Source organism: Flavihumibacter sp. UBA7668 (genome assembly GCF_002483205.1).
Taxonomy (GTDB): Bacteria; Bacteroidota; Bacteroidia; order Chitinophagales; family Chitinophagaceae; genus Flavihumibacter.
This window is the reverse complement of record NZ_DLHM01000004.1, coordinates 1-57,671: the sequence shown is the minus strand read 5'-3', so window position 1 is coordinate 57,671 and position 57,671 is coordinate 1. Positions and strand designations below refer to the sequence as shown.

At 43.7% G+C, this 57,671-nt stretch carries 53 protein-coding genes (1 of these 53 running past the window's edge); 16 read left to right on the top strand and 37 right to left on the bottom strand.

Annotated elements, in window-relative coordinates:
• Together B2746_RS08355 and B2746_RS08350 are read right to left on the bottom strand one after the other, a co-directional pair.
• Positions 1-89 carry the beginning of a PAS domain S-box protein gene (locus tag B2746_RS08355; protein WP_290792396.1) on the bottom strand. It extends 3,205 nt beyond the left edge of the window, so 89 of the gene's 3,294 nt are visible here — the first part of the coding sequence; its start codon is at positions 87-89; its stop codon lies beyond the left edge, outside the window.
• Positions 70-3,153 carry a PAS domain-containing sensor histidine kinase gene (locus B2746_RS08350; RefSeq protein WP_290792395.1) on the bottom strand — a complete coding sequence of 1,028 codons (3,084 nt, stop codon included), beginning with the start codon at positions 3,151-3,153 and terminating at the stop codon, positions 70-72. The genes B2746_RS08355 and B2746_RS08350 overlap by 20 nt, the downstream gene beginning before the upstream one ends.
• Positions 3,154-3,470: 317 nt before the next feature.
• On the opposite strand from B2746_RS08350, the gene B2746_RS08345 reads away from it, so the two are divergent.
• Entirely contained in the window at positions 3,471-4,016 is a 546-nt protein-coding gene (locus B2746_RS08345; protein ID WP_290792394.1) for an RNA 2'-phosphotransferase, read from the top strand.
• Between the two features lie 5 nt (positions 4,017-4,021).
• Positions 4,022-4,753 (top strand): metallophosphoesterase family protein, encoded by a 732-nt coding sequence (locus tag B2746_RS08340; protein ID WP_290792393.1) that lies wholly within the window; start codon positions 4,022-4,024, stop codon positions 4,751-4,753.
• On the opposite strand, the gene B2746_RS08335 is transcribed toward B2746_RS08340, so the two are convergent.
• From B2746_RS08335 to B2746_RS08325, 3 genes are all read right to left on the bottom strand, one after another.
• Positions 4,754-6,025: an MFS transporter gene (locus B2746_RS08335; RefSeq protein WP_290792392.1), complete on the bottom strand. Its 1,272-nt coding sequence runs from the start codon at positions 6,023-6,025 to the stop codon at positions 4,754-4,756.
• A gap of 38 nt (positions 6,026-6,063) precedes the next feature.
• Positions 6,064-7,095: a galactose oxidase gene (locus B2746_RS08330; RefSeq protein ID WP_290792391.1), complete on the bottom strand. Its 1,032-nt coding sequence runs from the start codon at positions 7,093-7,095 to the stop codon at positions 6,064-6,066.
• Positions 7,096-7,219: 124 nt separating this feature from the next.
• On the bottom strand, positions 7,220-7,912 hold the full coding sequence (locus tag B2746_RS08325; protein ID WP_290792390.1) for a FadR/GntR family transcriptional regulator: 693 nt from the start codon (positions 7,910-7,912) through the stop codon (positions 7,220-7,222).
• Between the two features lie 329 nt (positions 7,913-8,241).
• Between B2746_RS08325 and B2746_RS08320 the strand changes: the two genes are divergently transcribed.
• From B2746_RS08320 to B2746_RS08295, 6 genes are read left to right on the top strand one after another with little or no spacing between them, the layout of a single operon-like run.
• Positions 8,242-11,499 carry a SusC/RagA family TonB-linked outer membrane protein gene (locus B2746_RS08320; protein WP_290792389.1) on the top strand — a complete coding sequence of 1,086 codons (3,258 nt, stop codon included), beginning with the start codon at positions 8,242-8,244 and terminating at the stop codon, positions 11,497-11,499.
• A gap of 11 nt (positions 11,500-11,510) precedes the next feature.
• Positions 11,511-12,953 carry a RagB/SusD family nutrient uptake outer membrane protein gene (locus B2746_RS08315; protein ID WP_290792388.1) on the top strand — a complete coding sequence of 481 codons (1,443 nt, stop codon included), beginning with the start codon at positions 11,511-11,513 and terminating at the stop codon, positions 12,951-12,953.
• Positions 12,946-14,112, top strand: a complete 1,167-nt coding sequence (locus B2746_RS08310; protein WP_290792387.1) for a sialidase family protein — start codon at positions 12,946-12,948, stop codon at positions 14,110-14,112. Before B2746_RS08315 ends, B2746_RS08310 begins: the two co-directional genes overlap by 8 nt.
• A gap of 18 nt (positions 14,113-14,130) precedes the next feature.
• Entirely contained in the window at positions 14,131-15,627 is a 1,497-nt protein-coding gene (locus B2746_RS08305) for a PKD domain-containing protein (protein ID WP_290792386.1), read from the top strand.
• A 21-nt stretch (positions 15,628-15,648) separates the two neighbouring features.
• The gene (locus B2746_RS08300; protein WP_290792385.1) at positions 15,649-17,331 is read left to right on the top strand and encodes a sialidase family protein; all 1,683 of its coding nucleotides are present in this window, start codon (positions 15,649-15,651) and stop codon (positions 17,329-17,331) included.
• A gap of 8 nt (positions 17,332-17,339) precedes the next feature.
• Complete coding sequence (locus tag B2746_RS08295) at positions 17,340-18,272, top strand: dihydrodipicolinate synthase family protein (protein ID WP_290792384.1); 933 nt, start codon at positions 17,340-17,342, stop codon at positions 18,270-18,272.
• Here B2746_RS08295 and B2746_RS08290 read toward each other — a convergent pair.
• From B2746_RS08290 to B2746_RS08255, 8 genes are all read right to left on the bottom strand, one after another.
• Positions 18,258-19,301, bottom strand: a complete 1,044-nt coding sequence (locus tag B2746_RS08290; protein WP_290792383.1) for a LacI family DNA-binding transcriptional regulator — start codon at positions 19,299-19,301, stop codon at positions 18,258-18,260. The two genes, B2746_RS08295 and B2746_RS08290, sit on opposite strands and share 15 nt — an antisense overlap.
• Positions 19,302-19,339: 38 nt before the next feature.
• On the bottom strand, positions 19,340-20,668 hold the full coding sequence (locus B2746_RS08285) for an NAD-dependent succinate-semialdehyde dehydrogenase (RefSeq protein WP_290792382.1): 1,329 nt from the start codon (positions 20,666-20,668) through the stop codon (positions 19,340-19,342).
• A gap of 194 nt (positions 20,669-20,862) precedes the next feature.
• A complete protein-coding gene (locus B2746_RS08280; protein ID WP_290792381.1) occupies positions 20,863-21,423 on the bottom strand; it encodes a hypothetical protein in 561 nt (186 codons plus the stop codon).
• Between the two features lie 660 nt (positions 21,424-22,083).
• Complete coding sequence (locus tag B2746_RS08275) at positions 22,084-22,998, bottom strand: GlxA family transcriptional regulator (RefSeq protein ID WP_290792380.1); 915 nt, start codon at positions 22,996-22,998, stop codon at positions 22,084-22,086.
• A gap of 8 nt (positions 22,999-23,006) precedes the next feature.
• Entirely contained in the window at positions 23,007-23,411 is a 405-nt protein-coding gene (locus B2746_RS08270) for a DUF6010 family protein (RefSeq protein ID WP_290792379.1), read from the bottom strand.
• A 69-nt stretch (positions 23,412-23,480) separates the two neighbouring features.
• Positions 23,481-23,882: a hypothetical protein gene (locus B2746_RS08265; RefSeq protein ID WP_290792378.1), complete on the bottom strand. Its 402-nt coding sequence runs from the start codon at positions 23,880-23,882 to the stop codon at positions 23,481-23,483.
• A 192-nt stretch (positions 23,883-24,074) separates the two neighbouring features.
• Positions 24,075-24,893, bottom strand: coding sequence for a CPBP family intramembrane glutamic endopeptidase (locus B2746_RS08260; protein ID WP_290792377.1), 819 nt, complete (start codon positions 24,891-24,893; stop codon positions 24,075-24,077).
• A complete protein-coding gene (locus B2746_RS08255) occupies positions 24,890-25,165 on the bottom strand; it encodes an outer membrane beta-barrel protein (protein WP_290792376.1) in 276 nt (91 codons plus the stop codon). Before B2746_RS08255 ends, B2746_RS08260 begins: the two co-directional genes overlap by 4 nt.
• 361 nt (positions 25,166-25,526) lie before the next feature.
• Between B2746_RS08255 and B2746_RS08250 the strand changes: the two genes are divergently transcribed.
• The 4 genes from B2746_RS08250 (at position 25,527) to B2746_RS08235 (ending at position 28,661) form a co-directional block, all read left to right on the top strand.
• Positions 25,527-26,108, top strand: coding sequence for a Crp/Fnr family transcriptional regulator (locus tag B2746_RS08250; RefSeq protein ID WP_290792375.1), 582 nt, complete (start codon positions 25,527-25,529; stop codon positions 26,106-26,108).
• 89 nt (positions 26,109-26,197) lie between these two features.
• Positions 26,198-26,944, top strand: a complete 747-nt coding sequence (locus B2746_RS08245) for a DUF4386 domain-containing protein (protein WP_290792374.1) — start codon at positions 26,198-26,200, stop codon at positions 26,942-26,944.
• Positions 26,919-27,719: an MBL fold metallo-hydrolase gene (locus B2746_RS08240; protein WP_290792373.1), complete on the top strand. Its 801-nt coding sequence runs from the start codon at positions 26,919-26,921 to the stop codon at positions 27,717-27,719. The genes B2746_RS08245 and B2746_RS08240 overlap by 26 nt, the downstream gene beginning before the upstream one ends.
• Positions 27,720-27,782: 63 nt before the next feature.
• The gene (locus tag B2746_RS08235; protein ID WP_290792372.1) at positions 27,783-28,661 is read left to right on the top strand and encodes a PhzF family phenazine biosynthesis protein; all 879 of its coding nucleotides are present in this window, start codon (positions 27,783-27,785) and stop codon (positions 28,659-28,661) included.
• Positions 28,662-28,783: 122 nt separating this feature from the next.
• Here B2746_RS08235 and B2746_RS08230 read toward each other — a convergent pair whose 3' ends face one another.
• From B2746_RS08230 to B2746_RS08205, 6 genes are all read right to left on the bottom strand, one after another.
• Positions 28,784-29,380, bottom strand: a complete 597-nt coding sequence (locus tag B2746_RS08230) for a short chain dehydrogenase (protein WP_290792371.1) — start codon at positions 29,378-29,380, stop codon at positions 28,784-28,786.
• A gap of 32 nt (positions 29,381-29,412) precedes the next feature.
• A complete protein-coding gene (locus tag B2746_RS08225; protein WP_290792370.1) occupies positions 29,413-30,060 on the bottom strand; it encodes a porin family protein in 648 nt (215 codons plus the stop codon).
• A gap of 13 nt (positions 30,061-30,073) precedes the next feature.
• A complete protein-coding gene (locus tag B2746_RS08220) occupies positions 30,074-31,033 on the bottom strand; it encodes an NAD(P)-dependent alcohol dehydrogenase (RefSeq protein WP_290792369.1) in 960 nt (319 codons plus the stop codon).
• Positions 31,034-31,042: 9 nt separating this feature from the next.
• The gene (locus B2746_RS08215; protein ID WP_349680609.1) at positions 31,043-32,047 is read right to left on the bottom strand and encodes an NAD(P)/FAD-dependent oxidoreductase; all 1,005 of its coding nucleotides are present in this window, start codon (positions 32,045-32,047) and stop codon (positions 31,043-31,045) included.
• Positions 32,044-32,268, bottom strand: coding sequence for a hypothetical protein (locus B2746_RS08210; RefSeq protein WP_290792368.1), 225 nt, complete (start codon positions 32,266-32,268; stop codon positions 32,044-32,046). Before B2746_RS08210 ends, B2746_RS08215 begins: the two co-directional genes overlap by 4 nt.
• A gap of 92 nt (positions 32,269-32,360) precedes the next feature.
• Positions 32,361-33,224, bottom strand: coding sequence for a helix-turn-helix domain-containing protein (locus B2746_RS08205; protein ID WP_290792367.1), 864 nt, complete (start codon positions 33,222-33,224; stop codon positions 32,361-32,363).
• 174 nt (positions 33,225-33,398) lie between these two features.
• Here B2746_RS08205 and B2746_RS08200 point away from each other — a divergent pair, with 174 nt between their 5' ends.
• Together B2746_RS08200 and B2746_RS08195 are read left to right on the top strand one after the other, a co-directional pair.
• Positions 33,399-33,752, top strand: a complete 354-nt coding sequence (locus tag B2746_RS08200) for a hypothetical protein (protein WP_290792366.1) — start codon at positions 33,399-33,401, stop codon at positions 33,750-33,752.
• A gap of 2 nt (positions 33,753-33,754) precedes the next feature.
• The gene (locus B2746_RS08195) at positions 33,755-34,771 is read left to right on the top strand and encodes a type II TA system antitoxin MqsA family protein (RefSeq protein WP_290792365.1); all 1,017 of its coding nucleotides are present in this window, start codon (positions 33,755-33,757) and stop codon (positions 34,769-34,771) included.
• A gap of 593 nt (positions 34,772-35,364) precedes the next feature.
• Here B2746_RS08195 and mnmE read toward each other — a convergent pair.
• From mnmE to B2746_RS08170, 5 genes are all read right to left on the bottom strand, one after another.
• The gene (gene mnmE, locus B2746_RS08190; RefSeq protein ID WP_290792364.1) at positions 35,365-36,780 is read right to left on the bottom strand and encodes a tRNA uridine-5-carboxymethylaminomethyl(34) synthesis GTPase MnmE; all 1,416 of its coding nucleotides are present in this window, start codon (positions 36,778-36,780) and stop codon (positions 35,365-35,367) included.
• Positions 36,781-36,853: 73 nt separating this feature from the next.
• Entirely contained in the window at positions 36,854-37,690 is an 837-nt protein-coding gene (locus B2746_RS08185; RefSeq protein ID WP_290792363.1) for an energy transducer TonB, read from the bottom strand.
• A 44-nt stretch (positions 37,691-37,734) separates the two neighbouring features.
• Complete coding sequence (locus tag B2746_RS08180) at positions 37,735-38,292, bottom strand: ExbD/TolR family protein (protein WP_290792362.1); 558 nt, start codon at positions 38,290-38,292, stop codon at positions 37,735-37,737.
• Positions 38,293-38,319: 27 nt separating this feature from the next.
• Positions 38,320-38,988, bottom strand: a complete 669-nt coding sequence (locus tag B2746_RS08175; protein ID WP_290792361.1) for an ExbD/TolR family protein — start codon at positions 38,986-38,988, stop codon at positions 38,320-38,322.
• A 153-nt stretch (positions 38,989-39,141) separates the two neighbouring features.
• Complete coding sequence (locus B2746_RS08170; RefSeq protein WP_290792360.1) at positions 39,142-39,999, bottom strand: MotA/TolQ/ExbB proton channel family protein; 858 nt, start codon at positions 39,997-39,999, stop codon at positions 39,142-39,144.
• 262 nt (positions 40,000-40,261) lie between these two features.
• On the opposite strand from B2746_RS08170, the gene B2746_RS08165 reads away from it, so the two are divergent.
• Positions 40,262-42,814: a zinc-dependent metalloprotease gene (locus B2746_RS08165; protein ID WP_290792359.1), complete on the top strand. Its 2,553-nt coding sequence runs from the start codon at positions 40,262-40,264 to the stop codon at positions 42,812-42,814.
• A gap of 192 nt (positions 42,815-43,006) precedes the next feature.
• Entirely contained in the window at positions 43,007-43,393 is a 387-nt protein-coding gene (locus B2746_RS08160; RefSeq protein WP_290792358.1) for a hypothetical protein, read from the top strand.
• A gap of 41 nt (positions 43,394-43,434) precedes the next feature.
• On the opposite strand, the gene B2746_RS08155 is transcribed toward B2746_RS08160, so the two are convergent.
• The 13 genes from B2746_RS08155 to nuoE all read right to left on the bottom strand — a co-directional run bounded on the left by B2746_RS08155 (position 43,435) and on the right by nuoE (position 57,365).
• A complete protein-coding gene (locus B2746_RS08155; protein WP_290792357.1) occupies positions 43,435-44,709 on the bottom strand; it encodes an ABC transporter permease in 1,275 nt (424 codons plus the stop codon).
• Positions 44,710-44,766: 57 nt separating this feature from the next.
• Entirely contained in the window at positions 44,767-46,143 is a 1,377-nt protein-coding gene (locus tag B2746_RS08150) for an NADH-quinone oxidoreductase subunit N (protein WP_290792356.1), read from the bottom strand.
• Positions 46,144-46,165: 22 nt separating this feature from the next.
• Positions 46,166-47,623: a complex I subunit 4 family protein gene (locus B2746_RS08145; protein ID WP_290792355.1), complete on the bottom strand. Its 1,458-nt coding sequence runs from the start codon at positions 47,621-47,623 to the stop codon at positions 46,166-46,168.
• A 31-nt stretch (positions 47,624-47,654) separates the two neighbouring features.
• Entirely contained in the window at positions 47,655-49,556 is a 1,902-nt protein-coding gene (nuoL, locus tag B2746_RS08140) for an NADH-quinone oxidoreductase subunit L (RefSeq protein ID WP_290792354.1), read from the bottom strand.
• A 1-nt stretch (position 49,557) separates the two neighbouring features.
• A complete protein-coding gene (gene nuoK, locus B2746_RS08135; RefSeq protein ID WP_290792353.1) occupies positions 49,558-49,896 on the bottom strand; it encodes an NADH-quinone oxidoreductase subunit NuoK in 339 nt (112 codons plus the stop codon).
• Positions 49,897-50,260: 364 nt separating this feature from the next.
• A complete protein-coding gene (locus B2746_RS08130; protein ID WP_290792352.1) occupies positions 50,261-50,761 on the bottom strand; it encodes an NADH-quinone oxidoreductase subunit J in 501 nt (166 codons plus the stop codon).
• Positions 50,762-50,796: 35 nt separating this feature from the next.
• Positions 50,797-51,342 (bottom strand): NADH-quinone oxidoreductase subunit NuoI, encoded by a 546-nt coding sequence (gene nuoI / locus B2746_RS08125; RefSeq protein ID WP_290792351.1) that lies wholly within the window; start codon positions 51,340-51,342, stop codon positions 50,797-50,799.
• A 53-nt stretch (positions 51,343-51,395) separates the two neighbouring features.
• Positions 51,396-52,469 carry an NADH-quinone oxidoreductase subunit NuoH gene (nuoH, locus tag B2746_RS08120; RefSeq protein WP_290792350.1) on the bottom strand — a complete coding sequence of 358 codons (1,074 nt, stop codon included), beginning with the start codon at positions 52,467-52,469 and terminating at the stop codon, positions 51,396-51,398.
• A 30-nt stretch (positions 52,470-52,499) separates the two neighbouring features.
• Positions 52,500-53,603, bottom strand: a complete 1,104-nt coding sequence (locus tag B2746_RS08115) for a 2Fe-2S iron-sulfur cluster-binding protein (protein ID WP_290792349.1) — start codon at positions 53,601-53,603, stop codon at positions 52,500-52,502.
• Between the two features lie 130 nt (positions 53,604-53,733).
• Positions 53,734-53,988, bottom strand: a complete 255-nt coding sequence (locus B2746_RS08110) for a hypothetical protein (protein ID WP_290792348.1) — start codon at positions 53,986-53,988, stop codon at positions 53,734-53,736.
• A gap of 3 nt (positions 53,989-53,991) precedes the next feature.
• Positions 53,992-54,456 (bottom strand): four helix bundle protein, encoded by a 465-nt coding sequence (locus B2746_RS08105; RefSeq protein ID WP_290792347.1) that lies wholly within the window; start codon positions 54,454-54,456, stop codon positions 53,992-53,994.
• 993 nt (positions 54,457-55,449) lie between these two features.
• A complete protein-coding gene (gene nuoF / locus B2746_RS08100) occupies positions 55,450-56,802 on the bottom strand; it encodes an NADH-quinone oxidoreductase subunit NuoF (RefSeq protein WP_290792346.1) in 1,353 nt (450 codons plus the stop codon).
• A 65-nt stretch (positions 56,803-56,867) separates the two neighbouring features.
• Positions 56,868-57,365, bottom strand: coding sequence for an NADH-quinone oxidoreductase subunit NuoE (nuoE, locus tag B2746_RS08095; RefSeq protein WP_290792345.1), 498 nt, complete (start codon positions 57,363-57,365; stop codon positions 56,868-56,870).
• Between the last annotated feature and the right edge of the window lie 306 nt (positions 57,366-57,671).

The window sequence follows — 57,671 nt, the reverse complement described above, 5'->3', positions numbered from 1 at the left end:
CTGAAATAAAGAAACCCACCGATGCCGATCAGCAATACTGAAAAAACCAGCACCAGGTAACCTTTCTGTTTAAGAAACCCAGGGTTCATATAAGAGTTCTTTAGGGATAGTGAAATAAAAAGAGCTGCCGCATCCCGGTTCCGAATCTACCCATATTTCGCCACCCCAATGTTCAATAATCTTTTTTACTATAGCGAGCCCCATACCAGTTCCGCCATACTGTTGCTTTGAATGGAGACGTTGAAAAATCGTAAAAATTCTTCCAAAATATGCAGATGAAATACCAATGCCATTATCTGAAACAGTGAACTTCAACTGTTCTCCCATATCAGCTACTGAAATTCTTATTTCAGGAGGAATATTTTGTCTGCTATATTTTAATGCATTTCCAATGAGGTTTTGAAACAATTGTAAAACCGGTGTATGATACCAGTATAAAACTGGCAAATCTGATACAATAATTGTTGCAGATTTCTCAGCAATGCTCGTTGTATTCAACAAACTGACTTCTTTTATTATTGCATTCAGGATTAGCCGATCTTTTGCCTGATTGATACGACCCACTCTTGAATAATCCAACAGATCAAGAATAATCTGGCGCATTCTCATAGCTCCGTCAACCGCATAAAAAATATATTGCTTTCCTTTATCATCCAGCACCGATTGGTACTTTTTTTCAATTTGTGTAAGAAAGCTGGTAACCATTCGCAAAGGTTCCTGTAAATCATGTGAAGCTACGTATGCAAACTGTTCCAGTTCCGTATTGGATGCTGCCAGTTCCCTTGCTTTTTGTTCCAGTTCCTTATTTAATTTCTGGAGAGAAGCTTCATAGGTTTTTCTCTGATGAATATCCTGAATACTTCCAGCAATTGTGGTACAATTACAACTATTTCCATCTGGCTCACCAATGATACGAACCCATCGCATGGTGCCATCCTGTGTTTTTATTAGAAATTCTTCATCTATTTTTTTGCCTGTCAGAAGTGTTTCTTTCAGAAGCAGTTTGATTCTCTGATGATTTTCGTCAGAACCTAAGAGCTTATCCCAATCCATATTATTCACCATTCCGTCACGCTGCAATTGAAGCATTTCCACAGCAATGGCAGATAATGAAATTCTATGATCTTTAATTGAATACTCCCAACCACCAATTCGGGCAAGATTTGTAGCATTGTTGAGCAACTTTTGCAATGCACGTTGTTCTGTTATATTTTTCGCAACGGCAAAAATCAATCCTTCTTCTTTAGATAATGTAAAGCTCCAGTTTAGCCATATCAGGTTTCCATCACTTGCCACCAACCGTGCATCCAGATTAATACTGCTATTATCCTCGGAAAGTGCCATCAATTTATCAATCGTAAAGTCTTTATCATCAGCATAAATTAAATCCTGAAAAGGAATATTCAATAATTCCTTCTCAGTATAACCTAATAAGGAACAGGCAGCCGGATTAATTCTTTTAAGATAACCATCCAGTCCTGCAATCCCCATTACATCCTGTGCCGTGAAAAATATCTGATTCAGTTCTTCTTCCAGTTTTTTTCTTTTAAATGCCGTGCCCAGAAATTCTTCCATTCCGGATAACAATGTCACGGCTTCGGTAATATCCCTGTATTCAACATTTGCAAATACCAATAACCCAAAGACCTGCTCTTCAAAAAGTAATGGTAATCCTAAAACTGTAAGATTATCACTTAGTTGCAGGAGTTGAACTTTTCGGGAAAAACAAAGACTGGATGGCAATTCCTGTCCATTTTTAAAAATCAGTCCATTTATATTGGCAGCATCAAAATTAAATAACTCCCAATTTGAATTATCAGAATTGGACCACCAGCATTCTGCCATTTCAAACCCCGTTGATTCCTTTAAATAATCAAGGACTGCCCCTAAACAATCTTTCATTCTGGAGTGCTTGCTGAAGCGATGACTTAAATCTACTTTCAGCTTATTCTTTTGTTCTACTCTTTTCTCATCAGTGACATCCCGCTGGATAGCAATCCAATGAGTAATCAAACCTGAATCATCCATAACCGGACTCACAGAAATATCTACCCAAAATTCTCTGCCTGATTTGGCATAATTAATAACTGTCATTTGGGAAGCCTGCCAGTTCCTAAGTGAAGCACTGAAATTTTTGATTGCGGTACTGCTTGTTTTTGGTCCCTGTAAAATTCTGGGAGATTTACCAATTACTTCTTCCGCATCATAGCCGGTCATCCTGCAGAATGCCTCATTAACATAAAGGATTCTGGGGCCGGGTTCATCAAATGGTTCTGCTTCTGTTATAAGGATGGCATCACCGCTATTGGTAACAACACTTTCGAGTAATTTTCTTTGTTGTTCCTCTTTCTTTAACTGAGTAACATCGCGGAGCAATACAAGGGAGGATTTACGGCCCTGATAATCGAGCAGATGCCCGGTTATTTCAAGGAGCATTAGTTCACCAGTTTTTTTAAGATGTTTCCAGGTTTGGCGATGAATGGAACTGGTTCGATTTGCATACATGGTTGCTGAACTCGTGGCTTCCAGAATACGATTCAGTTCCTCTTTAGGCCGGATATCCAGAATCGTCAGATTCAGAAATTCCTTTTTAGGGTAACCATAAAGTAGCAGGCATTCTTCATTACAATCCACAATTTTACGGGTTTCAAAATCCCATACAAACATAGGTGCCGGACTATTTTCGAACAGGTATTTATACTGTTTCTCCGAAATATGAAGTGCTTCCTGTGCTTCAATTATATCTGTAACGTCTGTACTGTTTATAATGTAGCCCTTCACATCGGGATCATCAGCTAGATTTGAACCGATTGTTTTTAGCCACACATAGGAACCATCTTTTTTTCTAAATCGATAAGGATCAGAGATCTCCTGTTTCTGTACCAACAGGCGCTGAAATTCTTCATTTAAATGAGCCTGATCATCCGGATGAATAAGACTGAATGCATTTAAACCAACGAGTTCATTTGCCTGATAACCCAGGGTGGAAAAATAAGCCGGACTGACATACGAATAATTTCCAACTTCATCCAGAATGGCAACCAGATCTCGTTGGAGAAGAGAATGAGTAGCAGCTGCAATAGCTCGCACTGCCACTTGTTCATCAGGGGATGTACTGAATGCTTCAACTGCTTGCTGCCTGCTACTATTCATAAGCACAAATTAGATATCACCGGCTTAGCCGGAGGAGATTGGATTTCTGTATTCTACGAATTTGCAACTTTTAAAGGTTTGATGGTATTTTTTATTGGTCTGTGGTATAAAAATAATAAGTATTTACTCCTATAATTTTGCTCGAAATTATTCGAAAGTATTGATAATCTGATAGTTATGGAAAAGTATGGCGGAATTTGACTTTTTTAATGCTGGTTTTATATAGGAAGATTAGCGGAATTGACTGAGCATTGCAAAAGAAATTCATATGTTTTAAGTAGAAACTAATTTTTGGATAAATAAAAAAATCAGAAGGAATGACAGAAAAAGAAAGTAAAACGGCAGGTAAATACCTGAGTCTTTTACTTAGGCATCAACCGGGATTAATTGGCCTCGAACTCGACGAACAGGGTTGGGCAGATATCAATGAATTATTGGAAAAATGGAATTGCCCGGTTGCTATTGACCGGACAGAATTGGAAGAGCTGGTAGCCACCAATGCCAAACAACGTTTTATAATTGATGAAACCGGTAAACGGATTCGGGCAAATCAGGGACATTCCATTCAAATTGATCCGGGATTGGAGCCGCAAACACCACCGGAGATATTATTCCATGGTACCGGTCTTCGATCTGTTGAGCTTATACAAATTGAGGGACTAAAGAAAATGAACCGATTACATGTCCACCTAAGCAAGGATGTAGAAACTGCAAGTTTAGTTGGACAACGAAAAGGAAAACCAATTGTATTAACCATTCATTCAAAACAAATGCACGCCGATGGATTCCGGTTTTTCCAGGCTGCGAATGAAGTTTGGCTTTCTGATGATGTACCGGTCAAATATATTTCGTTCCCATCTTAACCAAAATGAAAAGAACATTTGTTATTGGAGATATTCATGGTGCATTAAAAGCATTGAAGCAACTGATAGAGCAGATTCAACCATCCGACGAGGATCGTTTTATTTTTCTGGGTGATTATGTGGATGGCTGGTCTGAATCCGCTTCTACTATCCAATACCTGATTGAAATGAGCAGACAGTTTGACTGCATTTTCATCAGAGGGAATCACGATAAATGGTGCCAGGAATGGTTGGAAGGGAAATCATCCGATCCCTTATGGCTGAGTTCTGGCGGAATGGAAACCATCAATAGTTATAAAGGCCTTGACAGCTCAGCAAAAGCTCAGCAATTGTTTTTTTTGAAGTCATTGGTGAATTATCATATCGATGAACAAAACCGCCTTTTTATTCATGCCGGTTTTGCTTCCATGCATGGCCCGTTGAAAGAACATTATGAAACCAATTATTATTGGGATCGTTCTTTATGGGAAATGGCCATTTCCATGGATCCATCCCTTCAACCAGACCATCCCTTCTATCCAAAACGACTGAAACAATTCAGTGAAATTTATATTGGCCATACACCTACCACCAATTATGGGATAACGACTCCCGTGAACTGTAAAAATCTTTGGAACATTGATACCGGTGCAGGTTTTTCCGGCCCCTTAACTGCTATCGAAATTGAATCAAAAACAGTCTATCAATCGGATAATGTAAGGCTGTTGTATCCTCAAGAATCGGGTCGAAATAAATAATCACTCTTCCACCCGACGGGTACCCGTCGGGTGGGGGGAGTCCGCATCAATGGCGTTGGGCCGGAGAAAGGCCAGTTGAATCAGGAGCACTACCAGCACGATAATGGATAAGAGGGCAAAATCCCGGCCGAGGTTACCACTATCGGTGGATTTGCCCAGCAAGTCTGTAATATATGCGCCGGAGAAAACGCCTCCCATATTCATCAGTCCATATGCAGTTGCGCGGTATCTGGAGGATACAAACTGACATAATATGGGCATATTGTTTGCGTCAAACATCCCAAATCCAATTCCGAAACAACAGGCCGCAGCAACCACATGAAATAAGCTGCTTCCGTAGCCAACCAGCAACAATGCGGGAATCGTTAAACTCAATCCTATGGCACTTGTATAGATGCGGCCTTTCAGGTTTTTTTGAACCCATCGATCAGACAATAAGCCACCCGCCAATACACCTACAAAAGAAGATGCCGCAATGGTAATAGTGGAGATTGGTCCGGCTGTGGCCATATCAATATCGAGTTTGGTAGCAAATAGTGTTGGCAGCCAGTTTTTAACACCCCAACCCGGAATACTCGGTACCGCAAAATAAAAAAGCAGGATCCAGAAAGAGATATTTCCAAGCAGCAGGCCAACTCCTTTGAACAGCCCGGCCGGATTAAATCGGTTGCTGGTAACAGTTAGCGGATCCGTTATTTGTTTTTTATCCTTCAGAAACAACACAAGAACAAAGGAGTACAACATACCAATCAACCCAAAAAGATGAAAGGTATATTGCCATGAAAAACGATCGGCAATAGTTGCTCCAAATCCGCCTAATGCCTGTCCCAGATAGAGGCCGGTCATATGAATCCCGATGGCCAGAGAGCGTGTTCGGGAACTATGGTAATCCGCAATCAGGGCAAGGGCTGTAGGTATATAGATAGCTTCACTGAATCCCATGATGGCCCGGAGCCAATAGAGTTGTTGAAAATTGGTAGCATAGCCCATTGCGAAGGTTACACCAGACCAGATAAACAAACTCAGTACAATCAGCCATTTGCGATTGAGTTTATCAGCAAGCATACCTGCAAATGGACTCACGAATCCATAAATCCAGAGAAAAACAGCCATAAGTCGCCCGAAATTGGTGGCAGATTCCAGTTCAGCAATATCTGCCAGCATACTGGGACGCATGGTGCTCAGCATCTGTCGGTCCATATAGTTTAATAAGGCAACCACCCATAAGAGTCCAACCACCATCCAGGGGTACCAGCTTTTTTTTGTTTGCAAAACGAATCGTTTAATGGTTCTGGAAAATCGAATTTAGATTAATGGTTAGTGCAGGGTCTAGCTACAAGTACATGCGGTGTACGGATACCCGGACTCACTTCACCACCGGGAAAAAACAATTTGCTATCCCAGCTTACCAGGCTTGTGGTAACAGGAGCTTTCGATGAGAGCTTACCGGTTTTTTCCCAGCTCGCACGATCGATATCATAAAATATAATGTCCTTACTGAATCCGGGATGTTGCTCTTTAAGCGTGGCAGCTTTTGCAGCGAGTGCACCATCATCCCCACCAAAAATAAAGAAACCCCGCTCCTTCTCATACCAGGCCGGTGAGGGAGCTGCCACAACAGGCCCTGGTAATGCAGCCAGGGTTTTCCAGCCCTCCTGTTCAGAATAAACATAGGCGTCTTTAAGATAATTTCTTTCTCCATTAATCAACTCTGTACCACTGAACAGATAAAAGGAATTTTGTGAAGCTCCGGCAACTGCCAGCATCCTTGAGGGACCCGGCCAGGCAGGCCCTTCTTTCCAGCCTTCCTGCAACCTGTTCAGATTCAAAAAATAAAATGCATTGCTGGTCTGCTTCGAATCGGGAGCATTTAATCCGCCCGCAACATAAATGGTTTGATCAACCAGGGCACCACAGGTATTGGCAAGAGACATTGGAAGGGATGGCAATGAATCCAATTCTATTTCTCCATTTTTATAACGAAGGCGGATTACTGTAGCAACATGACCGTTTTCATTACTGCCACCAATCAGGAGCAATCCATCCCTGGTTGAAATCGATACCCCGTATCCAAGTGGCTCTGGCAATAATCCGGCTTTTATCCATTCCCGCTCCTTTTTATCAAATGCAAAAATTGTCTGGTACCAGGTTTTCTTTCCGCCATTCCAGGGGGTTCCTCCATTGGGAAAATTAGCTCCACCCGCAACCAGTAAAACATCGTTTGAGATCCCGGCAAAGGAGCCGGCAAAACCGGTGCTATCGGGAATTGGCGGGAATGATTCCCAGGAAAAACCGGAGGAGGCACAATCAGCGGAGGGGATCGGACTACAATTCACTTGCATGAGGAGCAGAAATAAGATGGAAAAAAGTTGTATGGCAGACAGGGGCATAGAATAAAATTAATGCACTTATGTACTACATATCAAATATAGAAACAAAATTCTACCGCGCCAACTGTCTTTTTTATTAAAGCTGGTGTTGCAACCGGTCGAAATGAGGTCTTAGGTGTTCCAGCATTCCCTGGCGGAATGCTTCCTTATTTCCGGTGCGTAATAAATCAACGAGTCCGCTGTGTGAAATTTTTCCCCGAATGGGTTTTTCCTCGAGCGCTACTACATAAGCAAATATGGGCAGCAGCATGGATTGAAAACGCTTGAGTGTCTGGTTGCCGGTGATTTCATATAATTTCCCATGAAAGGCGATTTCATTCTGAATCCGGAAATTATCTGCCGTTAATTCATCAGCGGCAATTTTTTCCAATTCCGCCACATGCTCATCTGTAAGTCGGGGGAACAAAAGATCGGGTAATCCCATCTCCAGTACCAGCCTCAATTCAAAAATATCGCGCAGGGTTGCTTCATCAATCATGAAGGGATCCAGTAATTTTTCAAAGGATCCCAGAATATCGGGCTTGGCCATTACCATGCCCCTTTTCTTTTTGGTTTCTACAATGCCCAGCATACGCAGTCTGCTCAATGCTTCCCGAACTACATTCCTGCTTACACCCAGACTTTGCGCCATTTCCATTTCAGTGGGCAGGGCATCGCCCGGCTTATAGTTACGCTTCCGGAAATTCTCCCGCAGGCGGGCTTCCACTATGTCAGCCATGGTTTTGCTGAGAATTGGTTCCAGATTATTTGAAGCATCCAATGGTAACATATACGTAACGATTAATCCTGAACTTGTATTTGTGCTACAAAAGAAACAAAAATTTTAATACCGGCTCTATTTTCTGACAGAAAGGGTTAAAACAAGGGGTGATTAAGCCCATTTTTTTCGAACAAATAACTATTTATCAAATCAGTACAAGTAAAAATAAATATGATCCTATTTCCTTTATGACCAGCTGCAAACAGCTTCCGGAAGCTTTTTTTTACCCTGGCTCAGAATTTTTTTCCCGATCAGCATTGCCAAATAAATTATTCTATTACATTTGTTATGTAGTACATATCTACAATAAAAGATTAATAAACCTCAAATTACTGTTTATGCGACCAACGATTCGCATTGCCTTTGCAAGCCTTTTCCTGGTTTGCCTGTTGACTGGTTACCTTGTTCAGGGTCAGTCGCAAGCCACCAGAATAACTGGTACGATCCGTCATTCAGAGAATGCGGCACCAGTGGAAGGGGCAACCATCCAACTAAAAGGCAGCGATGTTTTTACCCAGTCAGATAAAAACGGCCGGTTCAGTATCTCTGTACCCAATCCGGCTACTGCCATCCTGCTCATCTCCCATGCCAGCTTCGCTTTACAGGAAATTGCTGTAAACAGCCAGTCTACCATCCGGATTACCCTTAGTCCGGAAAATAAAGGCATGGATGAAGTCGTCATCATAGGTTATGGCAAACAAAGCAGAGCAACCGTTACCAGCTCCATCTCTACCGTAAGCGCCAAAGAAATGGAGCATGCCCAGGGCGCCAATCCGCTTCAACAATTACAGGGAAAAGTGGCTGGCTTAAGTCTCCAGATCTCCGATGGTCAGCCCGGTGCCAATCCGCAAATCTTTATTCGTGGCGGTAGTTCCACTTCGCCGGAAGGTGATGCCCCCTTATTGGTGGTGGATGGTATAGTGGGACAAATGAGAAATATCAGCGATCTCAACCCGGATGATATTGAATCCGTTCAGGTTTTGAAAGATGCTGCTTCCACCGCCATTTATGGTGCCCGCGCTGCCAACGGAGTAATCATCGTAAAAACAAAATCAGGAAAAGCAGGTAAACCGGTTTTCAGTTTCAAAACCACCCAGGGAATTTCTGAGCTCGGTAAAAAATACAATTTTACCAGTGCCCGTGATTATATTAGAGTGAGCAGACAGAATATTCAGCGATACAATACTACCAATCCTGATTTCTTTCTTACCGGAGGTCGATATGGCCTCTCTACCGGTAATCCCAGAAACAGCCGGAACACACTCGAATTTCTGGATACCTATATCAACGATTATGGTGCAGATTATGTAGCTGATCTGATCGACCGGCAAGGCTGGGAAACCATGGACGACCCCGTTACAGGAAGAAAACTCCTGTTCAAAGAAACCAATTATCAGGACGTAACTTTTCAGGATGCACGTAAAGCAGAATATGACCTCAGCGTTAGCGGAGGCAGCGATAAATTTGTGTATTATATCGGACTGGGTAGTTTAAATCAGGAAGGCATCGTACGCGGTACGGATTATAAACAATACAGTGCACTTATTAATACTACCTACAAATTCAGTGATAAACTGAGCCTGAATACCAATATCAATCACCAATACCGCAAGTCCAACGGTGCCTGGAATTACCAGAATGTTTTAAGTCGTTCCGTAACCATGCCCTTTACCTACCGCCTGAATTATGAAGACGGATTGCCCGCACCTGGTGAAGGCGTCGCTTCTTTCAGAAACCGGAATCATGAAATCTATTACAAGGAAAACTATAACGATATCAATGTATACCGGAACACCATCAATATTGGACTTGATTGGGAAATTATTCCGGGACTGACCTTCCAGCCCAAAGTCTATTATTTTACTACAGAGGGTATGGAGAATTTCTTTGAAGCCTATAATGAAATCAACGTCAACAGAAACGCTTCTGCCAGTCATAATTTTGACCGCCAGCTGCAGTATGATGGCGTGTTCAATTATACTAAAACCATCCGCAAAAACCATCATATCAATGCAGTACTCGGAGGTAGTTTTATTGAGCAGTTCGCATACCGCATGAGCGGAACAGGAAGAGGCGCACCCACTGACTATATCACCACATTAAATGCCTCTGCAGATTCAACCAAACGAATTTCAACAACCCAGGTAACGGATAAAATATCAAGTGTATTCGGACGGGTAGCATATGATATCAAACGCAAATACTTAGTAGCACTCAGCCTTCGCGCAGACGGATCTTCCCGATTTGCTTCTGATAATCTGTATGGGTATTTCCCTGGCATTTCTGCCGGATGGAATATTCACAGTGAACCCTTCTGGAAAAGCATCAGCAGTACTATCAATACTTTTAAACTCAGGGCCAGTTGGGGACAAACAGGCAACAATGAATTATCCGTTGCTGATACCAAAGGGGCTTATACAACAGGATATAATTATGCAGGAATGCCCGGCATACTCAGCTCTACCCTGCCCAACAGAAACCTGGTTTGGGAAACCACGTCCTCCTTTGATGTGGGCCTTGATATTGGTTTACTCAATAATCGGGTGAACATTTTATTGGATTACTATTCCAAGTTAACTTCTGATCGTTTGTTCAGTAAACCCCTTGATGCCACTTCCGGATTTTCTTCCATTCGCAGCAATTACGGAAGTATCCTGAATGAAGGGTTTGAAATTGAACTCTCCGCCATGCCTGTCCGAACAAAAGACATCCAGTGGGAAGTCAATTTCAATATTGGATTCAACGCAGGAATTGTGAAAAAACTTCCCGGCAACGGAGAATTGAAAAACAGAATCGGAGGAAACTTTGTATACAATAAAAGCACCCGGCAATATGAAAAAGTGGGTGGAACTGCAGAAGGTGAACGCTTTGGAGAGCGCTGGGCCTATCGTTTCATAGGCGTTTATGCAACCGATGAAGAAGCATCCGGTGCGCCATACGACTCCGAATCAAGCGGACGTACCAAACTGGGTGGAGACGCAATTTTCGAAGACGTGGATGGCAATGGCATCCTGGACAACCGCGATATGGTTTTCATGGGCTATATGCGCCCTGATAAAGTAGGCGGATTTGCCAGCACTTTTACCTATAAAAAACTCTCCTTCCGTTTTGTTACCGATTTCGCTATCGGCCATGTAATAGATAATTCTTTCCGTGGACGATTAATGGGTAGTGCCAGAAATAATAACATGACTCTTACAGATGTGCTCAGTGATGAGATCTGGAAAGAACAGGGGGATATCGCCAGTATTCCAAAATACACCGTGCAAAGTGATGCTGATTATCGTTTCCGCAATCACCTGCGCAACGGAAATAATCTTGGATCCGGTTCCGGTTATTCAACCAACAACTCTCTCTACTACGAAAAAGGTGATTTCCTGGCCTTCCGCGAAGTATCACTCAGCTATCAGGTACCACTTCCCGCAGTTTTCAAAACAGCTCATATCGAAAGCCTGAGCCTGTTTGCAGGTGCATTTAACCTGGGTTACCTGAGTTCCTACTCCGGTTTGATGCCGGAAATCTATTCAGGTAATGATCAGGGTTCGTATGCACGTCCGCGTATGTACGACCTGGGAATTAAATTAAACTTCAAATAATCGACTGGAACATGAAACAACCTACTATCAAACTATACTTTTTTGCAATGCTGCTGGTTTTAGCAGGATGTAAAAAAATGCTGGATGTAGATACTATTTCAAGCATCGATTCCTCCAGTTACTGGAAAGCAGAGGGCGATGTGGAAGCTTATTTAACAGGCATCTATTCTGATATGCGTGCCCTTATGAACAGCACCTACCATTTTGAAGACCGGGGTGATGCATTTGTAGCCGGACTGGAAGGTTCTGTTTCCACTGCATGGGAACAAAATCTGACGGCTCAGAATGCGCCCAACTGGATCAATCATTACAATATCATTTACCATTGCAATCTGCTGCTGAAAAATGCACCCAATATTAGTTTTGTGCAGGATGCAAAAAGGAACAGACTGATGGCAGAGGCCTTAAGTATTCGGGCATATATGTACTTTCTGCTCATCAAAAGCTGGAACAATGTTCCGCTCGTACTGGAAGCAATTGAGAGCGACAGCTATGATATGCCTTCGCGTTTGCCTGCATCAGAGATTACAGCACAAATTCTTCAGGACCTGAATGAAGCCATTACTCTTTTTCCGGAAGATGGATTTGTCAATAAAAACCGGGCTTCCAAACCGCTGGCAAACGCCATTAAAGCCGATGTATTGGTTTGGAAATTTAAAGTATTGCAGGGAACCGAAGCTGATTTACAGGAAGCATTAACAGCCATTAATCAACCGATAGCACAAACTAGTCTGCTTCAAAACTTTGCAGAAATTTTCAGCACGGCCAATAAAGGGAATGTTGAAATTGTAATGGGACTTCGTTTTATGCGCGATGAAAAAAGTGATCATTATGGAAGTCGCATGAAACCACGTGACATATTTGTAGCTACTGCCGCCAATAAAGACGAACTGGCTTTTGCCATCAATGGTGCCCGCAGTGTGTATTCACCAAGTCCAAAAATTGAATCAACTTTTAATGAACATGCGACCGATAACCGGAAGGCAGCCTCTATTATAAGGGCAGTAAACCCAAACGGATCAAGCATCGGCATGTTCGATAATAAATTCAGAGGCACCCAATTTGCTGATGATCGTTTTTATGACAATGATATCATTCTTTACCGGCATGGCGGATTACTGTTGACAAAGGCCGAGATACTGGCTGCATTAAATCGTCCGGTTGAAGCAATTGCAGAACTGGATAAAGTTAGACTTCGGGCAGAAATTGGACCTTATACCGGCTCTACAACCAAATTAACCGTTGAAAGGGAAATTCTAAAAGAACGCAGCAGAGAACTCTATTTTGAATTCACCCGCTGGCATGATCTGGTTCGATTCCACACTGCAGGAACAATCAATATTTACCAGGAGGTACCTAATTTATCTGCCAGTACCGCCCCTTTGTTTTTCCCGATTCCACAGGCACAAATCGATATCAATAACAACTTAACTCAAACTGAAGGATATGAATAACCGAATACTTTTTTCTGTCCTGGTTTCAATATGTCTGCTGACACTTGCATGTACCAAAGGCAAGCGTGATTGGGATCTGGAAGGTCCGGCTGCCAAACCAATTCTTGATCTGAACGAAGGAGATTCCACCTTCAATTATATTTTCCGTCAGCGTTTTGAGGGCTATGCCTGTTACCGGATTCCTGCACTGATCAGAGCGAAGGATGGTACCCTGATAGCATTTGCAGAAGCAAGAAAAAACAGTTGCAGTGATATTGGGAATATTGATCTGGTAATGAAACGCTCCACTGATAATGGCAAAACCTGGGGACCGCTTGAACTGATTTGGGATGATGGCAATAATACCTGCGGTAATCCCGCTCCTGTTTTAGATGAATCAACAGGCACTCTTCATCTGCTCCTCACCTGGAATTTTGGTACGGATGATATTGGTGATATCAATGCGAATACCGGAACAGATACCCGACGTGTTTATGTATCCAGCTCAACTGATAATGGTGCCAGCTGGAGCCAGCCAAAGGAAATCACAAGCGATGTAAAGCGTCCGGAGTGGGGATGGTATGCCACCGGCCCATGTCATGGTATACAGGTGAAATCCGGCCCAACTGCCGGCCGCCTCGTTATTCCCTGTGATTATATTGAAATTGGAACCAAACGAAGCTTTTCGCATGTAATCTATTCAGATGATCACGGTGCAAGCTGGCAGATTGGAGGCATATCGCCGGCTGAAGGAGCCAATGAATCAACCGTTGCAGAACTTTCAACCGGAGAATTATTACTGAATATGCGCAATGGCGGGGGCTCCCGTTTTGTTGCCAATAGTTCAGACGGTGGACTAACCTGGACAAATATGCGAAGAGATCCTGCATTGATTGAACCGACCTGTCAGGGCAGCCTTTTATCTGCAGAAATGAATGGTGGCCATCAATTATTTTTCAGCAATCCGGCCAGTACCAGAAGAGAAAAAATGACCGTGCGTCAAAGTCTGGATGATGGTGCCAGCTGGACAAAAAAAGTGGAAGTATACAGTGGTCCGTCTGCCTATTCTGACCTGATTCAGATTTCCGATGAAGCGGTTGGTGTTTTATTTGAAGGAGGAAAATCATCTCCTTATATCGGGATCTCATTTGAAATTATTCCGCTGTCAGATTTTAAATAACCTACAACAACTGATTATATGAAACAATGGATATGCACGGTGCTGGCAATGATTGTTTTGCTGGTCGCCTGTAAAAAGGATAATGAACAGGTACCGCTGGTAGCTGCAATTGAAGGAGATCAGTTTGAGATCCTGGCCGGCGACAGCATCAGCTTTCGCGATATCAGCACGGGACAGGCATCGCGATGGAAATGGACATTTGAAGGCGGCACCCCTGCCAGCTCGGAACTCTCCTCTCCAACGGTAACGTATACGAGTCCGGGTACCTATAAAGTAACACTAGAAGTAAGTAATCAAAATGAATCCAATTCCATTACCAAAGACGGATTTGTTACGGTTGGATACAATCAGATCAGTGCCAACTTTTCAGCAGATAAAACCATTATTCAGCAGGGAGAATCAGTTCAGTTCACAGATCTCACAACCGGTATTCCGGAGAGCTGGCAATGGGAATTCATTCATGAAACACAGGGTGCTCTTTATACATCAACCGAACAAAATCCATTGATACAATTTGATGAACCTGGAATTTATACGGTAAAACTGAAAGCTTCAAATCCTGAATTTGAAGGTGAAAAAACAGTTGCAGAAATGGTGGAAGTAATTGATCCGTCTTTTGTATCGGCAGGTTTTGCTGCTGCTGCCCATTCCACTTATACGGGAGGTTCGATAACATTTGAAGATCAATCCCTGGGCAATGTGCAAACCCGTGCCTGGACATTTGAGGGCGGAAATCCGGCTACTTCATCAGATGCCAATCCGGTGGTGAGTTATGCTGTACCCGGACGGTATAAAGTTAGCCTCACAGTTTCCAACACAGAGAACTCCTCAGATAAAGTGGAAGAACAGTATATTCTGGTGGTTCCCGGAGATCAGCTGGCTGCCTATTTCCCCTTTGATGGATCAGCAGTGGATGCCGGCCCCGATGCTATTCCGGTTATTCTAACTGGTACACCTGCATTTACCGGAACAGATCGGAACAATAAAACCGGCTTTGCGGCAAGCTTTGACGGAGCATCCGGTGTAGCAGTGCAAAGTCAGACCATTCTTAACCTTGGCACAGGCGACTTCTCCGTAACCGGCTGGCTGAAAGCAAGCAGTTCATCCCGAATGATGGTATGGCAGGAAAGTGGAAAGAATGGAAGCAATGATAATCAGTCCTGGTTGCGCATGGGCGATAACAGCACTGACCGTCAGTTACGTTTCAATACAGAAGCACCCGGTGGTGGCAGCATTCTGAATATGGGCAATGAAGGAAAACTGAATACCGATCAGTGGATTCATTTCACCTGCGTACGATCCGGAACAAAAATGATGGTGTATGTGAATGGAACCAAAGTGAAAGAAATGACGACACCAAATATCCGGAATGTAACCGGCAACCAGGCATTCAAAATTGCGATGCAGGAAGGTGCCACCAGTTTTAATAATTTTTTCACCGGACAACTGGATGATTTCATGATCTACCGAAAAGCATTAAGTGAAGTGGAGATTCAGGAATTGATTGCACTTTAATAAATCAAAAAAATACGATTGATGGTTAAGTCCAATTCAAGAATAAAGACAGTAAATTTTGCGTGGATTGCGGTACTGATTTTCAGTTTTCAAACCGGATTAGCACAGAAAATCGAATTGTCTGCCAAAAGTTTTCAGGTACCTATACTCAAAGAACTGGAAGCCACTACCCTGTTAAGACTGGAACTGCATGTTCCGGAAGCTGCTACAACTGCCTGGTTGCAGGAAATCAGTCTGCAGTTTAAAGGAACTACCCGCCTGAACGATATTAAAGGGGTTCGGGTATTTTCAAGCAATGCTGATTCAGTTTATGCAGCTGCGGAGAAAAAAAATACCACCGCATTATTTGCCCTGCATACATCGCCTTTGCAAAAAGAGCAATTGATGCTGTCAGGAAATCTGCGATTGAATACAGGTCGAAATTATATCTGGGTGGCAGTGAGTATAGCGCCTGATATCCCTCTACAAAATAAAATCGGCCTGCAGGCAGGCAGTATGCGCGTCAATAAGCAGGTTCTTACCATACCTAAAAGTGAATCTGCCGTTTTTCGGGTAGGCAGTGCAGTTAGACAGTTGTTGCAGGACAATGTGCATACTTCGCGCATACCCGGAATGGCAACTGCAAAAAACGGCGATTTGCTGGTAATCTATGATGCACGCTATGAATCTGCGCGTGATCTGCAGGGTGATATCGATATAGGTTTAAATCGCAGTACAGATAAAGGCGCTACCTGGCAGCCGTTTCAGGTAATCATGGATAAAGGAAGCTGGGGAAATTTACCGGAAAAATTCAATGGCATATCAGATCCCTGTATACTGGTGGACCCTAAAACAGGTACCATCTTTGTTGCCGGCTTATGGATGTACGGAGTACTGGATGCTGATGGAAAATGGACAGAAGGCTTAACTGATACCAGTAAAAACTGGAATCACCAATGGAAGGCAAAAGGCTCCCAACCCGGATTTTCACCAAAGGAAACAGCACAGTTTTTACTAACCAAAAGTACCGATCATGGTAAAACCTGGTCGGAGCCGATTAACCTGACTGCTCAATGTAAGCGGCCCGACTGGTGGCTATGGGCACCTGCTCCGGGCAGTGGAATAGTATTAAAAGACGGCACCCTTGTATTTCCTACACAGGGCCGGGATGCAACGGGCAAAGCATTCTCCAATATTACCTATAGCAGGGATGGCGGAAAAAGCTGGATCACCAGTAATCCGGCTTTAGAGGAATCAACCACAGAATGTATGGCGGTGGAATTATCAGATGGCTCCATCATGCTGAATATGCGAACCAATTCCAACAAGGGACTGATTGGTGCCGGCAATGGCCGATCGGTTGCAATAACAAAAGACCTGGGCAAAAGCTGGAAGGAACATGAAACTTCCAGAAAAGCATTGATTGAGCCGGTTTGTATGGCCAGTCTGTATAAACATCGGTATATGGTTGCAGGAAAGGAAAAATCAGTATTGTTATTTCTGAATCCGCATTCCTATACCAAACGCGATCATATAACATTGCAGGTTAGTTATGATGATGGCAAAACCTGGCCGGTTTCCAAACATATCTTACTGGATGAATTAAGTGGAAGAGGGTATTCGAGCATAAGCTCAGTGGATACCAATACAATCGGCCTGCTGTATGAAAGCAGCCAGGCTCAGCTGGTGTTTCAGCAAATACCCATTACAGAAATCATTGAATAAAATAGCGTATGCAAAAAGTTGAAGGATTAATTGCAGCCACTTTTTGTGGTTATAATGTTGACGGGTCTGTTAATTTAACCATTATCCCCAGGCTGGTGGAGAATCTGATCAGAGATGGTGTGAAAGGAATTTATGTTTGTGGTACCAATGGGGAAGGCCCCAATCTAACCATAGCGGAAAGAAAGCAGGTTGCGGAAGCCTATATTAATGCCGTTCAAAAACGGGTATTGGTATTTGTGCATGTTGGACATTCGTCCATTGCTGAAGCGCAGGAGCTGGCGAAACATGCGGTATCTATTGGTGCGGATGCGATCTCATCAGTTGCTGCTTTTTATTTTAAACCAACCGGAGTAGAGAACCTGGTTTCCTGTATGGCTGCAATCGCTTCAGCAGCGCCTTCCCTACCCTTTTATTATTACCATATTCCGGTATTGACAGGTATCTCCATTGATATGATTGAGTTTCTGGAACGTGCGGAAACCACCATCCCCAATCTGGCCGGAATCAAATACACGGCCTCCACGATTCATGAATACCAGGCCTGCCTGAACTATAAAAATGGGAAGTACGATATCCTGTTCGGATACGATGAATTATTGCTGCCTGCATTGGCAGTTGGTGCAAAAGGAGCAATCGGTAGTACTTATACTTTTGCCGCACCAATTTATCAGAAAGTTATGCAGTATTTTGAAGCAGGTGAATTGGAGAAAGCACAATTCTGGCAATTGCAGGCAGTTGAAATGATTCGTTGTTTTACGAAATATCCATCCATACCGGCGCAGCGTGCCATCATGTTATTATTGGGGGAGGAACTGGGCGATTGCCGCTTACCCTTAACCCCTCTTACCACCACTCAGATCAGCCAACTCCATTCTGCATTGGCTTCCATCGGCTTCTTTAAACGACTGGAGGAATTGCACCCGACGTTACCCGTCGGTTGATCTGCGGAGAGAGGAGCCTCGGATGATCAGATCGGAGCGAAGCGAGATGATATCGGTCATATAAATATCGATGGAGCCCTTAAGGTGATTGATCAGGTTTTTTGCTGCTGTCTGACCGATATTATAGCCGGAATAATCAACCGTGGTCAGGTTGGGTTCAATCACCACGCTGATCGGATCATTGTTGAAACCGGCAAAAGCGATATCATCCGGAATTTTTATACCTGCTGCTTTTAAACGAAGCATGCAAAAAACGGCGGCTGTATCATTGGCAGAAAATACGGCATCGGGGCGTTTGTCTGCCGGCAGGGAAAGGATCCAGTCAGCAGCCTGGGTACCTGCTTCACTGGAAAGATTACTGATCTGATGAAATTTTGCAGGTAAGGGCAGGTCATGTTCTTTGAGGGCCTGTTTAAACCCTTTGAGCCGATCGCTGTACACATTCCGCAGCAGGTTGCCACCGAGGTGCAGGATTTTTGTGCAGCCCTGTTCAATCAGGTGTTGGGTAATATTATAAGCAGCCGTATAATTATCAATTACAACCGAAGTACTATCGGGATGAGGCACCACCCGGTCAAAAAAAACAACCGGAATTTTCCGATTGAAAAAAGGCTCAAAATGGTCGAGGTTTTCGGTGTTGGCAGCCAGTGAAACCAGGAGTCCGTCTACCCGGTTATTAAACATACTCTGCACATTGATTTTTTCCTTCTCCACATCTTCGAGCGATTGTGTAATGATGAGCCGGTACCCTTCCCTGCTGGCTACATCTTCCATACCGGCCAGGGCGGCAGATACAAAATGACTGTTGAGTCTTGGTGTCAGCACACCCAGTGTATGACTTTGTTTGCTTCTTAAATTACTGGCAAAGCTGTTGGAACGATAGCCCAGTTCCTTGGCTGCTTCATTGATTTTTTTGCGGGTATGCTTATTTATAAGCGGACTCCCCTTCAATCCCCTGCTGACGGTTGCAGCGGAAAGATTCAGGTGTTTCGCGATATCATAAATCGTAATTTCTTTGTCTTCTGCCATGGGTTGGGTTGCCTTACAAAGAAAGGGAAAATAAGACCTTATCTAATGGAAATTGTTTTGATATTGACAAATTCACGGATGCCGAAAAGGCCAAGTTCCCGGCCGAAGCCCGATTGATTGATACCACCGAAAGGAAGCCGCGGATCAGACTGTACCAGGCTGTTCACAAAACTGGCACCCGCTTCCAGCTGGTTACGGGCGATGTCTTCTCCTTTGGCGAGATCACTGGTGAACACAGCCGATCCCAATCCAAAACTGGTATCATTGGCGATCCGGATGGCATCAGCTTCATCCTTTGCGGTGATGAAGGCAGCAACAGGCCCGAAAAGCTCTTCTTCATACGCCGGCATGCCCGGTTGCACGTTCGTTAACAGGGTTGGTGGAAAGAAAGCATGATTTCCCGGTGGAATGATGCCTCCAAGCAGGCAGATGGCGCCTTTTTCAATTGAAGTGCGCACCTGTTCATGCAACTCGTCTCTCAAATCAGCGCGAGCCAGCGGACCGATGTCTGTTCCGGGGTCATGTGGATCGCCCATAGTTTTGGCTTTCATTTTTTCAAGAAAGTGTTGAGTAAAGGCCTCTTCTATTTCCGCTTCCACAATAAAGCGTTTGGCGGCAATGCAGGATTGTCCGCTGTTGATGAGCCGGCTGCTAACACAGGCTTCTGCAGCCAGTTCCAAATCAGCATCTTTTAAAATGATATAGGGATCACTGCCGCCCAGTTCAAGCACCACTTTTTTCAGCAGCGCCCCTGCTTTGGCAGCCACCTGTTTACCGGCGGGTGTACTTCCGGTGAGGGTGGCAGCTTTGATATGCGGATGTTCCAGCACCAACGCAACATCTTTACTGCTGATCAGCAGGGTTTGAAAAAGAAGGGGTGGAAATCCCGCTTCAAGAATCATCTCTTCAATTGCCATGGCGGAACCCGGCACATTGGAAGCATGTTTAAGCAGGGCAGCGTTACCGACGGCCAGCGCAGGTGCCAGAAACCGGATAACCTGCCAGAGGGGAAAATTCCAGGGCATGATGGCCAGGATGATACCGAGTGGCTGGAAGCTGATATAGGATTTGGATGCTTCGGTGCGAATGATTTGATCTTCCAGATAAGCGGCTGCATGTTCGGCATAATATTCGCAACAGCGGGCGCATTTTTCCACTTCGGCTATTCCCTGTTTAATGGGTTTACCCATTTCATCGGCCATCAACGCAGCGAGCGGTTGTTGACGGCTTCTTAATACAGCGGCCAATTTAAGCAGCAGGCTGCTGCGTATAGCTATATCAGTTAGTCGCCATTTTTTCCAGGCTTCCTGGCTTTGTTCTATTTTTAGTTGAACTTCTTCCGGTGTATGGTTTTTGTAATTGGACATACTTAAAATTAAGTGAACTATTTAAGTAGGCTGTTACAAATCCAGAATGAGCCAATTAGCCGCATATTTGAGCCAATAGAAAGTATTTATGAGCCAATTAGCGGCTAAAATGAGCCAATTTGATTGTATTTTGAGCCAATTCACGAATCTGATGAGCCAATTCTATTAAAGAGCACTCCATCGGATTATTATTGTTATTGCTCTTGTACCAATACATAGCGGGCGCCGACTCCTTTGGCTGGAATCGATAAGATTCCCTGATACACCAGGTTTTGCAGATCGCGGGTAGCAGTCGCTTTCGAAACCTGGTTGAGTTGTTGGTAGATGGAATTGGTTAGTTCTCTCTTTGTCAGTAATTGCTGTAATGAAATCAGCTGACGGTTACTCAATGAATAGGTTTGTTGGTACCAATTAAGTTTTTGAATAGTTTTCTGTCTGGCGCGCTTTTTACTGTTTTTCCCTATGTAATCCTGTATAGCCAGATGATAAATACTGGATTCTCTCAAATTTTTTTTATTGCGTTTCATTTGCTTATAAAACAGTGTTTTATCTGCATCAACTAATACTTCCTGCGCATAAGCAACGGCCTGAGCGAAAACGCTTTGGCATTTTTTTTGTTTCTCATTGAATTGCACATCACTCATATTCGGGAACTGACAGAGAAAAGATTTTCCATTGATGCGTTTAACCACCAGTTTTTTACCAATGGCACCCTGGGCGCCTTCTAATAAATTAGAATTGTTGATTCGGGCCATAAAAAGTGTTTTTTTCTAATATAAATAAGATTTCTCTGCTTTCCAAAACTTCGTAATCCTCCGTAATCCTCCGTTATTCTACGTTTTGCTCCGTACAAAGTTTGGACCATGGTTTCCCCTCCTTTTGCCCACTCTTTACTCACTCCTTTGAGGTTCCTTATTATCTTCAATCTGCTCTTTCTATGCTAAGGCACAGCCTACGCTTTTCCCTGTTCTGCCAGCACATGGAAAGGCATCCCAACTTAATTTTTATTGAATGCGGGCAGTCCGGCTGAGTTAAACAGACTGGCTTCTGACCAGCTGTAAAAACCATAGCGAACACTCACATCTCAAAACCAGTGATTGACTTGCCGAAACTGGTTAAGCCGGAACCACACCATAGCACCCATTGATTTCGCTAACTGTACCGCGGCTGTACCAACAGCACCGGAAGCACCTACAATCAATATTTTTTGTCAGGGTGACAACTTCGCTTTTCTCCGAAAAATACACTGCCCAGAATTTGTCGCTTGGGTTTGAATAAACCGAAAAAGAAGCGGACTGCAAAGGGGTCTGCTTTTCGTAATTTGATATCACCGGAGTTTACAGCGGTAGCTTTGAGTGTGCAGCACATCGGGACCGCCATATTTTTTAAAACTCGACGCTTTCATGGTGGTTGATTTAATTTTTTAAAATACGCTGCAACTGTCTCGCGGTTTTGTACCCGCATTTGATTGCTATATAATCGAAGGTATATTCCGGGTTATTGAGCATGGTACTGGCGAGTTCTTTTCGCAACAGCGTAAGGTATCCATGCACGGTAGTACCCGTTTTCTCTTTAAAAACCCGGCTCAGGTTCCTGGCACTCATGCCCACCATTTCAGCGAGGGTTTCAATGTCATTTTCTTTAGAAAGGTTGTCGATCAAATAATCCTGTACTTCATGTACCTGCGGATTGATATGATTTCGGTAATCCAGGTAAATGCTCTGCTGTTTGTGCGTACCGCTTCGCCGGTGATACACAACCAATCCTCTGGCCACTTTGTGCGTAAAGAGCGGTCCTTTCAAGCCTTCCAGTATCGCAAGCGCAAGATCAATACCAGCACTGATTCCAGCACTTGTGTAAACATTGTTACTTTTTACAAAAAGAATATCTGCCAGCACGCGGGCATCCGGAAATTGCTGCTGCAATTCTTTTACCCTGCGCCAGTGAGTAGTACATTCTGTATGCTTGAGCAATCCTGCATGCCCAAGGGCAAAGGCACCGGTACAAATGGAACAGGTAGTAATGTTCTTATTGGCGCAATCGCTCAACCAGTTAAAGAAGGATCGTTCCGATCGGAAAGCAATGCTGTTGACATATCCATGATCCATACCAGGAACAAAGATGAAATCACCCTCTTTTAGTTTTGCTTCACTAAAGTGTTTCATGTTTTCAAAACCTAATCCGGCTGTACTAATCGGAGCCTCCTGGTATTGATAAAATTCAAGCTCGAGTTCAAATCCATAAAATTTAGCCTCTGTAAAAACCTGTACAGGGCCGGCCAGATCGAGCAATTCTACAGTTGGAGGTATTATAAAAGCGATTTTTTGCATGTTGTTATTTATTTAAGGGCAGATAAACGGCGGTTATTTTGGAAGGCGTAATAAAACAGATACAATCCCATGGTAAAATCTATCGTCAGACAAAACAGGTCGTATCCAGGAGGAATCAGATGGGTTGGCGCGAACGGTGCAAAAAGCAGATCCCAGGTTCCATGCAGGAAAAAACCCATCGCCAGCAGGTAACCACTTTTTTTAATACCCACCCAGGCGAGCAGAAGAAACAGCACCGCCTGAATGCAGCAGATCACAAGTGCCTCCAGGTTTGTCCAGGTAAAACCTACATAGATAAATCCGATACCTGTAAGAATAAGGCCATATAACAGGCTTTTGTCAACTTGTTTCATCCAATGAAAAAGGAAGATCAGAAAAATTCCTGAGCTGATTCCAATGATAGATGGTATCATTTTGTTTGGAGGATTAACGGTTATGAAAATTGAACTCCAGCCCCTTGATGATATTGGGTTCCCGGGAACTCATATGGCCCAACCCTGCATAATTTGATTGGAGCAAGTATCTGCATGGTAGTCCGCTTCCATTTTAGGCATCAGTAAAGATTCAATAAAGTGCATAATACCAGGCACTCCACCGGTCACTGAACTCATTTTTGTTGGTGTGTAGTCAATGCTTTTAGTGCTCAGTCGGGTTGAAATTTCTTTGGCTCGGTTTGCGATAAAGCCAAAGAATTCTTTTCCGTCGAGTGTATAAACAGTTTCAGAGGATTCAGCAGGGTTGTAATTATCGGGCAAACCCAGGGAAATTTCATAGGTGGCTCCCTTGGTGGCAGACTGTAACTTAACTACTACAGTTGTTCCGAATGTAAAGACTTCTTTCGCAAATGAACCAGCTAAAGTTACAAGTAAAAGCAGACTTGCCACCAGGCATATTTTTTGGGGGAGAGATGCAGGATGATTCATTGTTGTTGGTTTTGTGTTTGTAATTGAACACAAAGTTCGCAAGGCTTCCTGCACAAAAAGGGACAGTATTCGGTCAAAAACGGCCAAGGGTAGTATGGCAGAAAAAAGACAATGAACAGGCGGGTATTCGGCAGAAAGATTATCGAATGCTAATTACCGGATTGCTTTCCAGTGGTAGAATATAAACGTGCAGACGAGGACGGAAATTAATCCTGGAACACTTGCTTCCAAACCAAAGCTCCCACCTGTCAACCATTCGGAGTCATTGGTAAAAACAGGTTGTAAGAAACTTGCCTGTACATTGCCGCTCACCCCAAATCCCAAGATGGTTCCCTGCACCCAGTTTGCCATGAAATGAAAGGCAATCGGCATAATGAGATTATTGGTTTTTGTACAGGCTAATCCAAACAGTATCGAGGCAATAAAGATGTTGATAGCCGCAAGTGGTTGAATACTTCCTGCCATCCCGGGATTACCCATATGTGTAAGCAAAAAATAGCCTGCTATCAGTAGTTGGGCAGTCCATACACCCGTGCTATGCCTGAGACGCTGAAAAATAAATCCCCTGAACAAAAATTCTTCTGCTACTGCCACAGAGAAAGACATAAACGACAGATTTACCAAAGTAGACAAGTCGCCGATCCCCTGCTGCCAGTGTATTCTTCCGATTGCAGTAAGAAAAAGTGCAGGTACGAGCATCAGGATGGCGCCAGCAGCAAAACCCAGTAAGGTGTTCTTTAGCAGGTCAGGGTTAGCTTTTCCAACCAATTCCGACATCGGCTTTTTGCGCATTGCCTGGCAAATAATTGTAGTGAGCACTACAATTAAAGCCTGCTGATGTATGGTGATCTCCCAATTGAAATGTTGAGAAACAAGTATTAAAGGAAAGGTAAATGCTGCCAGTACCTGGAAAAATACCGCTACCCACCAAATGCTTCTAAGCTGTTTCTGCCTGTTTAGAAGAATGTTCATGGTCTTGAAACTTGCAGGTCGATATTAAGCATTCTGTTATAACGGTCTATATCCTGAGAGATGTTTACCAATCCATATCCGTAGCGAACATCTAAAGTGAGCGTAGACTGTTTGAGATTAAAATTGTATCCAGCTCCTGCCTGAAAGCCGAGGTCCCATCGTTTCAAATCTGCAGCATCCTTACCGAAGGATACCTTTGTTGATGATTCAACGGAACTAGTTGATTTACCACCTGTAAGCGGATTGTTCTTTTTAAGTGTACCACCCTTCATGGCAAAATAGATTCCGCATTTGAACTACCAAAGTTGAAGTTCGTTGTCAGCGAATTGAGGGCGATGCTAAACCTGCTTACTTGTGCGTAAGCCGACATTGAACAAGTGAAAAAAAGCATTATTGCTAAAAATGATGCGAGGTGTTTAATTTTAGTTTGCATACTGATTTAATATTAAATTGTTGCTCATCTCTTTACTAACTTTCCGGATGCAAACGTAAACGACAATATTTGCAGAACTATTATCTTAAGCTAATAAGCGTAGAAAGGATGGTTGCATGAATCCTGTATTTATCAGAATTATTGTACCTTGATTAAATATTGCTTTATATGGTGACATCTTTAGATCAAAAACTAGAACCATGACGGATGAAATCATTTCTTTTATAACCCGGTTTGTGCCACTTACAGAAGAAGAAATAGCAATCATCCACGAGCAAAACTTAATCAAAAGCTTCAGGAAAGATGCAGTTCTTTTGTCAGAAGGTGAGTATGCTAAAGAATGTTATTTTATTCTACAAGGTTGTGTCAGGAGCTATTATTTGATTGACGGAGAAGAAAAGACAACTGAATTTTATACGGAAAGCCAGGCTATAACACCGGTTAGCTATACTCAAAAGGAACCTTCAAAATACTATCTTTCATGTCTTGAAAACTCTATTATTGCCCTTGGATCTACAGAAAGAAACAATCAACTACTGGAAAAAATTCCTAAACTCCAGTCAATGGTTGCCCAGTTAAATAGCGATTTGCTTATACAAAAGCAGGAGTCATTTGATGATTTTAAAAGCTTAAGCCCAGAACAACGCTACCTAAGATTATTGGAAACCCGACCTGACTTGTTTAAAAGAGTGCCTCTTTATCACATTGCCACCTACCTTGGCATTACCCCAGTGTCACTTAGCCGAATGCGAAAAAGGGTATCCACCAAGGTGAAGCAGTAGCTTTTTAATGTAAAAATGCTTTTTATCTTAAGATAATATTTGCCAGTTCCTGCCAAAATAGCTTTGTATTAATCTTAATACAAACCAACATGACACCAATTGAAAAAAACAGCAAAGAACACAGGTTAAAAGCTGTTGTTACCGGCTTATTCTTCATTACAGCAACTACAGCAGCCATCACCGGACTTAAATTGTATGATCCCATTTTACAAAACCAGAATTTTCTTGCCGCAGGTGCCTCTATGTCTTCCAGCATAAGAGTTGGTGCTATTTTCGAATTGATCCTTGCTTCTGCAAATATTGGAACAGGAGTAATGCTCTATCCATATTTGAAAAAATATAGTGCAAGCTGGGGACTTGCTTATGCCCTCTTTCGATTATTGGAAGTTGTGTTTATTCTTATTGGAATAGTAAGCATACTTACCATTCTATCAATTTGTAATGATTATGCAACTGCATCTGAAGATAAAATCGCATCGCTTCAATCATTTGGAAATACTTTAAAAGTCGTTCATGGCTGGACATTTATACTGGGTCCTCATTTCATGCTAGGAATAAATACATTTATATACAGTTTCATTTTTTACCGGACGAAGTTAGTACCAAGGAAACTTTCTATACTTGGCATAGCAGGCGCTGTTTTAATTTTATTAGCAGCACTTTTTGAAATATTCGGCCTCATTTCACATTTTTCTGTACAAACGGTATTATTAGCTATCCCGATTGCCGTGTTTGAAATGGCGCTGGCAACCAGGCTGATCGCAAGAGGATATAATCTTGATGCATACAAACAAATCATAACTGAAAAAAATGAAGGTATCCATTACGCATATTGACACAGCTTGTGTGTTAATAAACATCAACGGTTTTAAAATATTGACCGATCCAACTTTAAACAAAAAAGACGGTTTTTTACCCCAATATGTAAGCAGCCCATTCGCATTCTCAAAAAAATATATAGATCCTGCACTTTCAAACACTGAGATAGGCAAAGTAGATCTGGTATTGCTAAGTCATGATCACCATAGCGATAACCTTGATAAAAATGGTCGTGCTTTCATAAAAACGGCCACTACAGTTTTATCGACAAAAGACGCAGTCAGGCGCCTGAAAAATAGCAACACTATCGGACTAGATAATTGGGAAGAATACAAGGTGAATACGGATAAAGTAAGCGGACTAAAAATAACAGCCATTCCAGCCCAGCACACTAACATAAAGCGTTTGGATAAAGTAATGGGCAAGGTGATTGGCTTTACTATTGAATGGAATGGACAGCAAAATGGTTGTATCTATATTTCTGGAGACACTGTTCTTTTTGATGGAATTTATGAATTGAATAGCCGTAAGAAAATCAATACTGCCATTCTGCATCTTGGAGCTGGCGCATTTCCATATCTAAAAAGAAATCTGCGGGTTACAATGAATGGAGAAGAAGCCATTGAAGTAACTAAAATCCTCAATCCAAATATTGTAATTCCTATACATTACGAAGGCTGGTGGCATTTCAAACAATCGGTTAAGTCGTTAAAAAATGAGATTCAGATCTCAGGGGTACAGGAAAAATTTCTGTGGTTACAAAGCGGAATTGAAACTGAACTAACAGCATGAAGTAAGATCTTATAACCTGAATTTAAAATACCCAGTTTACATTGCACAAAAAAACAACATAAAATGAATGCTTTAGAACAAATTGAAGTACAGATCATAAAGGCTTTCGTGGATAATGATCAAGGCGGAAATGCAGCAGGTGTCGTTTTGAATGCTGATCGTTTGACCAGTGAACAAAAGTTGGCAATTGCCGGGAAAGTGGGATTGAGTGAAACAGCATTTGTTTCAAAATCAATTATTGCTGATTTCAAATTGGACTTCTTTACCCCATCCCGGCAAATAGCACATTGCGGTCATGCTACCATCGCCACCTTTTCCTATTTATCTCAGCAAGGTTTAATCAAAAACAAACTGTCGTCCAAGGAAACTATTGATGGAAGGAGGGAAATACTGATACAAGGCGATCTTGCATTCATGGAACAGAGAGCTCCTGCTTATCAGGACGTTGAAAAGCAAAAGCAACGGATTCTGCGATCTTTAGGAATTGGTGATAATGCTATACTTGCAGGTGCGCCAATTTCTTTGGTGAATACAGGAAATTCTTTTTTAATCGTGCCCGTAAAGAATGCCCAAGTTTTAAAGGATCTCAAACCTGATCTAAGCCTGATACACGAAATAAGTGAAGAACTGGATTTGGTAGGATATTATGTGTTTTGCACAGAAACGAGTAATGCCGGCAGAGATGCAAGCACCAGGATGTTTGCACCAAGATATGGAATTGCCGAAGAAGCAGGAACTGGAATGGCAGCAGGCCCACTTGCCTGCTACCTACACGACAAAATAGGAATAAAGAAAAATCAGTTTCTTATTGAACAAGGCTGGTATATGGTACCCGAGTCTCCAAGTTTGATTATTGTCGACTTAACTTTTGACAACAATGATGAAATTAAGTCCGTAATGGCAGGGGGAAAAGGATTAAGTATGCAGCCCATCTTTATATAAAATCCGACTTCTTTAAGCTATGTTTTTCTTCACATCAATAGCAGGCAAATGCTGCACGAATAATTTTATGGGAACTCCTGTTGAATAGTGTAACGACCCATTTTGAGGGATTTTCAACTGGACTAATACGGCTTAATAACCTGACCGGTATTTGCCCCAAAGACAGATTTCCTGAATCCATACTCCAGTTGTTTCATCGTCACTGGAAGTTCACCAGGGAAGAAGGGGAAATACTGAGGTGAAGCCTCAATTACAGTTGGACTGACAGCATTAATCCGGATGCCGTTTTGCAGTTCAATTGCAGCGGCACGCACAAATCCCTCCACTGCAGAATTGGCTGCAGAAGCATTGGCAAAGTTTTTCTGAGGATCGTGCGTTAAGGCACCGGTGATCAGTGTGAAAGACCCATTCGGATTGATATAATGTTGACCAATCAATACTAAATTGATTTGTCCCAACAGTTTTCCGTCCATTCCTATGCGAAATGTTTCAGCGTTCAGGTTTTTCCAGGGACCTACAAAACTGGGGCCTGCCGTAGAGATCAGGGCATCAAAAGCTCCAATCTTTTGGTACATTTCTTCAATGGAATCCGATGAAGTGATGTCCACTTTCAGATCCGGACCACTCCTACCCGCACGAACCACTTCATGCTCTTTTTCAAATGCTTCGGACAAATAATTCCCCATGGTGCCAGAGGCACCTACAATTACGATTTTCATGTTTATGTTTTAATTAATGTTTAGAAGAAAGTTCATGGTCTTGAAACTTGCAGGCTGATGTTAAGCATTCTGTTATAACGGTCTATATCCTGAGAGATGTTTACCAATCCATATGCGTAGCGAACATCTAAAGTGAGCGTAGACTGTTTGAGATTAAAATTGTATCCGGCTCCTGCCTGAAAGCCAAGATCCCATCGTTTCAAATCTGCAGCATCCTTACCGAAGGATACCTTTGTTGATGATTTAACGGAACTAGTTAATTCTTCCACTTTCAAGCGACCACCAACATGGTATCCGGCATATGGACCCACATTCAGGTAGAACTTTTTGTAGTGCAAACGGGCTAAGACCGGCAGTTCCAAACTGTTTATTCGTAGTGTTGATTTACCACCAGTAAGCGGATTGTTCTTTTTAAGAGTACCACCCTTCATGGCAAAATAAATCTCGGGCACAATAGAAAAAACGGGTGTGATACCTGCCTGGTAAGAAATACCTGCCTGAAATCCCCGGTAGTCCTTCTTATAGGATTTAAGATTGGAATTTGCACTGCCATAGTTGAAGTTGGTTGTCAGCGAGTTGAGGGCGATGCTAAACCTGCTTGTTTGTGCATAAGAATGGGTTGTAAGAGAGGATATTAGCAGTAACGCCAGTAATGTTTTTGTTGATTTGATTTTTTGCATGTTTATTGTTTTATTAGAGGGGGATAGTTTTCCAGTTCATAACAACCTTACCTCTTGTTCGCATTGCTTCTATATAACCGATGGCTTCCGGAATTTCCAGATAGGAAAATTCTTTTTCAATTTGGGGTTTCAGTTTTCCCTGGGTAACCATTTCTGCCAGCGTTTGTAAATCAGCTTTATTTACCTCAACGGTGAATTGAATCAACGGGAATTTGCTGAATGCTTTTCTAAAAAGCGTGGAAAACATATGTCCCAATGTTGTAAAGCCAATCATCACCCCTCTCCTGCCCATACGCTTGTAATCATCGAGCGTAAGATTTCCATTTGCATCAAGGATCAGGTCGTATTTCCCCTTGTGCAGATGGATGTTTTCCTGATCATAAGCGATTACTTTATCGGCACCCAAAGATTGGACGAAGGCAGCATTCCTGCCGGAACAGACGGCGGTAACAGTTGCTCCATAGGCTTTTGCAATTTGTACCGCAAAATGACCGACACCACCCGATGCACCATTGATCAAAACAATTTCTCCAGCCTTGAGTTTACCATGTGTTATGAGCGCCTGCAAGGCGGTTAGACCGGCAATGGGTATACTTGCCATTTCGGTGAAGCTGAACTGTTTTGGAAAGCTGGCACAGGCTGATACAGGCACACTAACCAACTCAGCGAATGCAGTACCCATCAATTTCGCGCCAAATACATGATCACCGATTTCAAAACCGGTTACGCTGCTACCCTTTCCAACCACCGTACCGGCAAAATCAGCACCGGGCACTTTTTCTTTTGGTTTGAAGAGTCCGGATGTAAACCTTGCAAAAAATGGTTTACCCCTTAGCAGATGCCAGTCAGCAGGATTTGCGGCATTCGCTACAACTTGTACGAGGATATGATCGTTCTCAACTGTTGGCATCTCCACCTCCTCCAGTTGCAGCACTTCCGGTCCGCCGTATTTCGTTTTTACAAATGCTTTCATCGTTCAGTATTAAAAGTCTTCCTCAATTAATTCCTTGTTTACCATAAAGCCCGTAGTCGTTCCCATTGAAACCGCATTGGCTACAGTACGCATTTTCGTCGTGTTATCACCGCAGGCATATACACCCTGAATGGAAGTTCGATGAGCAGGGTCAATTTTGATAAATCCATCCTGCGTCAGATCAGATCCCAGCTCTTGTGGAATCGAAGAATGCTGAACAAAGGGAAGGCGCGCATAAATGGCTTTAACCGGCGCTTTTGATCCGTCTTTGAAAAGGATCTGTTTGATAGAACCCTGGGTATGATCCAGCCGATCTATCACAGCCTCTACAATGCTAATTTGATTCTTTTCAAGTTTGGCTTTCTGTTCGTTGGTAAGTGAAGAGGGGCCGTTTGTATACAGGGTTAAATCCTTTGTCCAGTTGGAAATCAAAGAAGCAAGTTCAACGGCTGCATCGCCGTTTGCCAGGACACCGGTTGTCTGATGCCGCACTTCATAACCATGACAATAAGGGCAGTGTAGGACACTGATTCCCCAGCTTTCAGCAAAACCCGGAATGGGTGGCATGATGTCTTTGATTCCAGTAGCAAATACCAGTTTCCGTGAAGTATAAGATTCCCCTGCATCGGTTTGAATGATGAATCCCTTTTCTGTTTTTATGCCGGTGGTTGCGTAGCCATCGTGAAAACGCACAGTTGGATAATTCTGCACCTGCTGCCTGGCAAGGGTAGCAATCTCTTTTGGCGTTTTCCCATCATTGGTTAAGAAGTTGTGCGAATGTGGTGTTTGCTTGTTGCAAGGGTTTCCGGCATCAATCACGAGTACCTTTCTTAGTGCCCTGCCTAATGCCATGGCAGCTGAAAGTCCGGAATAACTGCCTCCCACTATGATTACATCAAATTGATTATCCTGTTTCATTACTACATTTTTAAAATTGTTCAGTACGGGCAGGTTTGCTATCATTCCACTTACTATGATTCCGGTTTGCTGTATAAAAGCTCGCCTTTGTATCATGCTTTATCAGACTTTTTGATAAGCCGATTTAACAGAAAATCCATGGCCGGCACACCAACATACATCATCCAGGGCACCAGGGAGATGGTGAGAATAAAGGTTCGCTGGTATAAGGGCAATGCGGCTAATGGTTGTCCGAATAGAAACAAGAACAAGGTTATGGAAGGATAGATAACCATCCAGATTTTTAAGGACATGATCAGTTTTGCTTTTGTGTTCATAATTCTAGTTTTATAGTTTCTAAGAATTGCTTCCACAAAAGTAGAACAGGCAAGAGGGGCGATGATAGGACGGTTCTGTAGTAAAACAGGACTTATTTAAAGTTCTTTCGGAAAGAGTCGGGAGACTGGCCGGTATGTTTCTTAAAAAACCGGATGAAATAGGAAGGATCCTCATAGCCCAGCAGGTCGGCTATTTCCTTTACCTGAGCGGGGGTTGCAATCAGGTGTCGCTTTGCTTCCAGGATAATCTGCTCGTTAATAAGGTCGGAAACCGTTTTGCCAACAGAGGTCTTTACAATTGAATTGAGCTGATAGGGAGAAAGGCTCAACAGATCGGCATAGTCAGCAACATTTTTTTTGCTGACAATATTGGTTTCCAGCAGCCTTATAAGCTCTTCAAAACGCTCCTGAATATACCCGCTTTCGCTTTTGGCAATGCTGTCCGGGTTTTTGCTTTGCCGGATGTATTCTAAAAAGAAGAGGTCAAGGTTTGCCTTGATTGCTTCGAAATAACCTTCCTGCTTTAAGGAGTACTCCTGGAAGATATTCGCCAGATAGGCATGCAATTTTTGGAAGCGGGCAGCTTCTACGGCGCAGTAATTTTTGCTGGCAGCCTTCTTCCATCTGTGTTCGGCAATGGAATGTTGGGGCTGATAGAAGGACAGGTCAAATTCCAGCAGAAAGCCGGTAGTATCAGCTGTCAACTCCAGTTTATGTACCTGGCCGGGACGAAGAATGAACACAGCATGATCTGAAACCGGGTAGGGAACAAAATCTATCTCATGCATCCCACTGCCTTGCTGAACTGCCAGCACAAAATAAAAGTCATGTCGATGGAGGTCATGCACCAGGTCTTTACCATTGAGCACCTGTTGCAGGTCACGGACAGAAAACCGACCGGCACTGCTTTGCAGGGTCTTTTCGGGAGCGATTTGCCTGACCGGTATGCTTTTCATTTGGGGGTAAAATTAGTTGTTTTAGAAGGCTTAGGGAGTACTGGGAATTATTAAGGCTAAAACAATAAGAGAAGTATATTATATCCACTTTTTAATGGAACTTTTATTGAATTATTACAAATACATCTATTAATTTGTGGAAATAATGTGGAAATAGTTTAAATTTGCAGCCCGATGGCAACCAAAGCAGAAGTTGAGCAATTCTTAAAAGAGCTTAAGGAAAAGATTAGGTTCTTTGAAATCAGCTTTCGTCCACGGGGTAAAAATTTACAAGGATTAGCGGACCTTGACATTACGACGGTAAAGCGGTTAGAATGTATTATGAACTTAAAAGCAGAAGATTATTACGCAGGGCCAAAAAACGACACATACAATACCAGCTTACCGGACTACTATGAATTTGGAATTCAATTAAAAGGAGTAGAAGTATATATTAAGATCAGTAAGGGATTAGAAAACAAACCTGCTGATTGTATGTCCTTCCACACTGCAGAATTTCCAATGACTTACCCACTAAAAAACGCATGAACATGAAAAAGAAAATCGAATGCCCTTATTGTGATGGTACTGCGAACCTACATAAAGAAGCAAAGGAATTGACGTATAGAAAAGAGGTATTTAAAATCGTTGCCCATTTTTATAAATGTGAGAAGTGTAAAGAAGAATTCACAACAACCGAAGCAGATACTATCAGTTTAACACAAGTCCACAATCAATACCGGGAAAAGAACAATATTCCATTTCCTGAAGAAATTGCAGGAATCAGACAGAAGTATGAATTGTCTGCATCAAAAATGAGTGATGTACTTGGGCTGGGAGCTAATGGATACAGCAACTATGAAAACGGTGAAATACCAACGCCAGCATTTGGAAATTTAATCAGTGCAGCTTCGGAGCCTCAAACGTTTTTAAATCTACTTGATAAAGCAAAAGAACATTTTTCCGGGAACGCCTTTAAAAAAGTTAGAGAGAGGGTAATCTACATTCTTCAAATTGCTCGTGAAAGTAAAGACATATGTTCAACTTTAAATGTATATAATGAACCCAATAATTATACAGGATACAAAAAACCTGTGCCTGGCAAAATTGCCAACCTGGTTACCTATTATATTCAGCATTCAAAGCCAGATTTCAATGACAAGCTTAAATTAAACAAGCAGTTATTTTTTACGGATTTTACGCACTATAAAAATTTTGGTACATCCATTAGTGGTTTGAGTTATCGTGCTATAAAGTACGGACCTGTACCGGCCAATTATGATAACATCTACGCTTATTTAGAAAATGAACAATTAATCAGTTCACAGTTTTTGAAACTTTCGAATGGTGGTGCCCGAGAAGTTTTTGTTTCCGAAGCCGACTTTGATAAGAACCTTTTTACCGAAGAAGAGAAAGAGACTATTCATACAATTATTGAAAAGTTTGGAGACATTTCTACCTGGGATATTGTTGACTTAAGCCATGAAGAAAAAGCATGGAAAGAATTAGAAGCTAACAAAGAATTAATCGGTTACCAGGATTATGCATTTGAGTTGAAGGCTGTTTAAACCTTATTCAAGCATTTGAAAGAATATGAAAGGAAAATCCCTTTCCAATCCAGAAAGAGTTACAACCTGTAAAAAAGGTTTGTAGCAAAAATCGGCACCAATTCAAGTTGGACTTTTCTGCCAGTTTCAAGTCGGCCAATTCCAGCTATTTTTTGCTACTTAAAACTATATTACCCCCAGAGTTTTTCGCGAAGTCTTTTGTATTGAGGGATAGAAAATCATTCTATAACTCATATATTATGTAATATTTAGCTATAGAAATAATGTTAATTGCTCATGAAATAGATTTGGGGGGAGAGACCGGATTGGCCAAACTTCATATTTGACGCAGCGGCATTCATACAATTAGAACGCGAATTTCATCGGAATACGGATTTGATTTATGGTTCACTTAGTAAAGCAACCATTTTCTTTTTCGCTGGTCATGGTTATCAATTTGAAGGAGAAAAGTATCTGAACTAAATTAATGCCGAATTCAACCTGAAGATGCTATTGTCAGTTCAGTTAGTTTAGTTTTAACTTCAAAAGTTAACTAACAACATTTTTAGTTTACTTTCCTAACCTAAGTAAGCAATTTTTCTTTTGATGGGTGTTCACTTCCCAATACAAAACTTGCTAAATATATAATCCAGTAAATCCTCATTGCTCACCTCTCCTGTTATTTCTCCCACATAGTGCAAACAGCGCCGGATATCCAGGGCCAGCAGATCGCCGGGCAGGTGGTTATCGAGGCCATTGCGGATGTCAATGAGGGAGCCGAGGATTTCCTGGAGGGCGTGGTAGTGCCGGGCATTCGTAACGATGGTGGTATCGCCGGCTACCTGTCCGCCGAGGACCAGATCCACGAGACGTTCTTTCAGCAGTTCAACATGCAGGCCCTGCTTCGCAGAGATCAGGATAAGGCGGCTGCTGTCTACGCCACCCGCCGGGTGCCACCCGGCGGGTGCCACCGGTCGGGTGCCACCGGTCGGGTGAAATTTATCAACCTGATTGCCGACAAGCAGGTACTTATACCCCGCGGCATCAAACTCGCGCTGCACCTGCTCCAGATCGGCCGGGGACATGGTGTTGACATCAAAGAGATAAAGCACAATATCGGCCTGCTGCATTTTTTCGCGGCTCTTTGCAACACCTATCAGCTCGATTTGATCGGCAGAATGCTCGCGGATACCGGCGGTGTCTATGAAGCGGAATAAGATACCGTCGATATTTAGTACTTCTTCAATGGTATCGCGCGTAGTGCCGGCTATCTCACTTACGATGGCGCGGTTCTCGTTCAGCAGGGTGTTCAATAAGGTAGACTTGCCGGCATTGGGCTTTCCGATAATCGCAACGGAAACCCCGTTTTTGATCACATTGCCCAACTGAAAAGAAGCAGCCAGTTTACTAACCCGCTCATGCGCACCGGTAACCAACGCATACAATTGCGAACGATCCGCAAACTCCACATCTTCCTGGGAAAAATCAAGCTCCAGTTCAATTAAAGCGGAGAAGCTGATCAATTGATCCCGCAGTTCTTTTAATTCGGCTGAAAATCCACCCCGGATATTGTGTAAGGCATTGCGCTGGGTAGCCGCCGTATTGGCTGCTATCAGGTCGGCAACGGCCTCTGCCTGGGCGAGATCCAGTTTGCCGTGCAGAAATGCCCGCTGGGTGAATTCACCCGGTTTAGCAACGCGCGCACCCGCCCGGGTACAGGCATCGATGATCCTTTGCAGCACGTAGGGCGATCCATGTCCGGAGATCTCCACCACATCCTCCCCGGTATAGGAACGTGGCCCTTTAAACAGGGTTACCACCACCTCATCAATGGCTTCTCCATTTTCCTTGAGCAATCCCACATGCACAGTGTGCGATGCCTGTTGCAGCAAATCCTTCGAGGGGAAGAGCTGATTGGTGATGGAAAAACTTTGCGGACCGCTGAGTCGTATCACGCCAATGGCACCCACGCCCGGTGGTGTGGCCAATGCAACAATAGTATCATCCCATTGAGGGGTGGTATATTTCATGGGGCAAAGGTAGGTAACAAAAAATCCCCCTGCGAGCTGCAGAGGGATTTAAAAAGACTATTCCTGTTGTAGATTATTCGATTTCCAAACGGAAGGTAATTGGCTGTTTCTTGTAAGATTTTACCTGACGACCGTTCTGAACGGCGGGGGTCCACTTACCAGACTTTTTAATTACACGTACCGCTTCATCGCGCAGTTCCTGCGGACCGCTGATGGCCTGCACTTCACTCACCACACCTTCTTTGTCCACGATGAACTGAACCACTACCGTACCCTGGATTTCATTATCGATGGCATCCTGTGGGTAACGAAGGCTTTTGTTCAGGTAACGCTGCCAGGCACTGGCTCCCCCGGGATAATCAGACTCGATTTCCACCTTGGTAAAGGTTTTATCCCAGTCTTCTTCCACTTTTTTCGGAGCTTCTACCACCCCTTTACCTTCATCGGATACGGGAGGAGCAACAATACCTTCATCCTTTATACCTTCCTGGTTGATGGTACCAATTTTGGTTTCTTCCAGTTTCTCCACTTCAGGTGGCTTTTCATCTTCCTTCACTTCTTCGTCTTTCACGATTTTAGGAGGCGTGAACTTAGCCATTTCCACTTTCGGTGGTTCAACCGGCGGTGGTGGTGGTGGTGGTGGTGGTGGTTCATTTTTAGGCTCTTCCTGTTTGATTGCTTCCAGCTCAACATCCTGAACTACCATTTCAGTCTTGTCTTTGTCACCTTTCAGCTTGTTTGCCAAAACAGTTCCAACAAAAAACAATACCAGGAGTGAAGCAGTTGCGATCAGAGCCACGGTCATGCGTTTGGCATAGGTCCTGCGAAGGTCGTAGGCCCCGTATGCCTTGTTCCGGCCATCAAAAATGATGTCCAGCACATCCGCACTCAAAATTTTATTAACGTCCATGATTCGCTTTTTTAATAGATGCGTTTTTATTCAATTTCCACAAATTATTGTTGCGGAGCGGGTGCCGGAGCCGGACCACCTTCAGTTGCTGCAATCAGCATGGCTTCAGCTTCTGCAATGTCAACCAGTGCATAGCGTTTTACCACATTGATCTGCATTTCATCCAGCATATTAACCACGTTATTGTACGTAGATTCTTTGCCGGGTTTGATTACCACCACAAAGTCTTTCGGATCGGTTGATTTCTTCTTATTCAGAATTACGTCCCGGATTTCTTTGAAGTTGGTGCTTTTGAAGTTGGAGCCATCCGGTGAAAGGATTCCTTCGTAATAATATACGTTGTTGTCCTTGGACATCATGATGGTCAATGCACCGGATTCCTTGGCTTTGTTTTGTTCTTCCGGCTTTTCGGTATCCTTTGGAAGGAATAACCGCATTGCCGTAGGCTGGCTCATGGTGGTCGTAAAAATAAAGAAGGTAATCAACAGGAACCCGAGATCCACCATGGGGGTGAGATCAACACGGGTAGACAGCTTTTTACTCTTTTTTACGCCTGGGCCTTTTTTATGTCCCCCGCCGGACGAGGTATCCATTTCTGCCATGATGCAAAAATTTAGTTGTTAGTTAATTTATTCCGCTGCATCGGCTGGTTTTCCACCGCGACTCATATTCTCGCGATAGAGTTCCGTGCCTTCTGCCACACCTTCCGGATTGGTAACCATTTGAAACTTCATCTCATCCACTTTTTTGAAAGCGTCGATAACGCCTTTGAAAGAAGGATATTTGGAAGCATTGTCACCTTTCACCAGAAGATTCATTTTAATTCCGGTAAAGCCGGTTTTCACTGCACGCATCCAGTCAACCAGTTCGTTGTTGATGGTATCCAGTACCGGAATACCGGGATTGTCCAGCTTAGGCCAGTTTTCCTTCGGCTGCGCTGCCAGGGATTTGAGCTGTGCAAAAGGTACACCGATAAAAGGACCGGTTGCCAATGCATTCAATTCCGCATCAGATAAACCGAGGTTACGGGACGTATTCAGGGCTTCCATGATCTCCTTCTTGGGTGCATCCTCTGAGAAAGAAAGGAATACCTTACCATCCTTATCAATCGTGATCTGGGTAACATCTTTCTGAGGTGCTACCTTGGAAGCCACGGAACTGGGGGTTTGAACCGCCAGCGCCTCTGAGGGCTTGAACTTGGTCGTAAGGATGAAGAAGGACAAAAGCAGGAATGCCACATCACACATCGCCGTCATATCAATATGCGTACTCTTCCTTGGTAATTTTGCTTTTGGCATGTTTAATTAGTTGTTGAATTCCACATTTAGATTCAAGTTCCTCCGGATTCCATAAAAGTTACGAAAATTTCGGGAGAAACACTGTAGGGCCGGATTCAGACAGTGACGCTGTTAGGCTGAACCTGTTTACTGTTTCCAGCTGCGATGCTGATCTTACTTGTAAAGAGAAGCAAAGCTTTGAGTCAATGTGAAACCAGACTCGTCGATACCATAGGTGATACCATCGATCTTGGTTGTGAAAATGTTGTACATGATAATTGCCAGAGCGGAAGTACCGATACCCAATGCAGTGTTATACAGGGCCTCAGAGATACCACGGGAAAGTTCACGTGCAGCATCACCACCACCTTCATCACCCAGTTTGGAGAAAGAACGAATCATCCCCAATACCGTTCCGAACAGACCCAGAAGGGTAGCTACAGATGCGATGGTGGAAAGGAATACGAGGTTTTTTTCCAGCATAGGAAGTTCAAGTGCAGTAGCTTCTTCCACTTCTTTCTGAATAGACAGTACTTTTTGCTCAGTGTCCAGTTCAGTTTCAGTGATCATTTCTTTGTACTTACGCAGGCCGGCTTTCATTACATTTCCTACAGAACCTTTTTGCTTGTCGCACTCAGTCAGCGCCGCGTCAACGTTTTTGTTAGCCAGGTGGTACTGAACTTTACGAACGAATTCGTCAATGTTTCCGGCACCGGTAGCTTTGTTGATCGTCAGTAAACGCTCAAGAGCAAATACCACCACAATCAGGAAGTTGGCAATCAGGATAGGTACAACGATACCTCCCTCATAGATACTGTGGAAAGCGCCAATGGGTCCAACGTGACTTGGCCAGAATCCACCAGCAGGATCAGGACTGGTAAAGCCGCTTGCGCTACCCATTCCAAATCTCCAGATCAAATAACCACCCAAAATACACATAACGGGAGCAATCCATGAAATCGCGTTGCTTCTTTTTTTCGCTTGAACAGATGTAGTCGCCTTCGCTGTTGCAGTTGGTTTAGTCTCTGCCATAATCGTTTGTTTTTAGTTTTTTTTGTAAACAGGTATAAAAAAGTGCTTGATTGACCCAACGCGTTATTGGGGACACAAGTCTAAATAAAAAAAATTTAAAAAAGTCAAATTAACACAATAAATATCCGAAACCGTTACAAATTAAAAAAAAATGCCTCTGGAGCGGTTTTGGGGGGATTTATTGAATTTTCGTTCTTTTTTACAAACGGCTCATCTTTTCTAGATGATTTGTGTTATTATGGGGTTTAAAACAGTACAACACATGCATCAAAAAATGAGTCCGGGAAAATGGATCCCGGTAATGGTTATTGCTCTGGCTACCAGCCTGGGTACGGATGCCCAGCAACGTCCCAATCCGGCTAATGGTAAACCCGGAACAACGGCTCCTGCAGCCACCCCTACCCCTCCCAAACCCAGTGGTCCCAAGCCCTATAAAGAGGTGATTACCTCTAAAGCGGTGACCGATGAGGGGCTGTTTACCGTTCACAAAGTGGAGGACAAGTATTATTTTGAGATTCCCGATAAAATGCTGGGACGTGATATCCTGGTTGTGAACCGTCTTTCCAAAGCGGCGGCCGGCATGCGGAATTTTTTCTTTGGTTATGCAGGAGATAAAATTGGCGACAATGTCATCCGTTTTGAAAAAGGGCCGAATAACAAGGTTTTCCTTCGCCTGATTTCCTATGATGAAATGGCGGGTGATTCCACTTCTTCCATGTTTAAGGCCGTTGCCAATTCAAATATCCAGCCCATTGCGCAGGCTTTTGATATTGCGGCGTTTAATGCCGATACAACGGGGGTTGTTTTGGATGTAACCAGTTATCTCAATAGTGATAATGAGATCCTCAACTTTGAAGCAAGCGCCAAACGAACTTTTCGGGTAGGCGGATTGCAGAGTGATAAGTCGTATATCAGCGGGGTGAAATCCTTTCCGGTGAATACAGAAATCAAAACTGTAAAAACCTATGCACGGGCCTCGGGTGCAACACCCGGACAGGCACCGGCAGCGTTTGGTGCAGCGCCATCCGGTTCATATACGGTGGAGATCAACAGCTCCATGATGTTGTTGCCTGATCAGCCGATGCAGCCCCGTTATTACGATGATCGGGTTGGTTATTTTACGCGTCAGTATGTTGACTTTGAAAAGAATCCCCAGGGAGTTGAATCGGTTCGCATGATCACCCGTTGGAGACTGGAACCAAAGCCGGAAGATGTTGAAAAATACAAACGTGGTGAGTTGGTGGAACCGAAAAAACCGATCGTGTTTTATATTGATCCGGCTACGCCGAAAAAATGGGTTCCTTATCTGATTCAGGGAGTGAATGACTGGCAGTCTGCTTTTGAAAAAGCCGGATTCAAGAATGCGATTTTTGCGAAAGAAGCGCCGGTGAATGATCCGGAATGGAGTTTGGAAGATGCACGTTATTCTGCCATTGTTTACAAGCCGTCGGATGTGCCAAATGCAAGTGGTCCGCATGAACATGATCCGCGTAGTGGGGAGATTCTGGAGAGTCATATCAACTGGTATCATAACGTAATGGCACTGTTGCGCAACTGGTATTTTGTACAGGCATCGCCGAATGATCCGCGTGCACGATCTCCGAAATTTGAGGATGCTTTGATGGGTGAATTGATCCGGTTTGTTTCTTCCCACGAAGTGGGACATACACTGGGATTGCGTCATAATTTTGGATCTTCATCTGCCACGCCGGTTGAAAAACTACGCGATAAAAAATGGCTGGAAGAGAATGGACATACAGCATCCATTATGGACTATGCGCGTTTTAATTATGTAGCGCAACCCGAAGATAATGTGGGTGAAAAAGGATTGTTTCCACGCATTGGTGATTACGATAAATGGGCCATTGAATGGGGTTACAAATGGTATCCTCAGGCAAAATCTGCAGAAGATGAAACGCCGATTTTGAATGCGCTGACGATTGAGCGTTTGAAGAATAAACGCTTGTGGTTTGGTCGGGAAACCAATCCGGATGATCCGCGTTCACAGAATGAAGATTTGGGTGATAATTCGATGAAGGCGAGTGCGTATGGAGTGAAGAATTTACAACGCATTGTTCCCAATTTACAGGCCTGGTCGAAGGAGTCGAATAAAGATTATGAGAGTTTGACTACTTTATACAATGAGGTGGTTACGCAGTTTGGTCGTTATATCGGGCATGTGGGTAAGAATATTGGTGGTGTGATGGAAACGCCGAAAACGGTGGAGCAGGCTGGAGTGGTGTATGAGCATGTATCGCGCGAGCAGCAGAAAGAGGCGATGGATTTTCTGAATAAGCAGGTGTTTACGACGCCGGTATGGTTGCTGGATCAGCAGATTTTTGCTAAAACAGGGAATACGGGTACTGCGGTGGTGAATCGTTTGCAGGATGCGGCGTTGGCGCGGGTGCTGAGTGCGGGCACGATCAACAAGTTGCTGAATGCGGAAGCTGCGTTGGGTTCGAAAACGTATACGCTGAGTGAGTTGATGACGGATTTGCGACGTTCGATCTTTACGGAGTTGCCGGCGCGCAAACCGATCGATATTTATCGTCGGAATCTGCAGAAAAATATGACGGAGCGGTTGCTGGCGTTTATCAAACCTGCTACGGCACCTGCGAGTTTGGGCGGGGGTATCACGATCAGTTTTGGTCCAACGATCAGCCGGAACAGTGATGCGATATCTTTTGCGCGGGGGACTTTGCGGACGCTGCAGTCTGAAATTCGGTTGGCTTTACCGGCTTATACCGATACTGCCACGCGTTATCATCTCCAGGATTTGCTGGATCGTATAACCGATGGTTTGACGGTGAAGTGATTAGGGATTAGGTGTCAGACAGGTGTTAGAACGTTGTTAGAGAGGTGTCAGATACATGTTAGAACGTTGTTAGACATGTGTCTGATACCTGTCTCACTGGTGTCTGACACTTTAGCCGGCTCAGTTGATGAGCCGGTTTTTTTTGCGTGCAACTTTGATATGGAATTTTGAAGAACATGAATCCAATATTGCATGAAGCAAAAAGCCCGCACTCTTTTACTACTCGTCATCTTCCTATCTGCCTGTTTTTATATCAGGCACCATTATGGATTGGGAACTGCATATAATTATTTCCAGGCGAAATCAGACCTCCATAACGGCATCGTGCAGATTGTTGGATATGGACTTCCGCTCTGGTCCTCGAAAGAGGCGGAAATTGATTCCATTCAATCCGTATATGGTTTCAAAACAGTAGAATTCGGCTGTATTGTAACCCCGGCGGAATTAAACGGAATCGAACACTACAATCAAACAGTAGAAGACTGGCTCAATAAAAGAAACGGAAAAGATTGGCTCCGAGCTTATGAGAAATCTGTGGATTCGCTTAACGAAATCGCTTTTTCACGATCCAATAATTAACAACATGTTAGAACATTATCCTAACACCTGTCTGACACCTACTACTCATACCGCAAAGCTTCGATGGGATTAAGGCGGCTGGCTTTGTAGGCGGGATAGGAGCCGGCAGCGAGGCCTACGACGGTACAGATGAGCACACCCAGCAATACCCATAACCAGGGCACTACAAAGCCGGTAGACATCAGCATACTAACAATATTCCCCAACAACACCCCAAGAAAAATCCCAATCACCGCACCGAGCAAACTGATCAAAATTGCTTCCAACAAAAACTGCCAGCGGACATCGCCCTGTTTGCCGCCGATCGCCTTGATCAAGCCCACTTCTTTGGTTCGTTCCGTTACCGCAACCAGCATGATATTCATCAGTCCGATAGCAGCCCCCATCAGGGTTATAAAACCGATCACCACCGCCGAACCGGTCAGCCAGCCTATCTGCCGCATCGCCAATTCAACAAAGGCATCACTTTTATCGATCAGAAAATTACTTTCTTCCTTGATCTCATTTTTACGCAACACCCTAAACAAGCCTTCCGCCTCACCTATTGCCGTTTCAATCTGATTGATATCAGCCGTCTTAACACCAATGGTAAAAGTGGAGGAGGCACTACTTGTAAAAAACCGACGAACCGAATTATACGTGGTGATAATATTATTATCCAGACTGCGGCCAAAGGTGGAGCCTTTGGATTCCAGTGTGCCAATCACGCGAAAGGGAATATTATTGATATTGATGATCTTCTCCACCGGTGTTTCCGGATTGCTGGTACCAAATAATTTATCGTAGACATCCTTCCCAATCAGGCAAACATTCCGACCGGTACTTACATCCAACTCATTGATATTTCTACCTGCCGCAATTTCAAATCCGTTCATATCGAGGTAGTTCTCATCACCCCCATTGATATACACCGTTGGATTGGTTTTTTTATTCCCAAATGAAGCCGAATTATTATTCCCTCCGCTTAAGGAAAGCGACACTTTTCCCGGAAATTTATAGCGCTCTTTAAATCCCTCTGCCTGCTCTCTGGTAATCGGTTTATTGGTGTTGGATTTCTTCAGTTTTTTACCGCCCTTCTCTTCTTTTTTCAGCTCGCCCCTGTCAAAGCGGAAAGCCGATCGGTACCGGATGGTAAATCCATTGGCACCCATGCTGGAGAAACTTTCCATGAACTTCTGAGAAATCGCCTGTATGGCGGTATTGATGCCGATCAGGGCAGCTATCCCCAAAGCAATAATAGCAACAGTAATACCTGTGCGAAGCCTATTCGACTTGATAGTGCGAATAGACAAACTCAATGTATCGGCGAAATTCATACCATGAAAGTAAGGAAAACTGTTCACCCTTCGGGTAAACCCGACGGGTGAATATTATCAGAAATAAAGGTAGTTCAGGATCATATTGGGGAAGATGCCGAAGAGGATGATCAATCCGGCCATCAGCAGGAGGATCCAGCGGAAAGCGGGACTAATTTCCTCCGTAGCTCCGGCCCCGTCTTTAAAATACATCGACTGGATAACCCTGAAATAATAATACACACTTACCACCGCACAAAGAATGGCAAAAAACACCAGCCAGAGATGCGACCCGCTTTTAACAGCAGAAGCCAGCATGAAATATTTAGCAAAGAAGCCGATGGTCATTGGAATCCCTGCCAGCGATAATAAAAAGATGGTGGTGGTTGCCGCCAGTACCGGCTGGGTACGCGCCAGGCCATTAAAGCCTTCAAAGGTATAGTCCTTCATTTTTACCAGTACCGCAAAAATGCCGATGGTGGCCAGGCTATAGCCAAGGGTATAGAGAATGATCCCTTCACGAGACAAGGTATTGTAACTAAAGAGGGCAAACAACATAAAACCAGCCTGTGCAATGGAAGAATAGGCCAGCATGCGTTTTACACTCTGCTGGAAAATTGCTGTTATATTCCCGATAAAAAGAGTCGCAGCCGTCACAATCGACACGATTAATTTCCAATCGTATCCTGATCCGGAAAAACTATATTCAAATAACCGCACAAAAGCAATGAATACACCCGCTTTTACAATCGTAGCCATAAAGGAGGTGAAAACAGTTGGTGCACCATCGTATACATCCGGCGTCCAGAAATGAAAGGGAGCAGCAGATACTTTAAATGCCATACTGATAAACAACAGTAACAATCCGGATGTATACCACACTTCGCGACCAGGATTGGAAGCCTGCAGTGCAGCATCAATACTGAAGGTACCTTTTGCACCATACATCAATACAATACCCATTAACATGATACCGGTAGAAAAAGATCCCATCAGGAAATATTTCAACGCAGCTTCATTGCTTTTCAAATTGCGTTTATCACTTCCGGTTAATATATACAATGGAATTGAAATGATTTCAATGCCGAGGAATAACAGCAGCAATGTATTAAAAGAAGATACTATTGAAACACCACAAAGAATAAAAAAGATCAGGGCAAAATATTCGGCGCCATTGATACCAACTTTCAAAATATCGCGCGCAGATAATAAAAAATAAAGCAGTGTTGCAGAAAATGCGATGGTATTAAAAAGCAGTCCGAATTTATTAAACACCAGCATATTGCGGGTATTCACTTCAAACAATTTCCAGCCGTTCATTTCGGCTATATTAGCCAGCAGAAGCAGCAGCAGACCAGCTGTAGCAACGGTGCGGATCGTCGATTTATTCGTTGTAAAGATGCCCGTGAACATCAGCACTACACCCAATAAGGCGGAAAGAATAATTGCGTTCATACTATTTCAGGTCGTTTGCTGTTTATTTTAAATTCATCCTGTCCAGAATCTGTTGCGAAATTTCCGTTGTCATCGACAACAGCGGTTTCGGATAGATTCCAATCAATATAATTCCAACTACCAATATCGCCAGTGCCAATTGCACATTAAACCGGATATCCACTGCTTTTTCGGTACGTTCATTGGTTGGTCCGTAAAACACATTCTGCACCATGCGCAGCGTATATACAGCACTCAGAATAATGGTGATGATTCCCGCAATGGCGTAGACCATCCCAAACTTGGTAGCAGTAGAGCCCCAGATGCCGTTGAACATCATGAACTCACCAATAAAAGCATTGGTCAGCGGCATGGCGATATTGGCCAGTGCAATAATCACCAGCAAAATGGTCAGAATCGGGGCTTTCTGTGCCAGTCCGCCTAACTCACTGATTTTGCGTGTACCGAATTGCTGTTCGATTACATTCACCACAATCCACATACCCAGGATATTGATACCATGGTTGAACATCTGGATCATGATCCCCTGAATGCCGCTATAACTGGGCGCAAACAGGGCCAGAATCATTAATCCGATATGCGCAATGGAAGACCAGGCCACCAATCGTTTCAGATCGTCCTGTTTGATGGCAACAAAAGAAGCATACAGCATTCCCACCACTGCGAGCGTTGCGAAATTATCGCCCCACTGGTAGGTAGCTGCCGGAACCACGGGAGCCAGCCAGCGCAGCAAACCGAATACCCCCATTTTCGCCATAATCGCACTCAGGATCATGGTAACGGCAGTAGGTGATTGCTCATAGGTATCGGGCTGCCAGGTATGGAAGGGAAACAAGGGCATTTTAACAGCGAAGGCTACTACCAGCAATATAAAGATGGTCATTTCCTCTCTCCCCGTCAGACTCAGTTTCACAAAATCAGCCCATGCAAAGGATCCACCCGCTTTGAAATAAAGCATGATTAATCCAATCAGCATAAAGAGCGATCCCAGAAATGTGTAGATAAAAAACTTGATGGTAACCTGGATCCTTTTTTCTCCGCCCCAACGGGAACAAAGAAAATACAATGGGATCAGTGCCAGTTCCCAGAAGAAGTAAAACAACATGGCATCCATTGCCATGAATACACCAAGCAAGCCAGCCTGCGCCAATAACATCAGTCCGAAAAACCGATTGGCATCCACATAAGTATTATTCCAGGTGCTGTATATGATCAGCGGAAAACAAAGGGTGGTCAACAAACAAAGCAACTGGCTCATGCCATCCAATTCCAGGTGGAAGTGGCTGTTCAGTGCGCCAATCCAGGGTTGGTTGAAACTCAGGTGGGCTGCATCTTTCCAGACACTCATTCCCGCCAGCATAACAGCCAGCGAAACCAGTGTAGAAAAAAAGGCGATCGATTTAGCGGTTGCTTCCTGCCGGATCGCAAAAAGGGCGACACCGGTTAGCAGGGGAATCAAAATCAGTAAAACTGGTACCATTATTTGAATCTCGTTTCTTTCAATTGATCAATTATTTCTTCAGGAAAACCTGCAATACGAAAAGCAGGATCATTCCCAATACCATCAGCAAAACATAACTGCCTACCTGGCCACTTTGCAGGAGGCGCAACTGCCGGCTGGCATATTGCACACTTCTGCCAACTCCGTTCACGATCCAGTCGATACCGAAGCGATCCAGTTTTTCCAGACCTTTACCAAATCCATTCACCGGCCGGGTGATAACCGCATCATAGAGCTCATCCACATACCATTTATTCTGCAATACTTTACCCAAACCGGTTTCTTCTGCATCCGATTTTTGATAGCCGCTGTATTTTCTCCAGGCCAGTACAATTAGTATCAGAATAACCGCCATCAGGCCAAACATGAGGATCAATTCAGTTGAATGATCAATAGCATGCGGAGTCATACGACGGGTAGATTCAGCAAATACCGGTGCCAGGAATTCATTCAGTGCATGTCCGCCGTGCATCAGTACTTCCGGAATACCTACCAAACCACCACCAAAACTGAAGATCGCCAGTACCACCAATGGAATGGTCATGGCAGCAGGAGATTCGTGCAGGTGGTGTTCCTGTTCATGGGTGCCTCTGAATTTTCCCTGGAAGGTCATGGCGTATAAACGGAACATATAAAAGGCCGTCATCAATGCACCGATGGCACCGAGGACATAATAAAGCGGGTTCTTCGCAAAGGCACCGGCTAAAATTTCATCTTTGGAGAAGAAGCCGGAGAAGGGAATAATTCCTGCTATAGCCAAACAGCCAATCAAAAAAGTAATATGCGTGATGGGCATGTATTTTTTCAATCCGCCCATGTTCCGGATATCCTGCTCATGGTGCATACCGTGAATAACCGAACCTGCACCGAGGAACAACAGCGCCTTGAAGAATGCATGTGTCATAACATGGAAAACCGCACCGGTATAGGCACCCACACCGAGTGCCAGGAACATATAACCTAACTGACTTACTGTAGAATAGGCCAGCACTTTTTTGATATCGTTTTGTTTGAGTGCAATACTGGCAGCAAGCAAGGCCGTAGCAATACCTACCACTGCAACCACTGTTTGCGTAACCGGCGACAGGGTATACAAAATATTGGAGCGGGCAATCATGTAGATTCCGGCAGTAACCATAGTAGCCGCATGGATAAGGGCAGATACCGGAGTGGGACCCGCCATCGCATCGGGCAGCCAGGTATATAGAGGGATCTGTGCACTTTTACCGGTAGCACCTACAAATAGCAGGAGCGTAATAATGGTAAGATCCTGTCCGGATAAGGCATCCACCTTACTGAATACATCAATATAATTGACCGTACCCAGTTTATTAATGAGATAGAAAACGGCCAGTAAAAAGCCGGCATCACCGATCCGGTTCATCACGAAGGCTTTTTTAGCAGCAGCAGTATATTCAATGTTTTTGAACCAGTAACCGATCAGCAGGTAGGAACATAAACCAACGCCTTCCCAACCGATAAACATGATGACATAATTCGATCCCAAAACCAGCAACAACATCGAAAACACGAAGAGATTGAGATAAGCAAAATACCGGGCAAAATGCATATCGGATTCATCGTGCATGTAGGCAGTCGAATACAGGTGAATCAGAAAACCGATACCTGTAATAATCAGCAGGAATAAACTGCTGAGCTGGTCTACCTGAAAAGCAAAAGGAATTACCGTTTCGCCGAATTCAATAAAATTGAAAAGGGTAACCACGCCGGTTGATCCGCCTTTAACCTGCAGGAAAATCAGGATGCTGACAACAAAAGATGCGAGGATGGCACCGGAGCCGATAATCCCGCTTAGTGACTTCGATACATGGTTTCTCAGCAAACCATTCAGTAGAAATCCTACCAATGGAAAGAGGGGAACCAGCCAAACATAATCGATGATATTGTTCATATTAGTTTTTCAGTCTGTTCAGGAAATTCACATCCACCGAATGGATATTACGGTACATCATTACAATAATAGCCAGTCCCACGGTTACTTCTGCAGCAGCCACCACCATAATAAAAAACACAAATAATTGAGCATCGGCGCCATTGGTAACCACCTGCATGGCTTTGTTGGAACTATCGGCCAGGTGCATTTTTGAAAATGCTACCAGCAACAGGTTCACTGCATTCAGCATCAGTTCAATACACATAAAAATGATGATGGCATTCCGGCGGGTTAATACACCGATCACCCCGATGGAAAAGAGGGCGAGGGCAAGGAATATGTAAAGATTAATAGGCATTTTATAAAGTCAAAAGTTTAAAGTTAAAAATCAAAAGTGGAAGACCCTGTTGGTGCGTCTTCACTTATATATTCAGTCACCCATTATTAATCATAAATCACCCATCACTAATCACCGCTCACTAATCAATTTTCATGGATCAAAATACTCAGATCAAATTTTACGAATCGAAAAACACAAATCAAATCTTACACTTCAAATCAACTTCTTCCCAATTTATTTTTTCGTCTCGCTTCTCCCTTAACCGCTCTCTTCTCCCTCAATTTACCCGCCGGGTAGAGGATCATTGATCACAACCATTTCAGTACCCTGCGGGAAAATGAATCCCTTCTCCCACTTCCCACTTCCTACTTCCCACTTCCCATCACTCCTTCTTCCCCAATACTACCGCACCTACCATGGCGCTTAGGAAAAGGACGCTGCTTATTTCGAAGGGGATGACGTATTCATTAAAAAGGGTTTTGCCCAGGTTTTGAATCAGACCGGTATCGCCGGTATTGACCATGGCGATGGTTGATTTGGAATCAGCTTCACGTAAGGCTGCAACCAGTACCAGAAGGAGACATCCTCCTGCAACGGTGCCGGCCATTTTCAACCATTTGTTTTTCTGTGGTTCTGTTTCCGTATTCAGGTTCATGAGCATGATCACAAAGAGGAACAATACCATGATGGCACCTGCATAAACGATCAGGTTGACCACAGCCAGGAACTGTGCATTGAGCAGGATATAATGTCCGGATATCGCAAAAAAGGTGGCGATCAGTGCCAATACACTATACACCGGATTCTTGCTGGTAACAACAAGCAGAGCACCTGTTAAGGCGACCACCGTCAGCAACCAAAATAAAATTTCTGTAATATTCATGTTTGTTGTTCGCAGTTATTTTAAATTGATGGCAATCAGCTTTTGCGGGCCCTTTCCCCTACCGCTTTCTGGTAAAGTTCCGGTTCCGTTTTAGGGTCAGGAATCAACAGATCATTTTTTCCGTAGATAAAACCTTCTCTTTTATAATTGGATGGAGCGAAGGTTTCACTCAGGTAAATGGCATCTTTCGGACAGGCTTCTTCACATAATCCGCAGAAAATGCAACGCAACATATTGATTTCATATTTCGCTGCATATTTTTCTTCGCGGTACAGGTTCTCCTCCCCCTCTTTTCTTTCGGCTGCTTCCATGGTGATAGCCTCAGCGGGACAAGCAACGGCACATAATCCGCAGGCGGTACAACGTTCTCTGCCGGCTTCATCCCGGTTGAGAATATGCAGTCCGCGGAAAACCGGACTAAATGGACGGGTTTCTTCCGGGTATTGAATGGTCGGCTTTTTCTTAAAGAAATGCGAGAGCGTAATACTCATCCCTTTGGCAATCGATGGCAGGTACATTTTCTCCCACATCGTCATCGGGTGGCGATCGACTGCTTTGGATCTATTGGTGAGTGTTTGCATAATTCGAGCGTAAAAATATTTTTAAACTGGTTACAGGCCAAGTTTGATTCGTATCAAAAGGGCCAGCCGTTTTCTTTGATCAGCACAATCACACCTGTTATCAGCATATTAATCAGTGCCAGTGGGATCATTACTTTCCAGCCCAGGTGCATCAGCTGATCGTAACGGAAGCGCGGAATCGTCCAGCGAACCCACATAAAGAAGAAAATGAAAAAGGCTGCTTTTGCAAAAAGAGATAATCCCTGCAAAATGGCCACTGTATTCATTCCCATGCTTTCTATCAGGGAGGCATCGTTCACAAAAGGAATATCATATCCGCCGAAATACAGGGTTGCCATCAGCACACTGCTCATGAACATATTGATGTATTCCGCAAACAAATAGAACCCGAGTTTCATGGAAGAATACTCCTGGTGGTAACCAAAGTTCAATTCGTTTTCAGCTTCCGGTAAATCAAATGGAGTACGGTTACATTCGGCGAAAGCGCAGACAATAAAAATCAGGAAGCCCAGAGGCTGGTAAAAGATATTCCACCATCCGCCAGCTGCACTTTGTTGTTCAACAATTGTTTTGAGACTTAAGGAACCTGTCAGCATGAGGAGTGCGATGATGGCGAGCCCCATGGCCAGTTCATAAGAAATCATCTGGGATGCTCCACGCAGGGCAGCCAGCAGGGAGAATTTGTTATTTGAAGCCCAACCGCCGATCATAATACCATAAACCCCCATACTCAGCACGGCAAAAATATAGAGGATACCAATATTGATATCAGCAATCTGGAGATCCACTGTGCGACCAAAAATTTCAATCTGTTTGCCCCAGGGAATAACGGCGCTGGTCATCATCGCTGTCATCATAGCCAATCCTGGTCCGAGTATGAACAGGAATTTATTAGATGCATTCGGGATGATTTCTTCTTTCATAAAAAGTTTCAGACCATCTGCGAGGGGTTGTAATAAACCAAAGGGGCCGGCGCGATTAGGACCCAGACGATCCTGCATAAAACCTGCTACCTTACGTTCTGCCCAGGTAGAATACATGGCCACGACCAGGGAAACCGTAATGATACCTCCGATGAGGATGGCTTTCTCCAGAATAAAGGCCAGGTCTATTGCTAGTTGTATCATAAATTCCTACACTATTTACCGTTATCGAGGCTATTTTTTGAAATCATCGCTGTGAGCCGGACCGTCAATTTTTGACAATTCGATATCAGGGCGATTAACTTCACTTACGTTATGAATATTCATGAGTAATTTGGGTGCACGTCCGCCCATTACATCCGGCAGGGTTTCTTTTGGTTTCACCACATTTACATAGTGACCCTGTGAAATAACGGAATGGCGGTTCACGGTTGTTGGTCCGTCAATTACCCAATCCTTTGCATCTTTTTTCTCGAACCTGCATTCATTACAGATCCATCCGGTTTTACCATCGCTTGCATCTTTGATTTCACCCCATTCGTCTTTTCTGGCAGTAACCCGGAACACTTCGTCCCCCCGCATCCATAATTGTACTTCGCCGCAACATTTGGAACAATCGCGATGAGCATCTACCGGCTTGGTAAACCAAACCCGGTTTTTGAAGCGGAAGGTTTTATCGGTCAGGGCTCCAACCGGACAAACATCGATTACGTTACCGATGAAGTCGTTGTCGAGCGATTTTTCGATATAGGTAGCGATTTCCGCATGATCTCCCCGATCGAGTACACCATGAACCCGTTTGTTGGTCAGCTGATCTGCAGTGAATACGCAACGATAGCAGAGGATACAGCGGGTCATGTGTAATTGAATGTATTCGCCGAGATCGTGTTTTTTGAAGGTCCGGCGATTGAATTCATAGCGGGTGCCTTCTTTCCCATGTTCATAACTGAGATCCTGCAGGTGACATTCTCCGGCCTGATCGCAGATCGGGCAATCGAGGGGATGATTGAGCAGGAGGAATTCCACCACACCGGCGCGGGCATCGAGTACCCGTTCGCTGGTGATGTTTTTTACAATCATACCATCCATTACCGTGGTGCGGCAACTGGCCACCAGTTTGGGCATGGGACGCGGATCAGCAGTAGATCCTGCCGCAACTTCCACCAGGCAGGTCCGACATTTACCGCCACTGTTTTTCAGTTTGCTGTAATAGCACATGGCAGGTGGCGTAACTTCTCCACCAATACTGCGGGCAGCATTCAGGATGGTTGTTCCCGGTTCTACCTCGACTGTAATGTTGTCGATGGTTACTTTGAATAGTTTTTTCTCGTCAGGCATGTTATAAAGTCAAAATTCAAAAGTTAAAAGTTAAAAGTGGGCAGTGTTCGATTACAAGCTCTCCTCTATATTCAACACCCACTTATATATAAATCATTTAAAACTAAGCATCAAATTCCTCTTTCATGTTTCACATTTCACTTCCTGCTTCCTGCTTCCTACTTCCCATGTCCTTTCCTGTCACAAAATCACCACTCCCACAAATCAGGCTTCCCCTCCTCAACTTTCTTATGTTCCTCCTCTCCTTTCTCCCCTTCTCCTTTTTCTCCTTTCTCCCTTCTCCTTTTCCCCTCTCCTCCTTTTTCTCCTCTCCTTTTCTCCTTTTTCCCATATCCTTTTTCTCCTTTTTCTCCTTTTTCCCCTCTCCTCTCCCCTCTCGTTTCAACTTTTACCTTTCACTTTCATTGCTCTTTGCTTTAAGAACGATGGAACCGAGGATATTAGAAAGCTCATTGGCTTCTTTGATGAGCCGTGCAACTTGCTCACTATTTACTTTTTGTGTCTCTTTAATCAGGCACAACCAATACTTCACTTCATTGGCTGATTTGAGTGCAATTACCGTAAATTTTAGCCAATCCCGTCTACTACTTCCTGCAGCACCTTCCACCAGGTTGGCACCGATAGATGTAGCACACCGTATCAATTGTTCAAACAAAGAACTATACAAACCTGTCACTTCCACTTCCTTCACAAATTCTATTACATCCTTCGCAAAATAAAATGCGCGATGTTTTAAATTGTAGGTCTTTTCTTCCTTAAAATGTCTTCCTTCATTATTTGAAGAGCCATAATAAGATTGCCCATCTTCTTCAACACTCAAGGAATTAAATTCCAACATACTCACATATTCCATAACTCACCATTTTTCCCCTTCAAAATTCACTATTTAATTTTCAACTCACACCACTTCATTGTCCAATCTCCTGAAACTTTTTCTCCTTTCAAGTCTCATTTTTCACATCTCACTTTTCATGTCTCACCTTTCATGTCTCACTTTTCATGTCTCACTTTTCATGTCTCACCTTTCATGTCTCACCTTTCATGTCTCACCTTTCATGTCTCACCTTTCATCTCCTCTTATTGCTCCATCAAACAGCTGTTGGCTTATGGATGTTGTTCTCAATCAATACTCACTTCTTCGTCTCAGTTATAATTGCTCCCCCGTCTTAACTCTTACTACTCATGCCTCAATTCTTACTTCTCATGTCTCAACACTTACTGGTCATGGCTCAGATTTAATTTCTCACATCTCAGCTCTAACTTCTCACCTTTCCTTTCTAACTTCCTTCCAGGCTTATTCCAAATCAGCTCCTCCTGGTTCAGTTTTCATTTCTAGGCGGGCTGCAGTTTCTTTAACCCGAGTTGGTAGCTTTTTTCACAACACAGTTCTCACCATTCACCTTTCCCTTCATATCTCTCGCTTCCAATATCTTATGTTTCACTTCTCACCAACTCCCTTATTCGGATTCAGTGCCTATGTATTTAATTCGCAATAACTGGGCTGGTGAATCCACTAATTGAGCTGCTATCATCTTTTTCAATTTTCACTCTTCACTTTTCAATTTTCACTCTTCACACTTTACTTTTCACACTTCACTTTTCACACTTCACTTTTCACCAACACCCTTTTCTGATTCTGTGCCTTTTTATTCAATTCGCAATACCAGGGCGGCCGGTTCACTTAATCGAACTGCTACCATCATTCTCACCTCTCAGGTTTCATCTTTCACTTCTCACGTCTTACTTCTTACTTCTCACTTCTCACCTTTCACTTCTATCCTCTCACTTCTCACTTCTCACCTTTCACTTTTTACCTCCCACTTCTCACCTCCTACTTCCCAGTTCCTCAGGTGGTTACTTCCAACGGATCTGCGTAATGGGCCAAGCCGTAGTTGCGGGTGAGGCATTCCTGCGGATTTTTGACGTGCCATTCGAACTCATCGCGGAAATGGCGGATGGCAGCGGCAACGGGCCAGGCAGCGGCATCACCCAGTGGACAAATCGTATTCCCCTCAATTTTGCGCTGAATATCCCAAAGCAAATCGATATCGCTCATTTTACCCTTACCGGAATCAATATTTTTCAGGATTTTTTCCATCCAACCGGTTCCTTCCCGGCAGGGTGAACATTGTCCACAGCTTTCATGGCGATAGAAACGAGCCAGGGTATAGGTATTCTTCACCACACACTGATCTTCATCCAGCACAATGAATCCACCTGATCCCATCATTGATCCTGTTGCGAAACCACCATCACTTAAACTTTCATAGTTCATGTAACGGGTTTCACCTTTGGCAGTTTTCAATAACAGATTAGCAGGCAGGATGGGAACAGAAGAACCACCCGGAATACAGGCTTTCAATCGCTTCCCGTTTTTAATACCACCGCAATATTCATCGCTGTAGATAAATTCTTCTACAGATATGGTCATATCAATTTCAAATACCCCCGGTTTGTTGATGTTTCCACAGGCAGAAATCAGTTTGGTACCGGTTGAGCGGCCCACGCCAATTTTTGCATATTCCTCGCCCCCTATATTGATAATGGGAACAACTGCTGCCAGGGTTTCCACATTATTCACCACCGTGGGACGATCCCAAACACCTTTCACTGCCGGGAAAGGAGGCTTGATACGGGGATTTCCGCGTTTACCTTCCAGTGATTCAATCAATGCAGTTTCTTCTCCACAGATATAGGCACCACCACCCCGTTGTACGTAAATTTCACAATCAAAACCAGTACCCAGGATATTTTTCCCTAACCAGCCATTGGCTTTTGCTTCGGCAATGGCCTGTTCCAGGATATCCGGAATCCAAGCATATTCACCCCGGATATAGATATACGTAGCATTAGATCCGAGTGCATAAGAAGAGATAAGTAAACCCTCAATCAGGAGATGCGGCAGGAATTCCATCAGGTAACGATCTTTGAAGGTACCGGGTTCCGATTCATCCGCATTACAAACCAGGTGACGGGGAACGCCTTCGGGCTTAGCGAGGAAACTCCATTTCATTCCGGCTGGAAAACCGGCTCCTCCGCGGCCACGCAAGCCACTCTTTTTCACTTCCTCGGTTACCGCATCCGGCGCCATGGTCTTCAATGCTTTCTCTGCAGCACGATAGCCACCCTCCCGACGATATACCTCGTAGGTACGGATACCTTCAACATGTGCTTTTTCTAAAAGTAGTTTAACGCCCATATGGAACATTAGTCATTTAAATAGTGAATGGTGAAAGGTGAGACGTGAAAACGCCGCAAATTCCACTAATTTAATTGTCCGGACTGCTTGCGACAGTCTTCGATAATCTGATCCACTTTTTCGCGGGTCAGGTGTTCTTTATAATGTTTACCCATCTGCATCATCGGTGCATACCCACAAGCACCCAGACACTCCACCGTTTTAAGGGTGAATAATCCGTCGGGTGTTGTTTCACCAACGCTAATTCCAAGCCGCTGTTTGATATAATCGATGATATCATCACTTCCACTGATCATACATGGACCGGTTTGGCAAACTTCAAACATATATTTTCCAACCGGTTTCAGGTTGTACATGGAATAGAAAGTTGCCACTTCATACACTTCAATTGGTTCAATCTGAAGCAGGGAAGCGACATAATCCATCGTTTCCGAACTCAACCAACCGTACACTTCCTGTGCGAGGTGCAATACCGGCAATAAAGCAGATTTCTGCTTCCCTTCCGGATACCTTGCGATGATCTCCCGCACTTTGGCCATTTTTTCTTCTGAGAATTGTAACATAAAAAGTGAAAGGTGAAAGGTGAAAGGTGAAAATGGATGTGAAAGGTGAAAGGTGAAAAGTGAGTTGTTAAACGACAGGATGCCGACGTTTAACGTTCAAGTTCAACCATCTTCAGACATCAAATTTTCTCCATACCTCTCTATTTTAAATCAGTTTTTAAATTTAAAAAATGCGTTCCTGAGTTCCCAATCTTACACTCCCTTCTTTTGATTCCCTTCCTCGCGTTCCAGTAATTCCATTTCAACAATTCAACTCCGGCGTCGCCATTTCATTAATCCTTCCTCGCGTTCCAGTAATTCCATTTC

Excerpts from the sequence above, each read along its gene's own strand:
- B2746_RS08350 (WP_290792395.1), bottom strand. The coding sequence starts at position 3,153 with ATGAATAGTAGCAGGCAGCAAGCAGTTGAAGCATTCAGTACATCCCCT.
- B2746_RS08345 (WP_290792394.1), top strand. The coding sequence starts at position 3,471 with ATGACAGAAAAAGAAAGTAAAACGGCAGGTAAATACCTGAGTCTTTTA.
- B2746_RS08340 (WP_290792393.1), top strand. The coding sequence starts at position 4,022 with ATGAAAAGAACATTTGTTATTGGAGATATTCATGGTGCATTAAAAGCA.
- B2746_RS08330 (WP_290792391.1), bottom strand. The coding sequence starts at position 7,095 with ATGCAAGTGAATTGTAGTCCGATCCCCTCCGCTGATTGTGCCTCCTCC.
- B2746_RS08325 (WP_290792390.1), bottom strand. The coding sequence starts at position 7,912 with ATGTTACCATTGGATGCTTCAAATAATCTGGAACCAATTCTCAGCAAA.
- B2746_RS08320 (WP_290792389.1), top strand. The coding sequence starts at position 8,242 with ATGCGACCAACGATTCGCATTGCCTTTGCAAGCCTTTTCCTGGTTTGC.
- B2746_RS08315 (WP_290792388.1), top strand. The coding sequence starts at position 11,511 with ATGAAACAACCTACTATCAAACTATACTTTTTTGCAATGCTGCTGGTT.
- B2746_RS08310 (WP_290792387.1), top strand. The coding sequence starts at position 12,946 with ATGAATAACCGAATACTTTTTTCTGTCCTGGTTTCAATATGTCTGCTG.
- B2746_RS08305 (WP_290792386.1), top strand. The coding sequence starts at position 14,131 with ATGAAACAATGGATATGCACGGTGCTGGCAATGATTGTTTTGCTGGTC.
- B2746_RS08300 (WP_290792385.1), top strand. The coding sequence starts at position 15,649 with ATGGTTAAGTCCAATTCAAGAATAAAGACAGTAAATTTTGCGTGGATT.
- B2746_RS08295 (WP_290792384.1), top strand. The coding sequence starts at position 17,340 with ATGCAAAAAGTTGAAGGATTAATTGCAGCCACTTTTTGTGGTTATAAT.
- B2746_RS08290 (WP_290792383.1), bottom strand. The coding sequence starts at position 19,301 with ATGGCAGAAGACAAAGAAATTACGATTTATGATATCGCGAAACACCTG.
- B2746_RS08285 (WP_290792382.1), bottom strand. The coding sequence starts at position 20,668 with ATGTCCAATTACAAAAACCATACACCGGAAGAAGTTCAACTAAAAATA.
- B2746_RS08280 (WP_290792381.1), bottom strand. The coding sequence starts at position 21,423 with ATGGCCCGAATCAACAATTCTAATTTATTAGAAGGCGCCCAGGGTGCC.
- B2746_RS08275 (WP_290792380.1), bottom strand. The coding sequence starts at position 22,998 with ATGCAAAAAATCGCTTTTATAATACCTCCAACTGTAGAATTGCTCGAT.
- B2746_RS08270 (WP_290792379.1), bottom strand. The coding sequence starts at position 23,411 with ATGATACCATCTATCATTGGAATCAGCTCAGGAATTTTTCTGATCTTC.
- B2746_RS08260 (WP_290792377.1), bottom strand. The coding sequence starts at position 24,893 with ATGAACATTCTTCTAAACAGGCAGAAACAGCTTAGAAGCATTTGGTGG.
- B2746_RS08255 (WP_290792376.1), bottom strand. The coding sequence starts at position 25,165 with ATGAAGGGTGGTACACTTAAAAAGAACAATCCGCTTACAGGTGGTAAA.
- B2746_RS08250 (WP_290792375.1), top strand. The coding sequence starts at position 25,527 with ATGACGGATGAAATCATTTCTTTTATAACCCGGTTTGTGCCACTTACA.
- B2746_RS08245 (WP_290792374.1), top strand. The coding sequence starts at position 26,198 with ATGACACCAATTGAAAAAAACAGCAAAGAACACAGGTTAAAAGCTGTT.
- B2746_RS08240 (WP_290792373.1), top strand. The coding sequence starts at position 26,919 with ATGAAGGTATCCATTACGCATATTGACACAGCTTGTGTGTTAATAAAC.
- B2746_RS08235 (WP_290792372.1), top strand. The coding sequence starts at position 27,783 with ATGAATGCTTTAGAACAAATTGAAGTACAGATCATAAAGGCTTTCGTG.
- B2746_RS08230 (WP_290792371.1), bottom strand. The coding sequence starts at position 29,380 with ATGAAAATCGTAATTGTAGGTGCCTCTGGCACCATGGGGAATTATTTG.
- B2746_RS08225 (WP_290792370.1), bottom strand. The coding sequence starts at position 30,060 with ATGCAAAAAATCAAATCAACAAAAACATTACTGGCGTTACTGCTAATA.
- B2746_RS08220 (WP_290792369.1), bottom strand. The coding sequence starts at position 31,033 with ATGAAAGCATTTGTAAAAACGAAATACGGCGGACCGGAAGTGCTGCAA.
- B2746_RS08215 (WP_349680609.1), bottom strand. The coding sequence starts at position 32,047 with ATGATACAAAGGCGAGCTTTTATACAGCAAACCGGAATCATAGTAAGT.
- B2746_RS08210 (WP_290792368.1), bottom strand. The coding sequence starts at position 32,268 with ATGAACACAAAAGCAAAACTGATCATGTCCTTAAAAATCTGGATGGTT.
- B2746_RS08205 (WP_290792367.1), bottom strand. The coding sequence starts at position 33,224 with ATGAAAAGCATACCGGTCAGGCAAATCGCTCCCGAAAAGACCCTGCAA.
- B2746_RS08200 (WP_290792366.1), top strand. The coding sequence starts at position 33,399 with ATGGCAACCAAAGCAGAAGTTGAGCAATTCTTAAAAGAGCTTAAGGAA.
- B2746_RS08195 (WP_290792365.1), top strand. The coding sequence starts at position 33,755 with ATGAAAAAGAAAATCGAATGCCCTTATTGTGATGGTACTGCGAACCTA.
- mnmE (WP_290792364.1), bottom strand. The coding sequence starts at position 36,780 with ATGAAATATACCACCCCTCAATGGGATGATACTATTGTTGCATTGGCC.
- B2746_RS08185 (WP_290792363.1), bottom strand. The coding sequence starts at position 37,690 with ATGGACGTTAATAAAATTTTGAGTGCGGATGTGCTGGACATCATTTTT.
- B2746_RS08180 (WP_290792362.1), bottom strand. The coding sequence starts at position 38,292 with ATGGCAGAAATGGATACCTCGTCCGGCGGGGGACATAAAAAAGGCCCA.
- B2746_RS08175 (WP_290792361.1), bottom strand. The coding sequence starts at position 38,988 with ATGCCAAAAGCAAAATTACCAAGGAAGAGTACGCATATTGATATGACG.
- B2746_RS08170 (WP_290792360.1), bottom strand. The coding sequence starts at position 39,999 with ATGGCAGAGACTAAACCAACTGCAACAGCGAAGGCGACTACATCTGTT.
- B2746_RS08165 (WP_290792359.1), top strand. The coding sequence starts at position 40,262 with ATGCATCAAAAAATGAGTCCGGGAAAATGGATCCCGGTAATGGTTATT.
- B2746_RS08160 (WP_290792358.1), top strand. The coding sequence starts at position 43,007 with ATGAAGCAAAAAGCCCGCACTCTTTTACTACTCGTCATCTTCCTATCT.
- B2746_RS08155 (WP_290792357.1), bottom strand. The coding sequence starts at position 44,709 with ATGAATTTCGCCGATACATTGAGTTTGTCTATTCGCACTATCAAGTCG.
- B2746_RS08150 (WP_290792356.1), bottom strand. The coding sequence starts at position 46,143 with ATGAACGCAATTATTCTTTCCGCCTTATTGGGTGTAGTGCTGATGTTC.
- B2746_RS08145 (WP_290792355.1), bottom strand. The coding sequence starts at position 47,623 with ATGGTACCAGTTTTACTGATTTTGATTCCCCTGCTAACCGGTGTCGCC.
- nuoL (WP_290792354.1), bottom strand. The coding sequence starts at position 49,556 with ATGAACAATATCATCGATTATGTTTGGCTGGTTCCCCTCTTTCCATTG.
- nuoK (WP_290792353.1), bottom strand. The coding sequence starts at position 49,896 with ATGCCTATTAATCTTTACATATTCCTTGCCCTCGCCCTCTTTTCCATC.
- B2746_RS08130 (WP_290792352.1), bottom strand. The coding sequence starts at position 50,761 with ATGAATATTACAGAAATTTTATTTTGGTTGCTGACGGTGGTCGCCTTA.
- nuoI (WP_290792351.1), bottom strand. The coding sequence starts at position 51,342 with ATGCAAACACTCACCAATAGATCCAAAGCAGTCGATCGCCACCCGATG.
- nuoH (WP_290792350.1), bottom strand. The coding sequence starts at position 52,469 with ATGATACAACTAGCAATAGACCTGGCCTTTATTCTGGAGAAAGCCATC.
- B2746_RS08115 (WP_290792349.1), bottom strand. The coding sequence starts at position 53,603 with ATGCCTGACGAGAAAAAACTATTCAAAGTAACCATCGACAACATTACA.
- B2746_RS08105 (WP_290792347.1), bottom strand. The coding sequence starts at position 54,456 with ATGGAATATGTGAGTATGTTGGAATTTAATTCCTTGAGTGTTGAAGAA.
- nuoF (WP_290792346.1), bottom strand. The coding sequence starts at position 56,802 with ATGGGCGTTAAACTACTTTTAGAAAAAGCACATGTTGAAGGTATCCGT.
- nuoE (WP_290792345.1), bottom strand. The coding sequence starts at position 57,365 with ATGTTACAATTCTCAGAAGAAAAAATGGCCAAAGTGCGGGAGATCATC.